58 protein-coding genes and 4 tRNA genes (1 of these 62 only partly in view) are annotated in these 53694 nt (G+C 68.6%); 38 read left to right on the forward strand and 24 right to left on the reverse strand.

Annotated elements, in window-relative coordinates; genetic code table 11:
• Positions 1-235: 235 nt before the first annotated feature.
• The 3 genes from asd to AC4NMM_RS09825 form a co-directional block, all read right to left on the reverse strand.
• Positions 236-1282 carry an aspartate-semialdehyde dehydrogenase gene (gene asd, locus AC4NMM_RS09815; protein WP_096395630.1) on the reverse strand — a complete coding sequence of 349 codons (1047 nt, stop codon included), beginning with the start codon at positions 1280-1282 and terminating at the stop codon, positions 236-238.
• A gap of 369 nt (positions 1283-1651) precedes the next feature.
• Positions 1652-2737: a DUF7972 family membrane protein gene (locus AC4NMM_RS09820; RefSeq protein WP_096395628.1), complete on the reverse strand. Its 1086-nt coding sequence runs from the start codon at positions 2735-2737 to the stop codon at positions 1652-1654.
• Positions 2734-2874 carry a hypothetical protein gene (locus AC4NMM_RS09825; RefSeq protein ID WP_157745988.1) on the reverse strand — a complete coding sequence of 47 codons (141 nt, stop codon included), beginning with the start codon at positions 2872-2874 and terminating at the stop codon, positions 2734-2736. Before AC4NMM_RS09825 ends, AC4NMM_RS09820 begins: the two co-directional genes overlap by 4 nt.
• Positions 2875-3039: 165 nt before the next feature.
• On the opposite strand from AC4NMM_RS09825, the gene AC4NMM_RS09830 reads away from it, so the two are divergent.
• Both AC4NMM_RS09830 and AC4NMM_RS09835 read left to right on the forward strand, forming a co-directional pair.
• The gene (locus tag AC4NMM_RS09830) at positions 3040-3771 is read left to right on the forward strand and encodes an MBL fold metallo-hydrolase (RefSeq protein WP_491924171.1); all 732 of its coding nucleotides are present in this window, start codon (positions 3040-3042) and stop codon (positions 3769-3771) included.
• A 49-nt stretch (positions 3772-3820) separates the two neighbouring features.
• Positions 3821-4381 carry a hypothetical protein gene (locus AC4NMM_RS09835; RefSeq protein WP_491924172.1) on the forward strand — a complete coding sequence of 187 codons (561 nt, stop codon included), beginning with the start codon at positions 3821-3823 and terminating at the stop codon, positions 4379-4381.
• A gap of 486 nt (positions 4382-4867) precedes the next feature.
• On the opposite strand, the gene AC4NMM_RS09840 is transcribed toward AC4NMM_RS09835, so the two are convergent.
• The 3 genes from AC4NMM_RS09840 to AC4NMM_RS09850 form a co-directional block, all read right to left on the reverse strand.
• Positions 4868-5479, reverse strand: coding sequence for a DDE-type integrase/transposase/recombinase (locus tag AC4NMM_RS09840; RefSeq protein ID WP_491924173.1), 612 nt, complete (start codon positions 5477-5479; stop codon positions 4868-4870).
• Between the two features lie 138 nt (positions 5480-5617).
• A complete protein-coding gene (locus tag AC4NMM_RS09845; RefSeq protein WP_491924174.1) occupies positions 5618-7084 on the reverse strand; it encodes an HPP family protein in 1467 nt (488 codons plus the stop codon).
• Positions 7085-7417: 333 nt separating this feature from the next.
• Positions 7418-7490, reverse strand: a tRNA-His gene (locus AC4NMM_RS09850).
• A gap of 160 nt (positions 7491-7650) precedes the next feature.
• Here AC4NMM_RS09850 and AC4NMM_RS09855 point away from each other — a divergent pair.
• A complete protein-coding gene (locus tag AC4NMM_RS09855; protein ID WP_096395618.1) occupies positions 7651-8106 on the forward strand; it encodes a DUF5814 domain-containing protein in 456 nt (151 codons plus the stop codon).
• A 60-nt stretch (positions 8107-8166) separates the two neighbouring features.
• On the opposite strand, the gene AC4NMM_RS09860 is transcribed toward AC4NMM_RS09855, so the two are convergent.
• Together AC4NMM_RS09860 and AC4NMM_RS09865 are read right to left on the reverse strand one after the other, a co-directional pair.
• On the reverse strand, positions 8167-9669 hold the full coding sequence (locus AC4NMM_RS09860; protein ID WP_096395616.1) for an MATE family efflux transporter: 1503 nt from the start codon (positions 9667-9669) through the stop codon (positions 8167-8169).
• On the reverse strand, positions 9669-9818 hold the full coding sequence (locus AC4NMM_RS09865; RefSeq protein ID WP_157745986.1) for a hypothetical protein: 150 nt from the start codon (positions 9816-9818) through the stop codon (positions 9669-9671). Before AC4NMM_RS09865 ends, AC4NMM_RS09860 begins: the two co-directional genes overlap by 1 nt.
• A gap of 128 nt (positions 9819-9946) precedes the next feature.
• Here AC4NMM_RS09865 and AC4NMM_RS09870 point away from each other — a divergent pair, with 128 nt between their 5' ends.
• The 5 genes from AC4NMM_RS09870 (at position 9947) to AC4NMM_RS09890 (ending at position 14258) form a co-directional block, all read left to right on the forward strand.
• On the forward strand, positions 9947-10843 hold the full coding sequence (locus AC4NMM_RS09870) for a COX15/CtaA family protein (protein ID WP_096395613.1): 897 nt from the start codon (positions 9947-9949) through the stop codon (positions 10841-10843).
• A gap of 122 nt (positions 10844-10965) precedes the next feature.
• Complete coding sequence (locus AC4NMM_RS09875) at positions 10966-11769, forward strand: basic amino acid ABC transporter substrate-binding protein (protein WP_096395611.1); 804 nt, start codon at positions 10966-10968, stop codon at positions 11767-11769.
• Between the two features lies 1 nt (position 11770).
• Positions 11771-12589, forward strand: a complete 819-nt coding sequence (locus AC4NMM_RS09880) for an amino acid ABC transporter permease (protein WP_096395609.1) — start codon at positions 11771-11773, stop codon at positions 12587-12589.
• Positions 12586-13332 carry an amino acid ABC transporter ATP-binding protein gene (locus AC4NMM_RS09885; protein ID WP_096395607.1) on the forward strand — a complete coding sequence of 249 codons (747 nt, stop codon included), beginning with the start codon at positions 12586-12588 and terminating at the stop codon, positions 13330-13332. Before AC4NMM_RS09880 ends, AC4NMM_RS09885 begins: the two co-directional genes overlap by 4 nt.
• Positions 13332-14258, forward strand: a complete 927-nt coding sequence (locus AC4NMM_RS09890) for an ABC transporter permease subunit (protein ID WP_096395605.1) — start codon at positions 13332-13334, stop codon at positions 14256-14258. The genes AC4NMM_RS09885 and AC4NMM_RS09890 overlap by 1 nt, the downstream gene beginning before the upstream one ends.
• 172 nt (positions 14259-14430) lie before the next feature.
• On the opposite strand, the gene AC4NMM_RS09895 is transcribed toward AC4NMM_RS09890, so the two are convergent.
• Positions 14431-15447, reverse strand: coding sequence for a hypothetical protein (locus tag AC4NMM_RS09895; protein WP_096395603.1), 1017 nt, complete (start codon positions 15445-15447; stop codon positions 14431-14433).
• Between the two features lie 213 nt (positions 15448-15660).
• On the opposite strand from AC4NMM_RS09895, the gene AC4NMM_RS09900 reads away from it, so the two are divergent.
• Positions 15661-16191, forward strand: a complete 531-nt coding sequence (locus AC4NMM_RS09900; protein WP_157745984.1) for a hypothetical protein — start codon at positions 15661-15663, stop codon at positions 16189-16191.
• A 171-nt stretch (positions 16192-16362) separates the two neighbouring features.
• Here AC4NMM_RS09900 and AC4NMM_RS09905 read toward each other — a convergent pair whose 3' ends face one another.
• Positions 16363-17439: a zinc-dependent alcohol dehydrogenase family protein gene (locus tag AC4NMM_RS09905; RefSeq protein WP_491924175.1), complete on the reverse strand. Its 1077-nt coding sequence runs from the start codon at positions 17437-17439 to the stop codon at positions 16363-16365.
• A gap of 158 nt (positions 17440-17597) precedes the next feature.
• Between AC4NMM_RS09905 and AC4NMM_RS09910 the strand changes: the two genes are divergently transcribed.
• Entirely contained in the window at positions 17598-18743 is a 1146-nt protein-coding gene (locus AC4NMM_RS09910) for a sensor histidine kinase (protein ID WP_491924176.1), read from the forward strand.
• Between the two features lie 18 nt (positions 18744-18761).
• Here the strand turns inward: AC4NMM_RS09910 and AC4NMM_RS09915 are convergent, their stop codons facing one another.
• Positions 18762-20285, reverse strand: coding sequence for a replication factor C large subunit (locus tag AC4NMM_RS09915; RefSeq protein WP_096395597.1), 1524 nt, complete (start codon positions 20283-20285; stop codon positions 18762-18764).
• A 282-nt stretch (positions 20286-20567) separates the two neighbouring features.
• Here AC4NMM_RS09915 and AC4NMM_RS09920 point away from each other — a divergent pair, with 282 nt between their 5' ends.
• The gene (locus AC4NMM_RS09920) at positions 20568-20981 is read left to right on the forward strand and encodes a type IV pilin domain-containing protein (protein WP_096395595.1); all 414 of its coding nucleotides are present in this window, start codon (positions 20568-20570) and stop codon (positions 20979-20981) included.
• A gap of 182 nt (positions 20982-21163) precedes the next feature.
• On the opposite strand, the gene AC4NMM_RS09925 is transcribed toward AC4NMM_RS09920, so the two are convergent.
• From AC4NMM_RS09925 to AC4NMM_RS09950, 6 genes are all read right to left on the reverse strand, one after another.
• Positions 21164-21234: transfer RNA gene (locus tag AC4NMM_RS09925), tRNA-Pro, on the reverse strand.
• A 46-nt stretch (positions 21235-21280) separates the two neighbouring features.
• Positions 21281-22516 (reverse strand): succinylglutamate desuccinylase/aspartoacylase family protein, encoded by a 1236-nt coding sequence (locus AC4NMM_RS09930; RefSeq protein ID WP_491924177.1) that lies wholly within the window; start codon positions 22514-22516, stop codon positions 21281-21283.
• A gap of 22 nt (positions 22517-22538) precedes the next feature.
• Positions 22539-23519, reverse strand: coding sequence for an RNA-guided pseudouridylation complex pseudouridine synthase subunit Cbf5 (locus AC4NMM_RS09935; RefSeq protein WP_096395591.1), 981 nt, complete (start codon positions 23517-23519; stop codon positions 22539-22541).
• A gap of 21 nt (positions 23520-23540) precedes the next feature.
• Positions 23541-24119 carry a (d)CMP kinase gene (gene cmk, locus AC4NMM_RS09940; protein ID WP_096395589.1) on the reverse strand — a complete coding sequence of 193 codons (579 nt, stop codon included), beginning with the start codon at positions 24117-24119 and terminating at the stop codon, positions 23541-23543.
• Between the two features lie 111 nt (positions 24120-24230).
• Positions 24231-24647: a DUF7977 family protein gene (locus AC4NMM_RS09945; protein ID WP_096395587.1), complete on the reverse strand. Its 417-nt coding sequence runs from the start codon at positions 24645-24647 to the stop codon at positions 24231-24233.
• On the reverse strand, positions 24637-25677 hold the full coding sequence (locus AC4NMM_RS09950; protein ID WP_096395585.1) for a zinc-binding dehydrogenase: 1041 nt from the start codon (positions 25675-25677) through the stop codon (positions 24637-24639). Before AC4NMM_RS09950 ends, AC4NMM_RS09945 begins: the two co-directional genes overlap by 11 nt.
• Positions 25678-26515: 838 nt before the next feature.
• On the opposite strand from AC4NMM_RS09950, the gene AC4NMM_RS09955 reads away from it, so the two are divergent.
• The 13 genes from AC4NMM_RS09955 (at position 26516) to rpsB (ending at position 32723) form a co-directional block, all read left to right on the forward strand.
• Positions 26516-26601 (forward strand) — tRNA-Ser (locus AC4NMM_RS09955).
• 56 nt (positions 26602-26657) lie between these two features.
• Positions 26658-27179: a 30S ribosomal protein S13 gene (locus AC4NMM_RS09960; RefSeq protein ID WP_096395583.1), complete on the forward strand. Its 522-nt coding sequence runs from the start codon at positions 26658-26660 to the stop codon at positions 27177-27179.
• Positions 27176-27703, forward strand: coding sequence for a 30S ribosomal protein S4 (locus tag AC4NMM_RS09965; protein ID WP_096395581.1), 528 nt, complete (start codon positions 27176-27178; stop codon positions 27701-27703). Before AC4NMM_RS09960 ends, AC4NMM_RS09965 begins: the two co-directional genes overlap by 4 nt.
• A 6-nt stretch (positions 27704-27709) precedes the next feature.
• Entirely contained in the window at positions 27710-28102 is a 393-nt protein-coding gene (locus AC4NMM_RS09970; RefSeq protein WP_004595254.1) for a 30S ribosomal protein S11, read from the forward strand.
• A 1-nt stretch (position 28103) separates the two neighbouring features.
• The gene (locus tag AC4NMM_RS09975) at positions 28104-28856 is read left to right on the forward strand and encodes a DNA-directed RNA polymerase subunit D (RefSeq protein WP_096395579.1); all 753 of its coding nucleotides are present in this window, start codon (positions 28104-28106) and stop codon (positions 28854-28856) included.
• A gap of 149 nt (positions 28857-29005) precedes the next feature.
• Positions 29006-29090, forward strand: a tRNA-Leu gene (locus AC4NMM_RS09980).
• Positions 29091-29129: 39 nt separating this feature from the next.
• On the forward strand, positions 29130-29483 hold the full coding sequence (locus tag AC4NMM_RS09985) for a 50S ribosomal protein L18e (RefSeq protein ID WP_004595256.1): 354 nt from the start codon (positions 29130-29132) through the stop codon (positions 29481-29483).
• Positions 29480-29929 carry a 50S ribosomal protein L13 gene (locus tag AC4NMM_RS09990; protein ID WP_017344393.1) on the forward strand — a complete coding sequence of 150 codons (450 nt, stop codon included), beginning with the start codon at positions 29480-29482 and terminating at the stop codon, positions 29927-29929. The genes AC4NMM_RS09985 and AC4NMM_RS09990 overlap by 4 nt, the downstream gene beginning before the upstream one ends.
• Positions 29923-30321 carry a 30S ribosomal protein S9 gene (locus AC4NMM_RS09995; RefSeq protein ID WP_004595258.1) on the forward strand — a complete coding sequence of 133 codons (399 nt, stop codon included), beginning with the start codon at positions 29923-29925 and terminating at the stop codon, positions 30319-30321. Before AC4NMM_RS09990 ends, AC4NMM_RS09995 begins: the two co-directional genes overlap by 7 nt.
• A gap of 12 nt (positions 30322-30333) precedes the next feature.
• Positions 30334-30528 (forward strand): DNA-directed RNA polymerase subunit N, encoded by a 195-nt coding sequence (locus tag AC4NMM_RS10000; protein WP_006628058.1) that lies wholly within the window; start codon positions 30334-30336, stop codon positions 30526-30528.
• 2 nt (positions 30529-30530) lie between these two features.
• Positions 30531-30707, forward strand: a complete 177-nt coding sequence (locus AC4NMM_RS10005) for a DNA-directed RNA polymerase subunit K (RefSeq protein WP_004595260.1) — start codon at positions 30531-30533, stop codon at positions 30705-30707.
• Positions 30707-31909, forward strand: a complete 1203-nt coding sequence (gene eno / locus AC4NMM_RS10010; protein ID WP_096395577.1) for a phosphopyruvate hydratase — start codon at positions 30707-30709, stop codon at positions 31907-31909. The genes AC4NMM_RS10005 and eno overlap by 1 nt, the downstream gene beginning before the upstream one ends.
• A gap of 16 nt (positions 31910-31925) precedes the next feature.
• Complete coding sequence (gene rpsB, locus AC4NMM_RS10015; RefSeq protein WP_096395575.1) at positions 31926-32723, forward strand: 30S ribosomal protein S2; 798 nt, start codon at positions 31926-31928, stop codon at positions 32721-32723.
• 80 nt (positions 32724-32803) lie between these two features.
• Here the strand turns inward: rpsB and AC4NMM_RS10020 are convergent, their stop codons facing one another.
• Together AC4NMM_RS10020 and AC4NMM_RS10025 are read right to left on the reverse strand one after the other, a co-directional pair.
• Positions 32804-33385, reverse strand: a complete 582-nt coding sequence (locus AC4NMM_RS10020) for a mechanosensitive ion channel domain-containing protein (protein WP_491924178.1) — start codon at positions 33383-33385, stop codon at positions 32804-32806.
• A gap of 96 nt (positions 33386-33481) precedes the next feature.
• A complete protein-coding gene (locus AC4NMM_RS10025; RefSeq protein WP_096395571.1) occupies positions 33482-34408 on the reverse strand; it encodes a halo transducer protein in 927 nt (308 codons plus the stop codon).
• A 208-nt stretch (positions 34409-34616) separates the two neighbouring features.
• Between AC4NMM_RS10025 and AC4NMM_RS10030 the strand changes: the two genes are divergently transcribed.
• From AC4NMM_RS10030 to AC4NMM_RS10065, 8 genes are all read left to right on the forward strand, one after another.
• Positions 34617-35858: a PstS family phosphate ABC transporter substrate-binding protein gene (locus AC4NMM_RS10030; RefSeq protein WP_096395569.1), complete on the forward strand. Its 1242-nt coding sequence runs from the start codon at positions 34617-34619 to the stop codon at positions 35856-35858.
• Between the two features lie 150 nt (positions 35859-36008).
• On the forward strand, positions 36009-37142 hold the full coding sequence (pstC, locus tag AC4NMM_RS10035) for a phosphate ABC transporter permease subunit PstC (protein WP_096395567.1): 1134 nt from the start codon (positions 36009-36011) through the stop codon (positions 37140-37142).
• Positions 37142-38770, forward strand: coding sequence for a phosphate ABC transporter permease PstA (pstA, locus tag AC4NMM_RS10040; RefSeq protein ID WP_096395565.1), 1629 nt, complete (start codon positions 37142-37144; stop codon positions 38768-38770). Before pstC ends, pstA begins: the two co-directional genes overlap by 1 nt.
• A 5-nt stretch (positions 38771-38775) precedes the next feature.
• Positions 38776-39711: a phosphate ABC transporter ATP-binding protein PstB gene (pstB, locus tag AC4NMM_RS10045; RefSeq protein ID WP_491924179.1), complete on the forward strand. Its 936-nt coding sequence runs from the start codon at positions 38776-38778 to the stop codon at positions 39709-39711.
• A gap of 4 nt (positions 39712-39715) precedes the next feature.
• Entirely contained in the window at positions 39716-40387 is a 672-nt protein-coding gene (phoU, locus tag AC4NMM_RS10050; protein WP_096395560.1) for a phosphate signaling complex protein PhoU, read from the forward strand.
• A 1-nt stretch (position 40388) separates the two neighbouring features.
• Entirely contained in the window at positions 40389-41414 is a 1026-nt protein-coding gene (locus AC4NMM_RS10055; RefSeq protein WP_096395558.1) for an AbrB/MazE/SpoVT family DNA-binding domain-containing protein, read from the forward strand.
• 66 nt (positions 41415-41480) lie between these two features.
• Complete coding sequence (gene mvk / locus AC4NMM_RS10060; protein WP_096395557.1) at positions 41481-42497, forward strand: mevalonate kinase; 1017 nt, start codon at positions 41481-41483, stop codon at positions 42495-42497.
• Positions 42494-43297 carry an isopentenyl phosphate kinase gene (locus AC4NMM_RS10065; protein ID WP_491924180.1) on the forward strand — a complete coding sequence of 268 codons (804 nt, stop codon included), beginning with the start codon at positions 42494-42496 and terminating at the stop codon, positions 43295-43297. The genes mvk and AC4NMM_RS10065 overlap by 4 nt, the downstream gene beginning before the upstream one ends.
• 12 nt (positions 43298-43309) lie before the next feature.
• Here the strand turns inward: AC4NMM_RS10065 and AC4NMM_RS10070 are convergent, their stop codons facing one another.
• Positions 43310-44119 (reverse strand): response regulator, encoded by an 810-nt coding sequence (locus AC4NMM_RS10070; RefSeq protein WP_491924181.1) that lies wholly within the window; start codon positions 44117-44119, stop codon positions 43310-43312.
• A gap of 120 nt (positions 44120-44239) precedes the next feature.
• Here AC4NMM_RS10070 and AC4NMM_RS10075 point away from each other — a divergent pair, with 120 nt between their 5' ends.
• Positions 44240-45283 (forward strand): Mrp/NBP35 family ATP-binding protein, encoded by a 1044-nt coding sequence (locus AC4NMM_RS10075; RefSeq protein WP_491924182.1) that lies wholly within the window; start codon positions 44240-44242, stop codon positions 45281-45283.
• A complete protein-coding gene (locus tag AC4NMM_RS10080; RefSeq protein WP_096395550.1) occupies positions 45280-45606 on the forward strand; it encodes a DUF7976 family protein in 327 nt (108 codons plus the stop codon). The genes AC4NMM_RS10075 and AC4NMM_RS10080 overlap by 4 nt, the downstream gene beginning before the upstream one ends.
• Positions 45607-45640: 34 nt before the next feature.
• Here AC4NMM_RS10080 and AC4NMM_RS10085 read toward each other — a convergent pair whose 3' ends face one another.
• Positions 45641-47548, reverse strand: a complete 1908-nt coding sequence (locus tag AC4NMM_RS10085) for an aldehyde ferredoxin oxidoreductase family protein (protein WP_491924183.1) — start codon at positions 47546-47548, stop codon at positions 45641-45643.
• A gap of 142 nt (positions 47549-47690) precedes the next feature.
• Here AC4NMM_RS10085 and yqeC point away from each other — a divergent pair, with 142 nt between their 5' ends.
• A complete protein-coding gene (yqeC, locus tag AC4NMM_RS10090; protein ID WP_096395546.1) occupies positions 47691-48422 on the forward strand; it encodes a selenium cofactor biosynthesis protein YqeC in 732 nt (243 codons plus the stop codon).
• A 5-nt stretch (positions 48423-48427) separates the two neighbouring features.
• Here the strand turns inward: yqeC and AC4NMM_RS10095 are convergent, their stop codons facing one another.
• A complete protein-coding gene (locus tag AC4NMM_RS10095) occupies positions 48428-49048 on the reverse strand; it encodes a hypothetical protein (RefSeq protein ID WP_491924184.1) in 621 nt (206 codons plus the stop codon).
• A gap of 90 nt (positions 49049-49138) precedes the next feature.
• On the opposite strand from AC4NMM_RS10095, the gene AC4NMM_RS10100 reads away from it, so the two are divergent.
• The gene (locus AC4NMM_RS10100; protein ID WP_491924185.1) at positions 49139-50308 is read left to right on the forward strand and encodes a CobW family GTP-binding protein; all 1170 of its coding nucleotides are present in this window, start codon (positions 49139-49141) and stop codon (positions 50306-50308) included.
• A gap of 10 nt (positions 50309-50318) precedes the next feature.
• Here the strand turns inward: AC4NMM_RS10100 and AC4NMM_RS10105 are convergent, their stop codons facing one another.
• The gene (locus AC4NMM_RS10105; RefSeq protein WP_172863967.1) at positions 50319-50471 is read right to left on the reverse strand and encodes a hypothetical protein; all 153 of its coding nucleotides are present in this window, start codon (positions 50469-50471) and stop codon (positions 50319-50321) included.
• A 173-nt stretch (positions 50472-50644) separates the two neighbouring features.
• On the opposite strand from AC4NMM_RS10105, the gene AC4NMM_RS10110 reads away from it, so the two are divergent.
• Positions 50645-50812 (forward strand): hypothetical protein, encoded by a 168-nt coding sequence (locus AC4NMM_RS10110; protein WP_491924186.1) that lies wholly within the window; start codon positions 50645-50647, stop codon positions 50810-50812.
• Between the two features lie 49 nt (positions 50813-50861).
• Here AC4NMM_RS10110 and AC4NMM_RS10115 read toward each other — a convergent pair whose 3' ends face one another.
• A complete protein-coding gene (locus tag AC4NMM_RS10115) occupies positions 50862-52031 on the reverse strand; it encodes a glutathione-independent formaldehyde dehydrogenase (protein ID WP_491924187.1) in 1170 nt (389 codons plus the stop codon).
• Positions 52032-52268: 237 nt separating this feature from the next.
• Between AC4NMM_RS10115 and fdhF the strand changes: the two genes are divergently transcribed.
• A protein-coding gene (gene fdhF / locus AC4NMM_RS10120; RefSeq protein WP_491924188.1) for a formate dehydrogenase subunit alpha crosses the window boundary here: on the forward strand, positions 52269-53694 show its 5' portion. Its footprint extends 719 nt past the window's final position; only the first 1426 of its 2145 coding nucleotides appear in the window; its start codon is at positions 52269-52271; its stop codon lies off the right edge, out of view.

Genomic DNA, 53694 nt, shown 5'->3' on the forward strand with positions numbered 1-53694 from the left:
GCCGCCCCCCCCCCGCACGAACACCGCCCCCTCCCGTCCCCCGGCGGCAGGTTGTAGGCGGGGCCGGGACCCCTCCAGGCGGGCAAGCCCGCGGCCGCCGAGGGCGGCCGCTCGCAGGCGCGCGCCAACCGCAAAGCGGTGGGATTCGGGCCCCGACCCGCGGTTCGGTCACCGTCTAATATTTAAAAAGGTGCGGTCGTCGCCGTCGGGCGCCGGCAGTCGATCGGGTCGAGCCTCAGACGTACCCTTCCTCGACGAGCAGCTCGCCGTTGAGCAGGGAGGCGCCGGCCGCGCCGCGGATCGTGTTGTGCGCGAGGCAGTTGTACTTCGCGCCGGCGTCCGTCGACTGGACGCCGCCGGCGACGATCCCCATCCCGTCCGCGTACGTGCGGTCGAGGCGGGGCTGCGGGCGCTCGGGCTCGTCGTCGCCGAACACCTTGATCAGCTGGTCCGGCGAGCTCGGGAGGTCGCCGGCGCCCTCGAACGAGCGCATCGCCTCGCGGAGCTCCTCGGGCGAGGGGTCCGCGGCGAACTCGGCGAACACGTTCTCCAGGTGGCCGTCGAGCGTGGGGATCCGGTTACAGGAGGCGGCCACGTCGGCGCCGTGGAGCGCGACCTCGGCGCCGTCGAACTCGCCGAGCAGCTTGCGCGACTCCGTCTCCATCTTCTCCTCCTCGCCGCCGATGTGCGGGATGGCGTTGTCGATGATCTCCATCGAGGTGACGCCGGAGTAGCCGGCGCCGGAGACGGCCTGGAGCGTCGAGACGCGGACGCTTTCGAGGCCGAACTCGTCGATGGCGGCGAGCGTCGGCACCATCGTGATCGTCGAGCAGTTGGGGTTCTTCACGAGGGCGCCGTCCCAGCCCCGCTCGTCGCGCTGGACCTCGATCAAATCGAGGTGGTCCGGGTTGATCTCCGGGATCGTGAGCGGCACGTCCGCCGCCATGCGGTCGTTCGAGGAGTTCGAGGAGACGACGTAGCCCTCCTCCAGGAACGCCGGCTCGACCTCGGCCGCGACGCCCGAGGGCAGCGAGGAGAACAGGAGGTCGACGTCGTCGTCCGCGATGCCCGCTGGCGTCGTCTCCGCGACCTCCATCTCGGCGACGTCGTCCGGGATGGGCGTGTCGACGCGCCACTTCGCCGCCTCGCGGTACGTCTCGCCCGCGCTCTCCGAGCTCGCCGTGACCGCGGCGAGGTCGAACGTCGGGTGGTCGTCGAGCAACTGGATGAATCGCTGGCCCACGGCGCCCGTCGCGCCGAGGATGCCGACTCGGACTGACATTGCGCGTGGGTCGGTGACAGGGACGTAAGTGCGTTCGGATAGGCGTCGATACCGCCGGTCGCTCCGCGTCGCCGGCGAACCGGAGCCGGTCGCGGGGCCTTGCCACCGGGAACAGGACCGTTAAACGCCTCGGGACGGTACGTTCCGGTGCGCGCCATTAGTCCCCGCCCGAGTACTCCCCGATGGGAGCGATGACAGCGCGGAGAACCCAGGCGCGTGACACCGGTCGCAGACGCGACCCGCCCGTCGCCGCGCAGGCGACCGCCCGCCACGAGGGTTTCCCGGTCGACGCGGCACGCCGCCGGAGATGAGACCGGTCGTTAGTGTCGCGGGCGACATTCCGACGACTCCGAGAGCGACCGCGATCGACTACTCCGAGTCGCGCAACACCAGCGGCCCGATCGCGAGCGTCCGCTTCGCGAGGGTGAGCACGCGAAGCAGGTAGGAGACGAACAGCGAGAACGGGAGGAGCGTGACCGCGAACGCGCCCCCGACGACGAGCGTCACGTGGTCGACGCCGAGGGTGCTTCCCGGAACCGTGCCGGCGTCGACGGCGGTGAGGGCGAGGCCCGCGACGACCAGCGCGGGCACCGCGGCGTATAAGATTAGGCGCGAGAGGTCGATCAGCGCCCACTGGAAGTACAGCGTCTTGACGTGCTCGCGGGCGGGCCCGAACAGCGACAGCGCCTCTTTCAGCTCCCCGAGGGTACTCCGCTCGTCGTCGGTGAGTTCATCGTCGTGATCGGCCGCGAGCCGCTCGATCCGGCCGATTTTCGGACCGTAGTCGAAGTTGAGTGCGGCGAACACGACGTCGAAGGAGCCGAACTCGGCGCCGTCGAGCTGCCCGCGCACGGCGTCGGCGTTCCCCGTGACCTCGGCGGCGAGGTCGTCGACCTCCTCCCGGAGTGCGGCCCGGTCCGATCCGTCGCCGTCGCCCTCCTGATCGGACACCGAGTCGCGGAGACCCCGGGCGCGCTCCGCCGCGGCGCCGAGGACCGCGTCGAGGAATGCGGCCGGGTCCGTGGGGGCCGGCGTACCGGTCAGGTCCGCGACCGACTCCCGGACCGCGAGCGTGTCGTTCATGCGCTCCTGCTGGTCGCCGAGCGGGCCGTTCTCCTGCGTGAGCACGAGCTGTCCGATCGTGACGACGAGGGTCGCTCCGGTGACGATCGCCGTGATCATCGACGCGAACAGCGTCTCGATCGGATCGCTCGACCCGACCTTCTCCGCGAGGGACGGCGAGAGGCCGACCGCGACGGCGACGAACGCGACGAAGACGGCGGCCGTCAGGACCCCCGCGACGACGAGCCGGTCCGCGCGCAACAGCAGCCAGAGCTTCACGCGGCTCTCGCCGGCGCGCTCGCGCATCGTGTCGGCGGTGTCCGTGTCGCTCTCCGCGTCGGGGCCGTCGGGGGCGTCGGAAGCGCTCGACGCCGGCTCCGAGTCCCCGCTCATCGCGCCTCGACGCGCACCGAGAGGTCGTCGACGTAGTGCGTCGCGTCCGCCTCCCAGACCACGGCCGTGCCGACGGCGCCAGTCCCGGCGCTCTTCGGGAGCGATCCGGATCGAGTCGTCGTCTCGCAGCTCTCCATTACTCGCGATACGACTCGCGAGCACCATATAAGTATCCGGATGCGACGAGGCCGTCCGGGGCGCGGCAGTCGCGCTCGCGGACCTCTGCCTGACGGTCGCCGCTGTCGCGCCTCGCCGCTGGAAGGCGGCGCAAGTCACAACCCGTTGCTCGCCGAACCGAGGGTATGTCGACAGCCGCCGGCACCGGCGTCACCCTCGTTCGCAACGCCACGGTCCTCGCGACCGTGGACGAGACGGCCTTCCTCGTCGATCCCCTGTTCGCGCCGCAGGGCTCGATGCCCGCGATCGACGACACCCCCAACGACCGGAACAACCCGCTCGTCCCGATGCCCGACGTCGACCTCGCGCACGACGCGGTGATCGTCACCCACCGCCACCCCGACCACTTCGACGACGCGGCGAAAGCGGAGCTCGACGCGGACGTGCCCCTGTTCTGCCAGCCCGCAGAGGCGGACGCGTTCGTCGAAGACGGGTTCACCGACGTGCGACCGATCGAGGATTCGGCGTCGTTCGACGGCGTCACGCTCCACCGGACGCCCGGCCGTCACGGACACGGCGAACTGGCCGAGCGGATGGGACCCGTCTCCGGATTCGCCTTCGAGGGCGAGGAGACGCTGTACCTCGCGGGCGACACGGTCTGGTACGAGCCCGTCGCGGAGACGCTGGACCGATTCGACCCCGACGCGGTCGTCCTCAACGGCGGCGCGGCGCGGTTCAACGAGGGCGAACCGATCACGATGGGGGTCGACGACGTGACCGCCGTACGCGAGGCCACGGACGCCGCCGTCGCCGTGGTCCACATGGAGGCGATCAACCACTGCCTGCTCTCGCGCGAGGAGCTCCGATCGGAGACGGAGAACGTGCTGGTCCCGGAGGACGGCGAGCGGATCCTATGAGAGCATTCAGTAGCCGCAGTCGGTTCCGCGTCCGGACCGGTGATCGACGGTGACGCAGCCGCAGCCGGGAGAGCAGCTGGTCGGGGCGTACCTCCGCGTCATCGAGGAGTGCGACCTCGTGACGTACAACCAGCGTTCCATGGAGCGTGGCGACCAGACGGAGCTCGACGTGCTGGGCGTCAAGTCGACGCCCGGGGGACGGCGGATCTTCGCCTGCGAGGTCGTCACGCACCTCGACGGCCAGCTGTACTCCGGGACGCCCTCGACGGACGAGTGGGCCGCGTACGGCAACGCGAGCTACCAGTACAGCTTAGAGCGGATCTCCGAGAAGTTCGAGCGCGTCGTCGGCTACCTCGACGTCGTGTTCGACGACCTCTCGCTCGCCGAGATCCAGCTGTGGTCGCCGTACGTCAGCGAGGGGTATCAGACCGAGGGGCTCGCCGAGGTCGTCGAACGCACCGAGCGCGACCACGAGCCCGCCGTCAGACTCGTGATTAACGACGACTACACCGACCGGATCGAGGAACTCCGCGACGCCGCGGACGCGTCGTCGAAGGACTACAGCGAGACGGGGTTCCGGTACCTACAGATCCTCGAAGGGCTGCGGTAGCGCCCGCAGCCGGCGCGGCCCTAGGCTCGCGGTGTCGCTCACCGCGAGAAGGTCCGGGTGCGGGAATCGAACCCCCGTCTCGGCCTCTACAAGGCCTTGCCGGCCCCCACTACCGGGTTTATGCGCCAAAGCCGGTCCTCGAAAAAGCCGAATTCTGGCCGCTCACGGGGGGACTGGCCACTCCCCGCTTCTTGAATCCGGCCCGCGTCTTGAGAGACTGTATCTAAATACGGGACCCAACGCAATGCCATCCTGTCTACTGACCTCGCTGACGGGCTCTTTTCGCCTGATTGTTACGTTCCAAGACCACTTGAGAGCGCGATGGAGGCAGCCGCACCGAGGAACAGAGTCGGACAGACGACTGCGAACGGAAGCGCGGGTCCGGCGGTTCCATCGATCGATATTGAACCCTCCAATAGAAGAGTTCCTGAAACCGGGGTTAGCTGGATATAGGCGCTAAGCCCCCACCCTCGAAGGGTGTCAAGGTTAGATCGCAGCATTGTGGAGAGCGGCGAAAGCTGTGAGCCATGATCTGGTGGAGCTGGCGGTGCTGTGGAAGGGAAATCGGTGGTAGAAACGTCTGGTTCGGTATTTGAAGATCCCGAACCACGCTTCGATGAGTGACCGATTTCCCCACGTTTCACGCTCGTATTCGCAGTCTAAGAGTTCAAGCGGCCAGTCGTACCACGGGCCGCGGTCGGCCCGCACCAGCGGGCGACCGCGGCATCGTTCGAGAACGTCCCTCAAAAACAGGAGCGCATCGAGACTCGATCGGCCGGGAGAGACCTCAACGGCAAGCACTTCGAGCGTGTCACAATCGACTGCCGCCCACACGTAGTGCTCGTCGCCGTCGATCTCGATTTTCGTCTCATCGACGGCGACTTCTTGGCGAGCCCGGCAGTCGGGCTCGAAGAGATGCTTGAGCCGATGAAACCACTGTCTGATCGCCTCATACGAGCGATCAACGAACGGTTCGATTCGCCGGTAGGAGAGGCCAGCGTGGTACAAAAACGCCGCGAGGACACGCCGCTCCGTCGGCGTGTCCTCACGGGAAAATACTTCTTGCTGGCGAGCCTTCTCAACCATGCGGTCGAGCATCCTCAACTCACCAACTTACCCTTGCTCGGCCGCTTCCTTCACGCTAAGGTTGACACCCTCGGAAGCAGGAAGCCCTATCCTCAAGGAGCGAACGGCGTCAGCCGTGAGCGAGTAGGGTAGGGTAGTTCACACAACCTTCTATGCTCGATGGACGATTGCGACGTCACAGTCAACCTCTTGAATGCGTTCGAATGTCGGCATGGACACGACTCGTGATAGAACGCTTCGATCAGTGCTCGCCCCGACAACTGCTAGATCGTACGAGGATGCGTTCCGATCGAGGAACGCTTCGGCAGACGCGACGCTGATGCGAGTCTCGATACCCGTCGAAAATTGTTCGACGAGATTCTCAAGCATAATCTCCGCTGTCCGACGCTCCTGTTGGTGTGAAATACAAGTACACGCACTTATGGTCCCGTCAGGGGGGAGGAGTCGAACCGCGAAGTCAAGCATCGCGTTGGCGGGTTCTCCTGACGTGCGGGCCATTACAAGAATGCGCCGCCACTCCGTTCGTCCGTTCGACGAGCGCAACACGATCGAGTCCGTGTTACCTTTCAAGATCGTTCTGACGAACGAACTGGGGCCTCCGTCTTCGGTTTCGTACGGACAGACGATCAGATCACAGTTCTCCTCTTCAGCCGTCGTGAGAACGGTTTCTCCAGCTGAGTTTCCCTCCGCGGCGATCACGAACTCACACGATACATCGACGGTTGATTCGACCAGATTTTTGAGTCCTTCGAGCCGCTGTAGTTGCTGTTCAGTCACCAACTCTTCAGCTGCGCGGGTTACGCCTTCATCCGGCGGTTCTTCAGGAGCCTCGGGAACAGTCCCCTGTTGAGTAGCCGCCACTATCGTTTCGGTTTCCTCGATGACCTCCTCACTGACTGTTCTCAGGAGAACGACCTTGCTGGCGTCGTGGGCGGCCGCGAGACGTGCGGCAAAGAGGGCGAGTGACTCGGACGTCTCGCCACGGACAGGTACCAGAATCTGATCGTCACCGTGGGTGGACGTGTACAGATAGCGGGCACGTTCGTGATAGAAGTGCTGCCGCCAGAGTACGAAGGCGCCGGCGATGAGTAGACTCGCTCCGATGATTCCAGTGACGTACGCCAGCCGGTCGGAGCCGGTGACGAGGACGAGAAGCGCCGTCGAAAACGCCGTCGGTTCTTCGAGTGAGAGGACCCACGTGACGATCCCGGTGAGAAAAATACCGAACGCAGCCACGCCAGCCTGTACCTGGAACTGCTCGGCCGGAGTCTGGTACCAGAACCGCGTTCCGATTTCGAGCGCGAACCATCCGCTGAGCGCCCCGGCGGTCATCCCACCGACGAACGTCGTTGGCGAGGAGTACGGTCCGTCAGGGTCAGCAAACAGCGTATATGTGCCCGACGCCAGCGGCGGGTAAACGAGAAAGGACACGACCGGTGAGACGTTCGCTATCCACGTGATGGCTCCGATGAGAAGCGGTACGATAACCACGACAGAGAAGTGAAGCAGATTCTCCGTGTCCTCGAGCCACCGACGGATCTCGTGAACCTCACGTCGTTCAATTCGCAGGATTCGATTGCGAATCGAGTGATAATGACGTCGGAGCTGATCGCGCATACGTGAGTCTTGACACGCTGGCTGATTTGAGTGTCGGCTTAACACCCGAACGAGCCAGCCAAGTATCCAAGCCCGAGTACGGCCGGGAACGCGGATAGATTCTCTGTTGTCGGCTTCATCTCACCCGTAAACGGAGGAATTCGCCTCGCTACCGTTGTAATCGAAAGCTGCGATTACTCCAGCCGATGAGGTGTTCTCGGTGGTCAGTCAACTGATATTGTGACAGCTTCGGACGGGTTGGGAACCACCCGGAGACCCGCCTTTTTGACTTGAAACAGATGGTTCTCGTTGTGTTGAGAACCGGTGAAAACGCAACACGGCTCCGCCGTGTAGGTCCGGGTGCGAGAATCGAACCCGCGTCTCAGCCTCCACAAGGCTGAAGGATAGTCCACTACCCTAACCCGGACACGCGTCGCAAAGTACCCCGCTTCGATAAATAACGGTTACGACTCCCGGACGGGCGTGCGACCGAGTGGCGCCCGACGCGGAGCGCCCGGGAGAGACGCCGCTCGCTTCTCCGATCACCGCGTCGCTTTTGAGGGCCGCGGGCGTATCGGAGCGTAACTGTGGCCTTTACCGACAAGATCTACGTGAAGAACCACCGGCAGCTCTCCTCCCAGCTGGAGGCGAACATCCCGAAGGGGGCGTTCGCCGGCGCCACCCTCGACCTGCTGTTCACCGGCGACGGCCTCTCGAAGCTCGACGAGACGACCCGCGACCGCGTCCTCGACTTCGCCGAGGACTTCCTCGACTGCGACTGCGACTCGAACCCCTACTGCGGCCATCCCGAGGAGAAGTTCATGCGCTACGTCCTCGAGCTGCGCGCCGAGGGGCTCGGCCCGCAAGCCATCGTCGACGTGATGACCGACGACTACATGGTGTACGCGTACACGGGCGACGTGCTCTCCTTCCTCGACGACGCGGTGCGGAACCTCGAGGCCGTCGAGACGCTCGCGGACGTCGACGGCGACGAGGAGATGTCGGAGCGGGCGCGAAAGGCGAAGCGGGAACTGTCGGGATAGCGTCCGGAACGGAGTCGGCCCGCCGACGCCGCCCCCGCTCGCAGACGCCGCGGCCCGGCGTCAGTCGTTGTCCGGCGAGGCGACGCCGGAGCCGATTTCCTCGGCGGGTGCGTCCTCCTCGGTCAGGTTCCCCTCGCGCCAGGTGTCGCGTTTGAACCAGAGGTACGCGACGACCCCGCCGACGACGTTCGAGATCGGGAACGAGATCCACAGTCCCATCGTCCCGAGCGAGCCGGCGGCGACCCACGCGACCGGCAGGCGGACGAAGCCGAGCGTGATCAGGGAGATGACGGCCGCGATCATCGTGTGGCCCGCGCCGCGGAAGCCGCCGGTGTACGCGCGCATGGCGCCGATGAATCCGAACGAGAGGCCGCTCACGCGGAGGAACGTCGCCGCGTGGTCGACGACCGCCGGATCGGGGGAGAAGACGCCGGCTATCGGCCGCGCGGCGAGGACGATGACCCCGCCGCCGACCGTGAGCAGGCCGAGCATGGCGCGGGCGCCGAAGTGGTTCGTCTCGGCGGCGCGGTCCAGCTCCTCGGCGCCGATGTTCTGCCCCGTCATCGTCTCGATCCCCTGCGAGACGGCGAGCGCCGGCAGGAAGATCACCGAGAAGATCCGCGTCCCGATGCCGTACGCCCCGCTGACCGCGTTCGGGAAGTTCGCGACCACGACGAGGAGCGCGGTGATGGAGACCGACCGGGCCGCGCCCTCGGCGGAGGCCGGCAGGCCGATGCCGAGGACGGTCCTGCCGAACTCGGGATCGGGGAGCATCTCCGAAAGTCGGATTCGGACGCCCCGGTTCCCGCGGAACATGATCCGAAGCCCGACGAGGAGCGCGAGGGCCCGGGAGCCGACGGTCGCGATGGCGGCGCCGGCGATCCCCCAGCCGGTGAATCCCGTCGCGTCGAGCGCGGCCGCCTCCAGCCCGCCGAGTCCGAGCGCGCCGAAGAGGGGGTTCGCGTCGAAGCCGAAGATGAGTATCGGGTCGAGGAGGATGTTGAGGACCACCGACCCGGCCATGACGTACATCGGGGTCACCGTGTCGCCGTAGCCGCGCATCAGCGCCATGAACACCGCGAAGCCGAATACCGCGAACAGGCCGACCGCGTACACGCGCATGTACTCGACGACGAGCGGCGCCACGGTCTCGTTCACGCCGAGGAGCGCGGTGACGTCGTCGACGAGGGCGTACCCCAGCACGCCCAGCATGACGGAGATGACGGCCGCGTACGCCATCGTCTGCGATGCGGCGTAGGCGGCGCGCTCCTCGTCGCCGGCGCCGGTGTGTTGCGCGACGAGGACGCTCCCCGCGACGGAGACGCCGAGCGCCAGCGAGATCATCAGGAAGACGATCGGGAACGCGAACGTGATCGCCGACAGCGCCTCGGTGCTGTAGCGGCCGAGCCAGAAGGTGTCGGCCAGGTTGTACAGCACCTGAAAGAGGTTCTGGACGACGATCGGTAGGGAAAGGAAGAACAGCGGCCACCCGATGTCGCCCGAGGTGAGGTCCAATTCGTCGGCCCCCTTGAACAGCGAGTCGACCGAATCGCGGAGCCCCATCAGCGGATCGCCTCCCGGAGGCTCGCGGCGTCGCGGTCGTGGCGGCGACTGGACGCGACTTCGAAGTCGTGGCGGCGACTGGACGCGGCGTCGCCTTCGAGGATGGAGCTGTGCGAGACGTCGGGGATCGGTCGTTCCGTGTCGGCCATTCGGTACCTGTCAATACTGACTGACTGGTCAGTCAAAAACGTTCGGAAGCCGGAGGGGCCCGGTGCGCGCTTCCCGTGCGCGGGGAGCGGCCGAACGGTCTAAGTGCGCGCGCGCCCGAAATCGGCCAATGAGTCTTCGGCCCGCGTGGCTAACGTTCAGGCGATACGCGGCGGCGACGACGGGGATGACGCTCGTCCTCTTCTCGCTCGGCGTCTACACGGCGGCGACCGGCTCCGGACTGGCGTGTCAGGCCCAGTGGCCGCTGTGTTCCGACCAGCTGATCCCGGCGCTGACGATCAACCCGGACTTCATCGAGTGGTTCCACCGCGTGTGGGCGATGGTCACCGGCTTCCTCATCGTCGGCGTCGCCGGGTGGACGTGGCTCGGCTCGGGCTTCGAGCGCCGGACGAAGCTGGCGGCGACGCTGGCGGTCGCGGTCCTCCCGCTTCAGATCGCGGTCGGCGCGATCACCGTCACGCTCGGCGGGCTCGTCCCCGGCGGATACACGGTGTCGACCCACGCCGCGCACCTGATCGTGGCGCTGACAATCTTCACGCTGCTCGGACTGGCGACAATCTGGGGCGGCGGCCGAGGGAACGCGCGGCTGCTCCGCGCGGCCGCGGGAATCGCGGTCGCGGGGATCGTCGCCAGCGCGGTCTTCTCGCGGGCGGTGCCGTTCCTCACCTACGCGCCGCCCGCGCAGGGGGCCTTTTATATCACCGGACTCGCCGGGCACCTCGGACTCGTCGCGACGGTCGCGTACGCGACGGAGGCGGTCCGAGGGGGATACGACGGCCTCGACGCCGGCACAGCCGCCACCGTCCGCGCGCTCGCCGCCGGGTCCATGACCGCGCTCGTCGGGACGCTGCTGCTCGGGCGCGACCTGGTCCTCTACACCGTCGTTTGGCAGCAGATCAACCTCGTCGCGCTGGGCGTCGCGGTCGCGCTCGCCGCGGGCGCGGCGTGGACCCTCCGCGGGACAGAGGGGATGCGTGACGGTTCCGTCCCCATCGGCGGCGACTGACCGGCGCCGCACGGCCGGGTTTTTGTGAGCCACCTTGGGAAAGGCGATGTCGGATCCCCAGAGACGGGTTGACCCTGCCCGAGGGAGGAAAGGTTGAAATCGCTCGCCGTACTCGCACGGGTATGACACGCCGCACCCAAGCCGACGTGAGCCGACGGACGTACCTGAAGCTGACCGGCGGAACGGCCGCCGTGGGAGCCACCGGCCTCGCCGGCTGTCTCGGCGAGAGCGGGGGCAGCATGACGATCACGCCCGGAACCGCACCCGGATTCCCGCCGTTCGAAATGCGGGAAGACGGCGAGCTGGTCGGGTTCGACATCGACCTGCTCGAAGCCGTCGTCGCCGAGACCGACTACGAGATCGGCGAGTGGGCCACCTTCGACTTCGACGGGCTCATTCCCGCGCTCACGCAGAACGAGGAGATCGACGTCATCGCGGCGGCGATGACGATCACCGAGGGCCGGCAGGAGACGATCGCCTTCTCCGACCCCTACTGGGAGTCCGATCAGGCGATCCTCGTGCGCGAGGGCGGCGACTTCCAGCCGTCGGGATGGGCGGACTTCGAGGGCACGCGCGTGGGGGCGCAGTCGGGGACGACCGGCGCGGACGAGGTGGAGGCGAACCTCATCGACGAGGGGATCATCCCGGAGGAGAACTTCTCGACGTACGACAGCTACGTCCTCGCGGTCGAGGACCTCTCGAACGAGAACATCGACGCAGTCGTCGTCGACAACCCCGTCGCGGAGACGTTCGCCGCGAACCGCGACGTGACGATCGCGTTCGTCGAGGAGACGGGCGAACAGTTCGGCTTCGGGCTCCGCCAGGGCGAGTCGGAGCTCCAGTCCGCGCTCAACGACGGGCTCGCGACCGTCCGCGACGACGGGACGTACCAAGAGATAACCAACACCTGGTTCGGGCAGGAGTAGGATGTCGGTGGCGGGGTCGCTCGCGCCCATCGCGTCCGGGAGTCTCGACAGTCTGGGGTCTGCCGCGGGACCGACGGCGAGGGGCGCCGTTCGGTCGGTCGGCGAGCCGTTCGACTGGTGGCTGGTCGGTGATCCCGCGGACTGGTGGTTCGTCATCCGGAACGTCGACTACCTGGCCGGCGGCGTCCTGTTGACCGTCGGGCTCACCGTCGCGTCGATCCTGCTCGGGTTCCTCGTCGGCTTCCCGGCCGGCGCGGTGGAGGTGTACGGCGGTGGACTCTCGAAGCGGCTCGTGGAGACGGTCGGCGTCGTCCTCCGCGGGACCCCGATCGTCGTCATCCTCCTCGTGATCTACTTCGTCGTCGGCCTCCCACAGGTGAACCTCGGCGTGGGGTCGATCTCTCCCGCGGTCTCGGCGGGCATACTGGGGCTCGGGTTGCGGAGCGCGGCGTACCAGTCGCAGATATTCCGAGCGTCACTGTCAAGCGTCGACGACGGTCAGCTGGAGGCCGGCCGATCCGTCGGACTCTCGCGGTTCGAGGCGATCCGCTACGTCGTCGTCCCGCAGGCGCTCCGGCGGTCGATCCCGGGGTTCCAAAACGAGTTCACCATCGTGTTGAAGGACACGAGCATCGTCTTCGCGATCGGGCTCGCGGAGCTCCTGACCCGTGGGTACGACCTGTTCACGCAACAGACGACCGCGGTCCTCGAAGTCATCCTGTTCATCAGTGGCATCTACTTCGTCCTCACGTTCACGACGAACCGCGCGCTCGACTACCTCGGCACCCGCTACGCGATCCCGGAGGGGGAGTCGGCGTGACTGACGGCGACTTCCTCCGGGTGAGCGACGTCTCGAAGTGGTACGGCGACGAGCAGGTGCTCGACGAGGTCTCCTTCGAGATGGACAGCGGCGACGTGACCGTCCTGATCGGGCCGTCCGGCTCCGGCAAGTCGACGATGCTGCGCTGCGTCAACCGGCTCGCGGAGGCCCAGGAGGGGTCGATCACCCTCGACGGCGTGGGGGTGCTCTCGCCCGACACCGACGTCGACGAGCTCCGCCGCGAGGTCGGGATGGTGTTCCAGAGCTTCAACCTGTTCGCGCACCTGACCGCGGTCGGGAACGTCGCGCTCGGGCCACGGCGCGTGCTGGGCCTCTCCGAGGACGAGGCCCGCGAGCGCGCGGCGGACCAGCTGGAGCGCGTCGGGCTCGCCGACCAGCTCGACTCGTACCCGGCCGAGCTGTCCGGCGGCCAACAGCAGCGCGTGGGGATCGCCCGCGCGCTGGCGATGGAGCCGAAGCTCATGCTGTTCGACGAGCCGACGAGCGCGCTCGACCCCGAGCTCATCGGCGAGGTGTTGGAGGTGATGCGGTCCCTGGTCGACGAGGGGATGACGATGCTCGTCGTCACCCACGAGATGAGCTTCGCGCGGGCGGTCGCCGACGAGGTCGTGTTCTTAGACGACGGTCGGGTCGTCGAACGCGGCCCGCCGGAGCAGCTGTTCGAACGGCCCGAGAAAGAGCGGACCGGCCGCTTCCTCGAACGCATCGCGAGCCACGACTGATGTCGGGGGCGACGCGACCGCGGACGGTGGGCGAGCGCGTGGCCGACGCGGACCCGTCCGCGGGGAGGGTCCTTCTCGTCGCCGCCGGCGCGCTGTTCTGGGGCTGGCTCGTCGTCAGCTGGGTCAACCGATGGCTCGGCGGCGTCGTCGCCCCGGTCGGCGAGCCGTTCGTCGCACCGGACGCCGTCGAGAGCGCGTTCGCCGCGGTGCCGGGGCTCGCCGCGGTGGCGGCCGACGCCGCGTTCGTGGTGGAACTCACGCCCGTCCTCGCGGAGGGGACGTGGCTCACCGTGGTCATCACCGGCGTGAGCCTCGTCTGCGGCTTCTTCATCGCCGTGCCGCTGGCCGTCGCGCGGGTGTACGGGCGGTTCTCGGCGTGGCTCTCGCTGGGCTACACCGAGCTGTTACGCGGCACGCCCCTCCTCGCGCAGCTGTTCGTGCTCTACTACGGGCTGAACCTCGCGGCGTCGGTGCCCGCGGCGCTGTCCGGCGTGTTCCCGCGCGACGTGGTGTGGGTCGCGATCCTCGGGTTCACGCTCAACGGGGCCGCCTACCAGGCCGAGTACATCCGCGGCGCGGTCGAGAGCGTCGACGAGGGACAGATCACGGCCGGACGGGCGATCGGGCTCTCGAAGCTGGAGTCGATCTACTACGTGGTGCTCCCGCAGGCGCTCCGGTACGCGATCCCCTCGTGGACGAACGAGTTCGTCTACCTGATCAAGTACTCGTCGCTCGCGGGCTTCATCACGGTCCCGGAGCTGTACTACCGGGCCAACCAGGTCGCGACCGACACCTTCCGGTACACGGCCGTCTTCCTCATACTCGGGGCGATGTACCTCGCGCTGGTGCTAACGGCCTCGAAGTTCATGGAGCGCGTCGACGACCGCGTCGCGATCCCGGGACTCGGCGCCGACCGGGAGCGGTGAGTCGGGATCGTCGATCGGCGGTTCTGGTCCAGGCGTGCGGCGAAGCCGTCTGTACACCGTTTTCGATGGGTACGCCAACCGGAAAACCGATCAGTCTGTGCCGTGCCACCGCTGCCGTCACGCCGTACTGAAATCAAGCTCCCTCGACCCGATAGCGGACCTCGGATGTGACTCAGAGATCCTCTGGATCTAACTCTCCCGCCGCGTCGGTTCTGTTTCGTTCAACGTTATCGGTATGCGTCATCCCTTCCCGCTCAACGTAGATGTTCAGATCCTGCGCCAGCGATTCGAGTTCGTTGCGGAGATCTGCCTCGTGCTGATCCAGTTCGGTCTCGAGCGCACCGTGTAACTGCTCGCGGAGTATATCCGCGTATCTCTCTCGGAGGTCGAAGTCCGCATCCAAGAGCGGCTGTTGAATCCGCTGGACCTCGCGTTTGATTTCCGCGGGATCCCGCTTCGTCCAGCCCTTTAGCATATAAATAAACCCACCCGGGGCCTCAACTTCGTTCGATGGGTTGTTCACGCACCGGTTACGCCACTCCGCTACCTGCGAGAGAAGCTCCAGACGCATCGGCCAGTCGTGCCGATCCATTTCACTCGTTCCAACCGCGACGAAGGCGTCTCCGGAGAATATGACGCTCATGTTGGCGAACATGTCCGTTCTGGATGCGTCCTCGCTATCGACGGTCCGCTCGCTGACCTCGCCGGTGATCAGGACCCGAATCACGTCCTCTCTCATTACGGGATACGTTCCCGTCTCGGTCTGCCAGTACGCGTAGGCGCCGCCGCCCAGCATCAACATTCCAAGAACCGCTATCTCGGTTCCACCAGCGAGGCCAAGAAGAAAGAGCAATCCACCAACGACAATCCCGAGAGCACCGTGAGGTCCGTACGGGCGGTACTCGATCTCTGATTCACCGATCTTCGCCCAGTCAGATTCGGCCTGAAGCCGCCCCTCTACCGTTCCTGTTTTGCTTCCGACTTCCTCGCTCTGAATATCGAGATCGGCGTCCTGTGACCCGTGAGTCGTATATTTGAAGTCGGATTCCTCTTGGATTTCCTCAATACTCCGTTTTAGCTTCCTGTAAAACTGCCTCGGGTTAATTCCGGAGTAATCTCCTTCGACGAACTTCGTCGACTTCCGCAGATCCTGTCTGGTGAATTTCAGAGAGTCTTTCGCCTTTCCCATACACACGTCGGCAATCATGAAAGTATATATAACTGAGGGTAGAGCTATCACCTCTGGTAGTCATCGAACTTTAGTTGAGCGTGTTGTCTCTCTACGGTACTGAACAGAGAGGCAGTGAAATCAGTATTTTACCGGTTAATATGGCGTGTTTCACCATCTCTCTGTTTCTGTGGATGCCCAAAATTTTAATATCCCCTGATAGACACGTTCTGTGTGTCCATTAAGCAACACATATTAGATGACGAAGATGTCGTGGCTCATTGCTCCACACGGTCGTGGGTATGGGTCTGTACGGATCAACGAATACTGAAATATCGTGAGTCAGACCGTGGTACGGAGTCGCTTCACGACCTGTCCTTCAGAGAGATTAGTGCGATCAGTTTGACGAACAAGCCACGTAAATCGATCTATCTGGTTGTATCCATTTTCTGTCTGATCGGGTTATTTGGCTGGTGGTATATGCTCTCGAACGTAGATAGTTATGATCCCGCCGTAGCAGTCGTGTTTTCGGGACTCTTCGTGGGGGCAGGGGTTCTATTTCTGTATATCTGGTACAATTCTTCGAAGTCCTATTTCGAGTTCCGGGGCGGGGGCGTGATCCAACAGGAACCAGAAATGTGGCGAATAAATTGGATGGGTGCTGATGATAAAGACCAGGTACAGGATTTCGTGAAAACGGTGCGTGAACAGTTATCCGATCAGAATAACCTTCGTCACGAGCGCCAGAGACCTTCTCAGGTGTGAATACACCCGTTTCTGAACTCGGAGGGCATTTTTAAAGTCGGATATTCTCTGTATCCCATTACTGGAGAAGTCCGAAAACGGCAGTTAAATAGTCAGAGTCTACCGGTCGACTGCTGCGGACCGATTTCCTAAGAACGCGTCACGTGACACGTGTTCGGATAGAGCGACAGATCACCCCTCGAAATCGGTGACGACCTCCACGCCCGTCGCCTCGTACTCGTCCATGGCCGCGAGCCGGTCGGAGACCTCCGAGAGCGACAGCTCGCGGGCGACGAGGGCGCCGGGGTCGATCCCCGTCGCCTCGATCAGCGCGAACAGGTCCGGGTAGCTCGTCGGCGGCATCCCGCGCGAGCCGAGGAAGGAGATCTCCCACCGCGTCATCCAGTCCGTCGGCAGCGACACCTCGCCGCGCTCGGCGTCCGTCGTGAGCCCCACCTGAACGTGCGTTCCCCGCGGCCGCAGCGACCGGACGGAGTTGCGGCAGGTCTCCGCGATCCCCAGCGCGTCCATCGAGACGTCGGCGCCGCCGTCGGTGAGGGCGCGGATCCGCTCGGGGACGGATCGCTCCTCCGGCAGCGACGCCGGGTTCACGGTCGCGTCGGCCCCGAACTCGCGAGCGAGTTCGAGGGCGTCGCCGTCGACGTCGACCGCGATCACGCGCGCGCCGAGCGCCGCGGCGATCTGGACCGCGGAGAGCCCGACGCCGCCGCAGCCGTGGACGGCGACCGCGTCGCCGCCGCCGACGGTCGTCCGCTCGGCGAGGGCGTGGTAGGCGGTCATGTACCGACAGCCGAGCGCCGCGGCGGCGGTCGCGCCGAGCCACTCGGGGCGCTTGACGAGGTTATAGTCGGCCGCCGGGACGGCCACCCGCTCCGCGAACGCGCCCGGCGCCGCGGCCTCGAACCCCAGCGCGCGGCCGTCCTCGCAGACGTTGCCGGCGCCGCGGCGGCAGTGCGGGCAGGTGCCGTCGCCGAGCGAGAAGGGGACGACCACGCGGTCGCCCGGGCGGAACCGGTCGACCTCGTCGCCGACGGCAACCACCTCGCCGGCCGGCTCGTGGCCGAGGACCTGCCCGCGCGGGACGCGGTCGTCCGCCCACTCGCCGTGGCCGGCCCACGCGTGCCAGTCGCTGCGGCAGACGCCGCAGGCGTTCACGCGGACGACGACGCCGTCGGGTTCGGGGTCGGGGTCTGGGAGTTCGCGAACCGCGAGCGGCTCGCCGTGCTCCCGGAGGATCGCTGCGCGCATACGGCGATCGATCGGCGGACGGGACAAAGGTCTCCCGGCGGTCCGGTCCCGCGTTTGATTATTTCGAGTGTTTTCCGACTTGATCTCAGCGTCTGACAAGTGATAGACGAGTAAGGTTTATGCCAACAGGGTAACCTCCTTGACACGTGTCGCGACCGATGGAACGGCGACCCGGGATCGCCTACCGCCGCCCCGAGGGGGACCCCTCTCGGTTCGTGATCGAGGCGTCGGGAGAGACGCGGCTCAACGCGCCGGAGCGGCCGGACGGCGGCTGGCTCGACTGCGTGGCCGGCGAGGACCGCGACCGGCTCCGCGAGGCGCTGGAAACCGGCCCGGTCGATGTCGTGTACCGGGTCGACGCCGGCGAGGAGCCGCAGTGGGTCCACGAGCGCGGGCGGACGACCGAGGACGGCGACGTGGTCGGATACCTCTTCCTCACGGACGACCGCGTGGAGCGACGGCGGCGGCTGGAGCGACAGCGGGAACGGCTCGAGGAGTTCGCGAGCGTCGTGAGCCACGACCTCCGGAACCCGCTCTCCGTCGCGGTCGGGAACGTCGAGCTGGCCGACGAGCTCGACGGCGAGGCGTCGAGCGAGCGGTTAGACCGCGCCCTCGACGCGCTCGACCGCATGGACGACCTCATCGGCGACCTCCTGACGCTGGCCCGGGAGGGGCAGACGGTCCAGTCGACGGAGCCGACCGACCTACAGTCGGTCGTCGAGAGCGCGTGGGGGACGGTCGGCGAGCCGGCCGACGCCGCACTCGTCGTCGACGGGGCGCTCCCGACGGTCCCGTGCGACGCCGACAGGCTCCGACAGGCCCTCGAGAACCTCTTTCGGAACGCGATCGAACACGGCGCGTCCGAGGGAGACTGCTCCGGCGCCGCGGGTACCGGTGGCGAGTCGGGATCGGGAGACCGGGTCGCATCCGGAACGTCGGCACCGCGTGCCGGTTCGGACGCCGACGCTGCCCCGACGGATCCCGACGACGACGCCGTCTGCGTCCGAGTCGGACGGACCGAGGACGGGTTCTACGTCGCGGACGACGGCCCGGGGATCGATCCCGACCAGCGGGAGGCCGTCTTCGAGCCGGGCCACACGACGGCGCCGGACGGCACCGGCTTCGGACTGGCGATCGTCGAGCGGATCGCGGAGGCGCACGACTGGACGGTGTCGGTAACGGAGGGCCGCGAGGGCGGCGCGCGGTTCGAGTTCGTCGTCGGCGAGTCGATCGGAGCCGCGGAGGCGAGCGAACGCGACTCCGACCCGAACTCGACTCCGGTCCGCGGCGGCGGGAAGCCCTGACCGACCCCCGGACCCGGATCACATGAAGTCGGTTAGGCCCGCCTGATCGTCGTCGTCCTCGGTCGAGGAATCGTCCTCGTTCGGTGAATCGCCCTCCGCGGCCGAGTCCTCCGCCGAATCGCTTCGATCGCTCCCGCCCGCGGTCGCTCCAGAGCCTTCCGGGTCGTGGTCCGCATCGGTCGCGGCCGCGTCGTCTTCCTCGCCTTCCCGAGCCGCGCCGTCGAACGCGAAGGCGCCGTCCGCGTGCTCCTCGATCAGCTCGTCGCGCCGTGCCTGCGCGTCCTCGACGATGGAGGCGACCTTGTTCGTCGACTCGCCGGAGCCGGTGACGAAGGCGACCCCTTCCTCGTCGAGGTCGTACGCCGCCGCCATCGCGACGGTCAGCTCGCGGGGCTTGCAGTGGTGGGTGACCGCTTGGAGGAACGGCAACACCTCGCGGCGAGCGGTCGCGACGCTACAGCCGCTCGCGGCCGCGATCTTGCCGACGACCTCGTCCGCGGTCGCGTCCGACGACGACCAGAACTGCGGGCGGCCGTACCGCGTCCACCCGCCCTTCTCGCCGTCGCGGGCGGCCGCGACGCCCGCGGCCGCGTTGTCGGTCGCGTAGCGCCAGTAGGAGTAGTTCTGCGTGGCGCGCACGCGGCCGAGCCACACGTCCGCGTTCGCGAGGAAGTCGTACGCGCGGACCGCCTCGGCGGGCTCGTACACGTCGAGGAGGTTGTTCTCGATCCACCGCGTCAGGTCGTCCGGCGTCTCGTCGACGGCGTACGCGGACTGGAGCGCCTCCTCGGCGGACTCCTCTTTGAGGACCGCGTCGAGGAACGGGAACAGCCCCAGCGCCTTGTCGCGGTCGCCGGTGACCACGTCCTCGACCGCGATCGAGTCGCGGCCCTGCGTGGCGGCCTGGAGGTCGTTGATCGCGCCGCGGAGGTCGCCGCGGTTCCCCTCCGCGATCCGCTGGAGGGCGTCCGACTCGAACTCGATCCCCTCCTTGCGGCAGACGTCCCGGAGGACGGGGACGATGGAGCGCGCGGAGACGTCGCGGAACTCGATCTCCTGCGTGGCGTTCCGGAGCCCGCGCGACATGTCGTAGTAGTCGTTGGCGATGAGCACGATGGGCTGGCCGGACTCCTTGACCAGCTCCGTGATCGCCGAGGCGCCGCCGCGGTCGTAGTTGCCGTGGATGTTGTCCGCCTCGTCTAAGATGACGAGCTGGCGCGAGGCGGTGTCGCCGCCGGCCGCGCCGCCGCCCGCCGCGCTCCCGCCGAGGGTGGCGTTGCGCGCGGCCCGTCCCGCGGACCGTTCGATGACGTCGGCGGTGCGCTGGTCGGAGGCGTTGAGCTCGACGGTCTCCCAGCCCATGTCGTTCGCGAGCGCGTGCGCCGCGCTCGTCTTCCCGACGCCCGGGCTCCCGTGGAGGACGACCGCCTCGCGGTGGTCGTCCCACGAGCGGGCCCACTCCGCGAACGCGTCGCGGGCCTTGTCGTTGCCGCGCACCTCCGAGAGCGTGCTCGGGCGGTACTTCTCCGTCCAATCGGCCATTATCGAAGGGTGGTACGAGGCGCGTATAGTGGTTGCGGACGGTGTCCGGATCGGCGCTCACCCGACGAGCATCAGAGGTCGCCGACGTACGCCATCTTTCGACGAACAGGGCAAATCTCGTCGCTCAATTTTCGTCGCTGATATTCATGCCATTAAGTACATAAGCCCGGTCCGCTTCTCTACATATAGCCAGCAACCGATCGGAACGGACCTGAGAGCCACTTCGACCATGGCACACGAGGCTCTCACTCCCGTTTCTCGGTGAACCGCTGGGTTCAAACAATGAAACCACAGAACCAATCCAACTCGGACGACCGTGCGGTGAGCCCCGTTATCGGGGTCATCCTGATGGTCGCGATCACAGTCATCCTGGCGGCCGTCATCGGGACGTTCGTCCTCGGGCTGGGCGATCAGTTAGGCGACACCGCGCCGCAGGCGTCGTTCACCATTGACGGCAACAACACGACACACGTCAACGTGACAAAAACCGGCGGCCAGACGATCGACTCGGCCGATCTGACGCTCTCTATCGATGGTGAGAGGGCCGGAACTAGCATCAACGACGGCGAATGGCAGAGCGGAGAACAAAAATCACTGGACTACCTTTTCGCCAGCCCGAGCGGCGAGGCCACCGTTCGGATCATCCACGACCCGAGCGGGAACGTGATCTTCGAGGAGACGTACGACTTCAACTGATCGGCTGATTCCGCGTCTTTCTGCGCAGTTTTTGATTACTTTTGTTCGACTCTGTCATCAGGCCGGTGACGACGAGTTCAAGACGCGACGGTCTCGTGGACGTTGTCCGATCGGTTATCCTCACGTCTGCCAGAGGGCCACCTAGGGACTACGGGCGGCAATGGTCTCGGTAGAAATCGAAGTGGGACCGCTGAGAGTCGAACTCAGGTCATACGGACCCCATCCGCATAGGATACCACTACCCCACGGTCCCTGACTACACGCTGAAAAACGACGGTCCGGTAATTAAGGACTTCGCTTCACTCCTCGTCGGCGTCCCGCGGGACCACGAGGTCGCCGTCGTCCCGCACCGCGAGGCTGCCGATCGGATCGCCCTCGTAGACGGCCAGCCCCTCGCACCGACCGAGGACGTAGCCGTCGCTGTCGGCGCGGACCGTCGCGCGCTCCGCGCCCGCGGCGTCGACCACACTCGCGAGGACGTCGCCCTCGGCGAACGCGTCGCCGGCCGCGATGCGGTGCCGGACGAGGCCGGAGTCGTCGGTCGTCGGCCCGCGGAAGCGCCGCACGGGGAACTCGACGGGCGCGGGATCGACGCCGACGCCGGGCTCGGCAACCGACTCGGGCACGTCGCCGGCGGCCAGTAGCCCGAGTTCGACCGCGACGCCGAAGACGCCCGCGACGCCCGCGTCGAGGAGGGCGTCGTCGACGACGCTGTGCGCGCCTAACTCCGCCGTGAACGCCGGGATTCCCGCCTCGTTGAGCACGGCGCCAGCGGTCGACCGCTGGAGGTTCTCCTCGACGTACTCGGCCGCGGGATACTCCCGGACGACCGGGAGGCCGAACGCGTCGACCAGCCGACCGAGTTCCGCGGAGAGCGCGGTCGCCTCGGACTCGCTGCGGCGGTCGCCGTACAGGACTCGGTCGCGGATGGCGAAGGGCTCGCTGCCGACGCCGGCGGTGTGGCAGTCGATCAGCGCGTCCGCGGCCGCGTTCGTCCCGACCGTCTCGACGGCGAACTCTCTCGAATCGTCCGCGGACTCGCTCGACCCGTCCGCGGACTTGCCCGCGTCGGCCGGCACCTCGCCCGTGATCGCGGCGTACAGGCGGGCGTCGATCCGCTCCTGAAGCCTCGGCGGGCGCGCCGACTCCGCGTCGGCGTCCGGGAAGTGGCGGTTCGGGTCCTCGTCGGCGTAGTACGTCTCCCGCGCGTTCCGGCGGAGTCCGGCGGGGGAGACCGCGGGCACCGCGACGACCGCGCCCGCGAGGTCGGCGAGGCACTCGCCGAGGGCCGCGACCGCGTCCTGAACGACCGCGACGCCGGTCGCCTCGTCGCCGTGAACGCCGCCCGTGAGCCACAGCGTGGGCCCGTCCTCGGCGCCGTTCGCGACGACGACCGGAAGCCGCTCCGCACCGCCCGTCGGGAGCTCCGCGACCGAGAGGCGGCCGCGGTCGAGCGTGCCCGACGCGGCGCTCGCGCTTCCGATCGCTATCCGTCCGTCCCCGCCCGCGGCTTCGCCTTCGTCCGGCTCGTCCATACCCGAACCCGGGCTGGTGGTGTTATAAAAGAACGCGCTCCAAGTCGACGACGGTCCCGCCGTCGGCGTCCGGATCGCCGACGACCCGCCCGAGACAGACCGCGGTGCCGTCCGGCGTGAAACACGCGACGAGGGGAGGGTCGCCGTCGGTGTCATTATCGGCCGCTTCGGCATCGTCGTCGACGTCGATCACGCCGGGCGCGTACACCGGCGCGCCGGTCGCGACGCTGCGCGCTGCCGACCGCGCGATCGTCACCGACGGGAGGTGCGTCAGGGCGTCCTCCGCCGGGCGGACCACCTCGCGGAGGAGCGCGTCGTCGCCGTCCTCGGCCCACGCGAGCGCGTCCACGAGGTCCTGAAGCGTGTGGAGGTCGCGGTCGTCGAACGGGTCGGTGGCGGTGCGCCGGAGGTGACCCATGTGCGCGCCGACGCCCGTCGCGAGCCCGACGTCGTGACAGAGCTTCCGCACGTACGTCCCCGACTCGCAGCGGATCCGGAGGAGAGCCTGTCGGCCGTCGACCTCCAGCACGTCGAGGTCGCGGATCGTCCGCGTGCGGAGCCGCCGGCTCACCGCGCTCTTCCGCGGCGGCTTCTGGTAGATCTCGTCCTCGAACTCGCTGACTACGTCCTCGAAGTCAGACGGGGGCGGCCCGTGGAGCTCTAGGACCGCGACGTACTCCTTCGTCCCCTCCAAGAACACCTGCGCCATGCGCGTCGCGTCGCCGGTCAGCGTCGGGAGACAGCCGGTGACCTTCGGGTCGAGCGTGCCCGCGTGGGCGACGCCGCCGGTCGGTGGCCCCTCGGGATCGAGCGCCGCGAGCGTCTCGTCTATCGCGTCCCGCACCCACGCCGACACCTGGTGCGAGGAGGGGCCGGCCGGCTTGTCGAGGTTGACGACGCCGAACCGGAGCAGCTCCGGCACCGACCGCTCGCCGGGAGGCGCTCTGAGGGGGCCCTCGCCGTCGGCGGGAGCGTCGGCGTCGGCGTCTGAGGCGTCAGTCATGAGGTGGGCGGCGGGCGCGGCTCAGAAGTCGTACACGACGCCCTCGACGGGCGCTTTCCCCTCGTCGTCGTCGGGGTCGTACGCCTCGACGGTGGCGACGAGGACGTCGAGGAACCGTTCGGGGCCCCAGCGGGCGGTGTTGTACGCGGCGTCGTAGATCGACAGGTCCTCGATGTCGATGTTGTAGTACTCCTCGTACCGCTTGCGCTCGGAGGCCTCGCGGCGCTCCGTCTCCGTTCGCGCGCGGTCGACGTCCTTCGATTCGCGCTCCGCGATCCGCTCCGCGCGGACTGAAAGCGGCGCGTCGAACCAGAACCGGAAGTCGGCGTGGTCGGCCGCGAGCCAGCCGGCGAGCCGCGATTCGAGGACGACGTCGTCGCGCTCGACCGCGATCTCGCGGAGCCGGCGGTCGAGGTCGCGGTCGATCTGGGGGTCCTCCTCGGCGAACTCGTTGAACTCGACGGGGGTCATGTCGCGTTCGGCCGCCATCTCGCGGAAGATGTCGCCGCCGGAGACGTGCCCGAGACCGAGCGCGTCCGCCAGCTGGACAGCGTTGGTGCTCTTCCCGCTGCCGGGCGGGCCGGAGACGGTGATCAACATATCACCACTGCGCGGGTGTCGTTCAAAACGGTTGTCGTTCGCCGGCGCGAGGGCGCGATCTGACGGGGTCGACCCTGGCCGCGAGGGAGCCGCCGTCGCCTCGCGGACCGCTCACTCCTCGCGGTCGGCGGTCGCGGCCGTCATCGACCAGACCGCCACGAGGCCGAGGAGGAGCGCGGGGACGAGCGGGAGCGCGAGGTACGTGGCGAAGAAGGGGAGGCCGAACCAGCCCGCGGCGTACGGGTAGACGTAGATGATCCCCGGGATGACGAGGGCGCAGACGAAGATCGCCGCCGTCAGCGCCCACCCCTCGCGACCGAAGCCGTCGGCGGCGGGCTCGTCGGCGTCGACCGTCGGGTCCCGCGAGCCGCCGCCGTCGCCGCCGGCCGCGTCGGCGCCGTCGCCGGTCTCGGGGACGTGGACGTAGCCGCCGTCGGTGGTGCCGTCGGCGGTGGCGTCCGCGTCGCGGACGGACGCATCGTCGGCGGTGGCGTCCGCGCCGGCGGCCGCGTCGGTCTCAGAACTCACTGTCGGGTTTAACAACCACTTTGCCAAAGCCCTCACGGTTCTCGATCATCTCGTGTGCGCGCGCCGCCTCGCTCATCGGGAGGACCTCGCGGACGCGGGGCTCGAAGGTGCCGTCCCACACGAGTTCCAGCACGTCGTCGACCTCGCCCGGCGTCGCCATCGTCGAGCCGATGACGGAGAGCTGGTTCCAGAAGATGCGGTTGAGCCCGGCGCCCGGGTTCGGACCGGTCGTGGCGCCGCAGGTGACGAGCCGGCCGCCCTTCGCCATCGACTTCAGCGAGTTCGGGTAGGTCGCCTCGCCGACGTGGTCGACGACGACGTCGACGCCGCGCTTGCCGGTGAGCGCGTCGATCTCCTCGGCGAAGTCGTTCGCCTCGTAGTCGATGACGTGGTCGGCGCCGCAGTCCTCGGCGTGCGAGAGCTTCGCCTCGGTGGAGGCGGTCGCGAACACCTCACAGCCCGCGTGGTCGGCGATCTGGACCGCCGCGTGGCCGACGCCGCCGGAGGCGCCGAGGACGAGGACCTTCTCGCCCGCCTCGATGTCCGCGCGCGTCTGGAGCATGCGCCACGCGGTCTGGAAGACGAGCGACGCGGAGCCGGCGACCTCCCAGTCGACGCCGTCGGGGACCGGGACGAGGTTCTCCTCGGGGACCGCGGCCTTCTCGGCGTGGACGCCGCGGACGTGTTCGCCGATGATGTGGAAGGAGACGCACAGCGACTCCTCGCCGTTCCGGCAGAACTCGCAGTTCCCGCAGGAGACGCCCGCGCTCACGGCGACGCGATCGCCCGGCTCGAACCGTGTCACGCCCTCGCCGACGGCCTCGACGACCCCCGCCGCGTCGCTGCCCGGAATGTGCGGCATCTCCAGGTCGATGCCGGGCATCCCGCGTCGGGTCCAGATGTCGAGGTGGTTGAGCGCGCCGGCCTTGACGTCGACGAGCACCTCGCCGCGGTCGGGCTCGGGGTCGGGGAACTCGCCGTACTCGATCACGTCGCGGTCGCCGTGGTCGGCGAACTGAACGGCCTTCATGGTCGGACTCTCCCGCGGGATCCACTAAACAGTACGCCTCACGGAAACGGGCGGTGCGCCTCGATGGCTCTGGTGAAACCCTCTGAGAGAGACACGTTCTACCCGGTCTCGGTCAACACAGACGTAGCGACGAGCGATTTCGGGAGTGAGTGTAGTACGTCTTGAGAGCGGTCGTTTATAATTCAGATTGCGGTGTTGCTGTCGGCTGTTTATAAGTGATTGACGCTACTGCGGTGAGTACCTCCAAAGCCCCAGTCGCGAGGCGGACGCACGCTCGCTGTGCTCCTCGCTCAGTCGCTGGCGCTCCTTCGCTGCGGTGCTTACGTCGCCTGCGGCCGCCTCGCGACTGCCCCTTTGAGTCCCGCCCCGCACGGCACCTCACGCCTCCCCAACCTCGTCAGTCGCCTCCGCTTCGCTCCGGCGACTGACTCCCTCGCGGGCTGGCTCGCGGCCGCCGAGGGCGGCCGCTCGCAGGCGCGCCACCGCCTGCCATTTATAAGCGCTCGTCGCCGTCGCTCATCGCCTTTTAAATACGCTCCCGCCACCGCCGATCTGCGATACTCACTCCCGCGATCGATCAAGAAGCACAACTCACCGATCGGCCGTTTCAGACGGGAAAACATCTGAAAAACAGGGCTCCAACAGCGCCGTCTCGACGGATTCTACGCGTCCTTCGCGACCTCGTCGCCCCTCGATACTCCCGACGCGACGACCGTGCGAGACCCCCACAGCGACCCGGCCGTTTCGTGATGTTTAAGTACCGAAAGCGGGAGCATACGAACGCACGAACTGCAGGGGCGTCGGGCCCCGAGTCCGAGAGGGCGATGATACAACGCGGGTTGCGGTAGCCAAGCCTGGCCCAAGGCGCAGGGTTGCTAACTCTGTGGCGTCACTGCCTCCGGGGTTCGAATCCCCGCCGCAACGCTCGAACGGACGAGTACCGCCGGATTCGCGCCGGTAGGGCTCACCACAACCAACACATGAGCACGGAAGAATCACAGGACGACTCGCCGGAGGAGGAGGAAGACCTCCAGTACTTCGTTCGGATCGGGGGCGCGGACCTCGACGGGACGAAGACGGTCGAGCGAAGCCTGTCCGAACTCGACGGCATCGGCACGCGCACGGCGCGGCTGGTCGCCGAGAAGGCCGACGTGGACAGAAACGCCACGTTCGGGCTCCTCGACGAGGATGACATCGACGCGGTGGTCGACATCGCCGAGAACCTCGAAGACCACGTCCCGTCGTGGATGACGAACCGACAGAACGACTTCTTCAGCGGAGAGACGACGCACCTCGTCGGCACCGACGTCGAGGAGAAGCGCCGTCACGACATCAACCGCATGAAGATCATCGAATCGTACAAGGGCGTGCGCCACAAGCGCGGGCAGAAGGTCCGCGGTCAGCGCACCAAGTCCACGGGTCGCTCGGAGGGGACCATCGGGGTCAACGTCGAGGAGATCCGCGAGGAGATGGCGGACGAAGAGGCGGGTGACGAGGAATGAGCACCGGCAAGAACACCAAGGGCTACGAGACGCCGAACCACCCGTACCAGGGCGAGCGCATCGCCGAGGAGTCCGACCTCCTCTCGCGGTACGGCCTGAAGAACAAAGAGGAGTTCTGGCGCGCCCAGTCCGAGCTGCGCAACATGCGTCGGGAGGCCCGACGCCTGCTCGGCGAGGCGCAGGGCGACGTCGAGGCCGCTCAGGACGCCGGCGCGGAGTTCGTTACGCGGCTCCGCCGCATCGGCATCCTCGGCGACAACGACGACATCTCGACGGTCCTGTCGCTCGACGTGACCGACCTGCTGGAGCGTCGCCTCCAGACGGTCGTCTACCGACAGGGCTTCGCCTCCTCGACCCAGCAGGCCCGCCAGTTCATCGTCCACGGCCACATCACCGTCGACGGCGCCCGCGTCACGCGCCCGTCGGTGAAGGTGGACGTCGACGACGAGGGCGCCATCGCCTTCGACGAGACGAGCCCGCTCGCGGACGATCTCCACCCCGAGCGCGCGGAGTCACAGGAGTAAGCATACATGAGTGAATCCGAGGACGGAGGAAAGTGGGGCATCGCCCACGTGTACGCGTCGTTCAACAACACGCTCATCACGGTCACCGACGAGACGGGCGCCGAGACGATCGCCAAGTCGTCCGGCGGCACCGTGGTGAAGCAGAACCGCGACGAGGCGTCGCCGTACGCCGCCATGCAGATGGCGGAGGTCGTCGCCGAGCGCGTCAAGGACGCCGGTCTGGAGGGCGTGCACGTTCGCGTGCGCGGCCCCGGCGGCAACCTCAACAAGTCCACCGGTCCCGGTGCGCAGGCGACGATCCGCGCGCTCTCGCGTGCGGGCGTCGAGATCGGCCGCATCGAGGACGTCACGCCCATCCCGCACGACGGGACGAAGGCGCCGAAGAACAAGCGAGTCTGACATGACCGAAGACGAATTCGACGTCCAGTACGTCGAACGGGACGATCGCAGCGCGCGGGTGCTGATCCGCGGGCTCACGCCGGCGTTCGCCAACGGCATCCGCCGCGCGATGATCGCCGACGTCCCGACGTTCTCGATCGACACCGTCCGGTTCGTCGAGAACTCCTCGGTCATGTTCGACGAGATGATCGGTCTGCGTCTGGGGCTCGTTCCCCTGACGACGCCGCTCGACGACTTCGAACTCGGCGACGAGGTCACCCTCGCGCTCGACGTCGAAGGCCCGGCGACGGCGTACTCCGGCGACATCGAGAGCGCTGACCCGCTCGTCGAGGTCGCCGACGAGAACGTCCCGATCATCGAGCTGAAGGAGGGGCAGCGGTTGGAGTTCGAGGCCGACGCGGTCCTCGACACCGGTAAGGAGCACGCCAAACATCAGGGCGGCGTCTCCGTCGGCTACCGCCACCTCCAGCGCGTCTCGGTCGAGGGCGACCGCGGCGAGTTCGACGACGACGAGCCGAACATCCTCCGCGGCGTCGTCGAGACGCCGGAGGGCGACATCGAACTCACCGACGAGTTCGACAACGACCTCTCGGAACGGTTCCCCGGGAAGGAGGTCGCGGTCGAGGACGTCCCCGGAGCCTTCGTCTTCCACATCGAGACGGACGGCTCGTTCGACGTCGAGGAACTGCTGCTCCGCGCGATCGACTCCATCGAGGAGCGCGCGGACGAACTACAGACGAAAGTCGCAGTATAAGGAAATGACGGCCCTTCGAACCATGCCCCTGACCGTCGCCCCCGCAGACAGCCGCGGCGCCGCTCCGACCGCCGGAGCGCCCGCGACCGACCGCGGGGACGCCGGGACCGAAAGTGGTTTGAAGGGAGCCGGAATACGGTGGAGTGCACGCAGGGATAGCCAAGTCAGGCCAACGGCGCAGCGTTCAGGGCGCTGTCCTGTAGAGGTCCGCAGGTTCAAATCCTGCTCCCTGCACTCCGTTTTCCACGAACTCTCCACTCAGGAGGGACAGCTATGAGTAGCAAGACGAATCCGAAACTACAGAACCTCATCGCCGATCTGAAGTCGGTCTCGCGCGACTCCGGTGCCAACGTGTGGCAGGACGTCGCCGACCGACTGGAGAAGCCACGGCGCACGCACGCTGAGGTCAACCTGGGCCGTATCGAACGATACGCGCAGGAAGACGAGACGGTCGTCGTCCCCGGCAAGGTGCTGGGCAGCGGTGTGCTCGAAACGAACGTCACCGTCGCCGCCGTCGACTTCTCCGGGACCGCCCGGACGAAGATCGACCAGGCAGGCGAGGCGGTGACGCTGGAACAGTACGTCGAACAGAACCCCGAAGGAAGCAACGTGCGGGTGATTCGATGAGCCTCGCGAAGATCGACGCGGACGTCGTCGTCGACGCCCGCGACTGTATCCTCGGTCGCGTCTCCTCTGAGGTCGCGCAGCGCGTCCTCGCCGGGGAGACCGTCGCCGTCGTCAACGCCGAGCGCGCCGTCATCACCGGCAACGAGGAGGCGACGATGGAGACGTACCACAAGCGCGCGGAGCTCGGCTCGGACAGCGGGCCCTACTACCCCAAGCGTCCGGACCGGATCTTCAAGCGCGCCATCCGCGGCATGCTGCCGTACAAGTCGGAGGACGGCCGCGAGGCGTTCTCGAACGTGCGCGTGTACGTCGGGAACCCCTACGAGCGCGACGAGGACGTCGACAGCGTCGTCCTCGACGGCACCTCGCTCGACCGCCTCTCGAACATCAAATTCACCACGCTCGGAGAGATCTCCGAGTCTCTGGGAGCTAACGTCACATGGTAACGAACACCTCAGGCAAGAAGAAGACGGCCGTCGCCCGCGCCACCGTGCGCGAGGGCGAGGGTCGCGTGCGCATCAACTCCCAGCCAGTCGAGCTGGTCGAACCGGAGCAGGCGCGGCTCAAGATGCTGGAGCCGTTCCGCATCGCGGGCGAGGAGCTCCGCGACGGCGTCGACATCGACATCGACGTCGAGGGCGGCGGTTTCAGCGGGCAGGCGGACGCGACGCGGACCGCCATCGCCCGCGGCCTCGTCCAGCACCTCGGCGACGCCGAGCTGCGCGACGCGTACATGAACTTCGACCGCACCCTGCTGGTCAACGACGTGCGCCAGTCCGAACCCAAGAAGTGGGGCGGACCCGGCGCGCGCGCTCGCTACCAGAAGTCCTACCGCTGAGGTGATCCAGTCATGATGATCCCCGTCCGGTGTTTCACGTGCGGCAACGTCGTGGGTGAGCACTGGGAAGAGTTCAAAGAGCGGGCTCGCGAGGGCGACGAGGACCCCGGCGAGGTGCTCGACGACCTCGGGGTCGACCGGCACTGCTGCCGGCGCATGCTGGTGAGCCACCGCGACCTCGTCGACGTCGTCTCGCCGTACCAGTAACCATGTCAGAACAGCGATACAATCGATACGAGAAGGCACGAATCCTCGGCGCGCGAGCGCTGCAGGTGTCCTACGGGGCGCCCGTGCTGATCGACACGGACCAGACGGAGCCGATCCTCGTCGCCGCGGAGGAGTACGACGCGGGTGCGCTCCCCTTTACGGTCCGGAGGGAGAGCTGATGACGCGGATCACGAGCGTCTCGCTGCGTCGCGTGCTCGACTCCCGCGGGAACCCGACGGTCGAGGCCGACGTGCTCACCGAGTCCGGCGGCTTCGGCCGCGGCGCGGCCCCCAGCGGGGCCTCGACGGGCGAGTACGAGGCGATCGAACTGCCCGCGAGCGAGTCGATCGCGAAGGCCCGCGAACACGCGGTGCCGCGTCTCGAAGGCGTCTACGCGGGCGACCAGCGCGCGGTCGACAACGCACTGCGCGCCGCCGACGGCACGGACGACTTCTCCGCCATCGGCGCCAACAGCGCGGTCGCCATCTCAATGGCGGCGGCGAAGGCGGCCGCCGACGTGCTCGGCGCGCCGCTGTACCAGCACCTCGGGGGCGCGTTCCGCGGCGAGAACTTCCCGATTCCGCTCGGCAACGTCGTCGGCGGCGGGGAGCACGCCAAGGAGGCGACCCACATCCAGGAGTTCCTCGCGGCGCCCGTCGGCGCGCCCAGCGTCTCGGAGGCCGTCTTCGCGAACGCCGCGGTCCACGCGGCGGTCGCTGACGTGCTCGACGAGCGCGGCGTGCCCGCGGCGAAGGGCGACGAGGGCGCGTGGGCGCCCCCGATCTCGGACGCCGACGCGTTCGAGGTCGTCGACGAGGCGGTCGAACGCGTCGAGAGCGAGGTCGGCTTCGAGATCCGCTTCGGGCTCGACATGGCCGCCGCCGAGCTGTACGACGACGACCGAGAGGCGTACGTCTACGGCGACGAGACGAAGTCGGCCGACGAGCAGATCGAGTACGTCGCCGGCCTCGTCGACGAGTACGACCTCGCGTACGTCGAGGACCCGCTCGACGAGAACGACTACGAGGCGTTCGCGGAGCTGACCGACCGGGTCGGCGACCGGACGCTGATCTGCGGCGACGACCTGTTCGTCACCAACGTCGAGCGCCTCCAGGACGGGATCGACGCGGGCGCGGCCAACAGCATCCTGATCAAGCCGAACCAGATCGGGACGCTGTCGGACGCGTTCGACGCCGTCGAGCTCGCCGCCCGCAACGGGTACGAGACGGTTATCTCCCACCGCTCGGGCGAGACCGAGGACGCGACCATCGCACACCTCGCCGTGGCGACCGACGCCGGCTACATCAAGACCGGCACGGTCGGCGGCGAGCGCACCGCCAAGCTGAACGAACTGGTCCGCATCGCGGACGACGCGGTATGACGGGCCCACACCACGCATGAGCGAAGACAACGACGCGGTCGAACTCGACGACGACGCGGAGACCGAGGCGGTCGACGCGGCGGTCGAGGAGGAGGCCGACACGACCGAGGAACCGACCGCCGCCGCGGCCGACGAGGCCGCCGCCGGCGAGACCGACGAGGCGACCGCAGAGGGCGACGACGCCGACGAGGAGGAGGCCTCCCCGTTCGACGACGACGTCATGCCCGACGACGACGTCGACCTGCTGATCCCCGTCGAGGACTACCTCTCCGCCGGTGTCCACATCGGGACCCAGCAGAAGACGAAGGACATGGAGCGGTTCATCCACCGCGTCCGCGACGACGGGCTGTACGTCCTCGACGTGAGCCTCACCGACGAGCGGATCCGCACGGCCGCGGACTTCCTCGAGAACTACGACCCCGAGCAGATCCTCGTCACGTCCTCGCGGCAGTACGGCCGGTTCCCGGCCGAGAAGTTCGCGGACGCCATCGGCGCCCGCGCCCGCACCGGGCGCTTCATCCCGGGCACGCTGACGAACCCCGACTACGCCGGCTACATCGAGCCGGACGTCGTCGTGGTTACCGACCCGATCGGCGACGCGCAGGCCGTCAAGGAGGCCATCACCGTCGGCATCCCGGTGATCGCGATGTGCGACTCCAACAACCAGCTGTCGAACGTCGACCTCGTCATCCCGACGAACAACAAGGGTCGCCGCGCGCTGTCGGTCGTCTACTGGCTCCTCGCCAACGAGACGCTCGACCGCCGCGGCGCCGACACGGTGTTCGCCCTCGAAGACTTCGAGGACGAACTGTAAGTCGGTTTTCGACGTCGAGTTCTACTTTTCAGTACTCACTCTCGTCCAGCCGCGGCGTTCGACACAATGCCAGAGGGTCGCTATTCGCCCGTAGCCGCGTCGTCGGCCGCCGAAGCGTCAGCCTCCTCGGGCACGTCGTGGGTCCAGCGCGGCTCTATCTCGCGGTTCGCCATCACGATCCGGTCGCCGTTGTCCGCGTCGATCCGCGTCTTCCGGAGCTCGATGGCGGCGACGGTGCCGGTGACGCCCTTGGCCTCGACGCGGTCGCCGACGTTGAAGTCCGGGTCGCGGAGGAGGTAGACGCCCGCCACCGTGTCCTCGATCATCTCGGAGAGCGCGTACGAGACGCCGAGCGCGATGAATCCGACCGCGGTGCCGAGGCTCGCCGCGATGTCGCCCATCCCGACGACCTTCAGGAAGGTGAGCGCGACGCCGAACCACAGGAAGATCGAGACGAGCGTGACGATGAGGTCGCCCACCAGTTCGCGGTCGCCGACGTAGAGCCGATCGATCGACCGCCGGACGACCGAGAGGACGATCCGGACCGTGACGTAGGCTAACGCGAGGAACACCAGCCCCGAGAGCAGTCGAGGGATCGCGATGGCCAACCCCTCGACGAAGTTCGACAGCGACCGCGTCAGAAGCGACGGGATCTGCGTCATACCGGGACGAACGCGGGTCCGCGGTGAAAAGGTGGGGGACGGGCGAGTCCGTCGTCGACACTCGGCAGTCCAGTCGGCCGCGTCCCCGTCGCCGCGTCAATTCTCAGTCGACGGGACTTCCCGCACCTCCGCGACCGTCTCGTCGACGAGTCCCCAGGCGACGGGCGGCTCGACGGCCGATAGCTCCGCGTCGAGCGCGTCGAGTCGGTCGCCGAACTCGCCGCCGGGGGTCATGCCGTCCGCGAGCGCCTCGGCAACCGTCGTCACCTCGCCCGCGAGGTCGTCGATCCGGGTCTCGACGCCGTCGGGGAAGTCGGCGCCGTCGCGCTCGGCCCACGCGCGGAGGTCCTCGGCCTCGGCGCGGAGGTCGGCGACGACGAGGTCGAGGACGCGCACCTGGACGCCCGCGTCGAACCGCCGTTCCGGGTCGGGTTCGTCGGCGGCCCGCAGCGCCTCGACGGCCTCAGCGATCGAGTCGACGGACTCCTCGGCGGCCTCGACCTCGTCCACGAGCGCGTCGTGGCGGCGGTTGGCCGAATTGAGCCACGCCTCGAACGCCTCGAGTTCGGTCTCGAGGTCGTGAGCGACCCGAACGACATCCTGTGCGCCGGTCGTGACCTCGTGGAGGTCGGTCGCGGCGCGGTACACTGCCATCGGGGAGTCCGGGTCCGCCCTCGCTGCCCGGAGGTCGTCTCCGAGCGCCTCCACGTCCTCCCGAAGGTCGTCGAGGCGCGCCCCGAACGCCCGCCTGCGGACGTCGACGACGTCGAGGTCGGGTGCCTCGGCGGCGGCGTCAGTCGCGTCCTCGTGGGCGCGCGTCGCGAGGTCGACTCGCGTCTCGGCGGTCGCGAGGATCTGAGACACGTCGGTGACGGTCGATTCGAACGCCGCGGCCGTCACGGTCCCGTCGTCGACGAAGGGGTCGAGCCGACGGCGGATCGACTCCGGCCCCTCGTCCGCTCGGTCGGTGACCTCGTCGATTAGTACGTCGACTGAAACGTCGTCCACCACGGGTCCGGCCATGCGTCCCGGTACTCGACACGCCGGTGTTATACCTTCGGTCAGAATCGTAATTTGGTGGATAGAGCCTATGAGAGCGCTATATGGGACTATATATGATATTTATGTAGCTATGATCGATACGAGCGTTACCGGGCGCACACCCCGGCCATAGATACAGATATATCAAAAATATAAACCCGTTTAATAGATCGCGCTGTCCCTCCACTCGATGTCAGACCGCAACTGGGTCGACGGCGGCGTGTCGCGGCGGAAAGTTCTCATCACGTCCGGAGCGCTCGGGGCCGCGGGACTGGCGGGCTGTAGCGGTCAAAGCGACGGCGGCGACGGCGGCGACGGGGGATCGGGCGGTTCGGGCGGCGACGGCGGTGACGGGAGTTCCGGCGGCGACGGGGACTCCGACGGCGGCTCCGGTCCGAACACGGCGCTGCTCAACGCCGAGGGCTCCTCGACGGTGTACCCGATCTCGAACACGGGGAGCTCGTACTGGAACTCCAACGCGCCGCCGAGCGACGGTGAGTACTGGGGCGCGAACGACGAGAGCTCGGTTCCCGGCTGGGACGAGCTCGCGTCCGACGGCGCGGACGACATGCTCCTCGCCGACTACTTCGCCTCGAAGTTCGGCTTCGAGCCGACCGACCAGCGCTCCTCCCCGCCGTTCCCGACGACGGTCGGCCTGAGCCACTCCGGGACCGGCTGCGAGGCGGTCACCGAGGGGCTCGTCGACATCGGCAACTCCTCCGGTCCGATCACGGCCGAACTGGACTGGAGCGAGGAGAAGGCGCAGAACACGGTGGTCGACAACGTCGTCGGCCGCGACGGCCAGCCGGTCGTCGTCAGCTCCGACGTCGCGGACGCGGGCGTTGCTCAGCTGACCGGCGAGGAGATCCGCGGGATCTACCAGGACGAGATCACCAACTGGAACCAGATCGACGGCGTCGACTACGACCAGGAGATCTACGTCATCGGCCGCGCCGAGGGGTCCGGGACAGACACCTCGTTCCGGCTGAACATGCTCGGCAGCGCCGACGCTCCGATGCCCGGCGTCGCCACGCGCTTCGGACAGAACCAACAGGTCGCACAGGCGGTCGCTCAGAACGAGGGCGCCATCGCGTACATGGCGCTGGCGTTCACGGGGCCGGAAGTCACTCCCATCGCCATCAATTTCGACGGCACGCTGTACGAGACCAGCCGCGACGCGGAGAACACCATCTTCGACAGCGAGTACCCGCTCAACCGCGACCTCCACATGTACACGCTCATCGAGGAGGACAACCCGAACGGCGGCGGCTACGACCGGCGCGAGGCGGCGTTCGTCAACATGTTCCTCAACGAGTACGGTCAGACCGTCTTCGTCGAGGGGAACAACTACATCCCGCTCCCGACCAGCGACCTCCAGTCGATGAAAGACCAGGTCTCGGCGGTCGCGACGGAAGAGCTCCTCTCGCCGTAGCCCGACGACCGAGGTCCGCCGCCCGAGGGGAGCGTGTCGCGCCGACCGGCCCCCGCCACCGCCCGTTTCCTCGCGGCCGTCGGCGTTCACACACGACACCAATATCGCTTCTACGACACACAAAACGCGAATGCTTTCGATACCAGACACATGCCATCGGTACTAACTGCCCCGGGTAGACGGGCGATCGACGCGCTGGGCGCGCAGCTCAGGCGGCTCAGGGAGTTCGCCGACGAGACCGAACCGCCCGCGTTGGCGATCATCTCCGTGATGACGCTGTCGCTGCTCGGTACGCTCGTCGGGTTCCTGGCCGTCTCGAACCTGACTATCGTCCCCTTCGTGGTCTTCCTCACCGCCGCGGGGGTCGGCTGGTTCCGGTACCAGGAGGAGACGGCGTACGTCATCGCGCTGATGATGACGGTGTCGACCATCCTCATCCTCGGGCTGATCATCGTGTTCATCTTCCGGGAGTCGATCCCGGTGATCCGGTACGAGAGCGCGACGGTGTTCGGGATCACGGTCCCCGGGCTCAGAATGTTCATCCAGCCGAACTGGGACGCGGTCTCGCCGCCGATCCGCTACTCGATGGTCCCGATGATCCACGGCACGGTGATGGTGACGCTCATCGCGTCGGCCGTCGCCGCGCCGCTCGGCGTCTCCGCGGCGCTTTTCCTCTCGGAGATCGCTCCGGCCACCGTCCGCGAGGTCGTCAAGCCCGGCGTCGAGATCCTCGCCGGCATCCCCTCGATCGTCTACGGGTTCATCGGCTTCACCGTGCTCGGCCCGTGGGCCTCAGACCAGTTCCAAACGACCGGACAGGGGTCGTACCTGTTCGTCGGCATCGTCGTCGGAGTGATGGCGCTTCCGACCGTCGTCTCCGTGGCGGAGGACGCGCTGAGCAGCGTCCCCGAGTCGATGAAGAGCGGGTCGTTGGCGATGGGCACCACCGACTGGCAGACGATGACCTCGATCACGCTGCCGGCCGCGTTCTCCGGCGTGTCGGCCGCGGTCCTGCTCGGCGTCGGCCGCGCCATCGGCGAGACGATGGCCGCGACGGTGATGCTCCGCGGCGTGCCGCGGCTCACGGACCCGCTCGTCAACGTCTTCTACGGGCAGGAGACGCTGACCTCGATCATCGCGCGGAACTACGGCGAGGCGGACGGGCTCCAGATGGACGCCCTGTTCGTCGCGGGCGTCATCCTGTTCGTTACCGTCCTCGTCATCTCGATCGGCGCGCAGTACATCGAATGGCGGATGCACGAGCGGCTCGGGGGTGAGGTCTGATGGCCGGTGCCAGCGAGACCGACGCGAAGCTGGTCGAGTCGGAGACCACGGAGACGGACGCCGTCGCGGGCGTGGCCGTCGGACTCTCGGCGGTCCTGTTCGCCCTCGCGGTCGCGGCGCTGTTCGAGCGCGTCAGCCTCACCGGCTCGCTGTTCGGCGTCCGGACCGTGACGCTGCTCGGCGGTCTCCTGACCGCCCTCGGCGTCGCGGTGGTCGCCTTCGGGGCCGGGTCGCGCCTCGGCTACGTCGAGACGGACCCGGACCCGAGTACCGGGCTCATCGCGGGCTTCGGCGCCGCCGTCCCGTGGGTCGTCGTCGGCGGGGGCGTCGCGAGCCAGACGCTCGGGCTCGGCACGGCCGCGGGCGTCGTCGCCGGCATCGCCGCCGGCGGCGTCGCGTTCGCGCTCACCGTCCTGCCGCGGGAGGACCTCGGGTCGACGCTCCCGCTGGGGACTCTCCTCGCGCTGACGGGGCTCGTGTTCCTGACCGGCGTCGTCGGCCCGGAGTGGGCGTGGGAGCTGGACTGGGAACAGCAGGCCGCGATCACCGCGGAGTTCCTCATCCCCGCGTCGACGCTGTTCAGCGCGCTGTACGGCGGCTGGGCGTCGGCGAAGGCGTACGGCGGCTTCGGGGCTCGCGGGCGACACATGGGCGCGTACGTGCTCGTCTACCTCAACGCGCTCTCGATCGTCGCCTTCCTGTTCATCCTCGTCGCCTTCGTGGTCGTTCAAGGGGTCCCGGGCCTTCTGAACGGCGCCGAGCTCGGGTTCGGGAGCGGGCCGACGACGTCGATCCTCGGCGTGTCGGTCGCGCTCCCGGTCTCGGTCCCGTTCGTGATGAACGGCGTCGCCCTCTTCAACGACTTCCAGGGCGTGCTGCCCGCGATCGTCGGCACGATTTGGCTCGTGGCGGGCGCGGTCACGCTCGCGGTTCCGCTCGGCGTCGGGGCGGCCGTCTTCCTCACCGAGTACGCGGACCGCGGCCGGTTCACGCAGGTCGTCGAGGTCGCGACCAACGGGCTGTGGAGCACCCCGAGCATCGTCTTCGGGCTGTTCGGGTTCGCCTTCCTCGTCCCGCGGTTCGGAAACGGGAAGTCGCTGCTCTCGGGCATGATCACGCTCGGGTTCATGCTCCTCCCGCTCGTGGTGATCACCTCCCGCGAGGCGATGCTCTCGGTGCCGGACGAGTACCGCGACGCGAGCGCCGCGCTCGGCGTCTCGAAGTGGCAGACGATCCGCAGCGTCGTCCTGCCGGCTGCGCTCCCGGGCGTCGTCACCGGCGTCATCCTCGGCGTCGGTCGGATCGCCGGCGAGACGGCGCCCATCCTGTTGACGATGGCCGGCGGGACGTTCGTCACCGGCTCGCAGACGGCGAACGTCATCGGCGGCTTCCGGTTCACGTCGACGCCGCCGTTCGTCGCGAACCCGGAGCTCCTCCAGGCGACCTCAGCGCTCCCGTACCAGCTGTACGCCCTCATCTCGGCCGGCGTCGGCGCGAGCAGCAACGTCGGCAACGCGGACGAGTTCCGCTGGGCGACGGCGCTGGTCCTCCTGTTAGTCGTCCTCTCCTTCTACGCGATCGGCATCGCGACGCGCTACTACTTCCGGCGGCGCCTCAAGCACACCTGAACCCAATGAGCGAGAACACTACCCCACGGACGCAGACGGAGACCGCGACGACAGACACCGCACCGACGGACGACCGCTCGCCGACCACGACGACGGGCGAGACCGCCGAGCGGACCCGCGACGAGTGGACCGACTACGAGTTCCGGGGCGAGGCAAAGATGGCCGTCGAGGACCTCGACGTCCACTACGGCGACGACCACGCGCTGAAGGGCGTCTCGATGGAGATACCGGAGCAGAGCGTCACCGCGCTGATCGGGCCCTCCGGCTGCGGGAAGTCGACGTACCTCCGGTGTCTCAACCGAATGAACGACCGCATCAGCTCTGCGCGGGTCGACGGGTCGGTGAAGCTTGACGGCCGGGAGATCTACCAGGACGGCGTCAACCTCGTCGAGCTCCGGAAGCGGGTCGGGATGGTGTTCCAGTCGCCGAACCCGTTCCCCAAGTCGATCCGCGAGAACGTCGCCTACGGCCCGAAGAAGCACGGCGACCTCGACACGGGGCTCCTCGCCGGGCTGCTGAACCGGAGCGACGCCGAGGAGCGCGACGAGCTCGTCGAGCGGTGCCTGCGCGACGCGGCGCTGTGGGACGAGGTGAGCGACCGCCTCGACGACAACGCGCTCGGGCTCTCGGGCGGGCAACAGCAGCGCCTCTGTATCGCCCGCGCCCTCTCGGTCGACCCGGAGATCATCCTGATGGACGAGCCGGCCTCGGCGCTCGACCCCATCGCCACCGCGAAGATCGAGGACCTGATCGACGACCTCTCGGAGACGTACACGGTCGTCATCGTCACGCACAACATGCAGCAGGCGGCCCGGATATCCGACCAGACCGCCGTCTTCCTCACGGGCGGCGAGCTGGTCGAGTACGGCGACACCGACCAGGTGTTCGAGGACCCCCACAGCGAGCGCGTCGAAGACTACATCACCGGCAAGTTCGGGTGATCCCATGCCCCGAGAACAGTACCGGGACTCGCTCGACGAGCTCCGCTCGGACGTGCTGGCCATGGGCGATCAGGTGACCGGGCAGGTCGAACGGAGCCTCGACGCCGTCGAACGCCGCGACGAGTCGCTCGCGGAGTCGGTCGTCGAGGCCGACGCCGAAATCAACGAGACGTACCTGCGCCTGGAGGACCGCTGCGTCGACCTCTTCGCGCTCCAGCAGCCGGTCGCCGGAGACCTCCGGTTCGTCACCGCCTCGTTCAAGATCGTCACCGACCTCGAACGGATCGGCGACCTCGCGGTCAACCTCGCCAACTACCTCCGCACCGCGACGGAGACGCTCTCGCCGGAGGTACAGCTCGACGCGATCGGCGAGGCGGCGCGCGCACTCCTCGAACGGAGCCTCGCCGCGTACGAGACCGAGGACGCGGCCGCGTGCCGGGCGGTCGCGGCCGACGACGACGAGGTCGACGCGCTCTGTCAGCGCGCGAGCGAGAGCGTCACCCGCGACCTTATCGCGGGAAGCGACGGGGACGGGTGGGAGGTCGAGCGGGTGTTGGACGACGTATCGCGGGTGCTGTTGACGGTCCGGGACCTCGAACGGGTCGCGGACCACGCCGTCAACATCGCGGCGCGCACCCTCTACATGATCGAAAACGACCCGGAGCTGCTCTACTGAGATGGAGTCACGAAAGGTACAGACCGTGGGAAACGGAACGTACACGGTCTCGCTCCCGAAGGAGTGGGCGGAGTCGCAGGGCGTCACGTCCGGCGACAGCGTGACGCTCCACGACCACATCGACGGCGTGCTGGCGGTCCAGACCGGGGACGGCGAGGACTGTGAGCCGCCCGTCGCCCGGATCGAGTCGGCCGACCCGGAGGTGATAGCGCGGGCGCTGCGAGCGGCCTACGCCGCCGGCGCGCGCGAGGTCACGCTCGAACGAGACGAGCCGATCACCTCGGACCAACGGCGCGTCGTCGAGCGGGTCGCCCGCGACCGGATCGGGATGTCCGTGGCCGCGGAGTCGGAGACCGCGACGACGGTCCGGATCATGCTGGACTCGCGGGAGGTCTCCGTGAGCCAGTCACTCCGACAGCTGGCGTTCACGGTGCGCTCGATACACCGCGAGGCGGTCGAGGCGCTGGCGACGCCTCCCGACTCGTCGCCGATCGGCTCTCGCGACGGGCAGGTCGACCGCCTCGCCTCGATGATCGACCGCTCCGTCTCCCGCGGCATGGCGGACCTGGGCGAGGTCGACGCGCTCGGGACGACCCGGCCGGAGCTGTTCGAGTCGTGGACGGCGATGCGGGAGCTGTGCCGCTTCCGCGACGCGGCGGCGGACATCGGCGACGCCGCGGCGTCGCTCGACGCCCCGCCGTCGGAGCCCCGGCTGGAGACGTGTCGCGACGTCGGCGCCGCGGTCCGGGAGGTCGTGTCCGACGGCGTGAGCGTCGCCCTCGGCGACGAGGGCGCCGACGTCGCTCGGAGCGCGATCGGCGACCTCTCCCGGGCTCGCGACCGGATCGACGCGCTGGACCGGGGGCTGGACGACGCGGGCGAGGGGGCGGCGGAGCTCCGTCGCGTCTCGCGCTCGCTGCGGCGGACCGCGGAGTGCGGCGGGGACGTGGCGGAGATCGGACTGCGCCGTGCGATCCGGTGCCGGGAGACGATCCGCGACCGCGATCCGGGTCGAACGGAGGAGTGACCCCTCGCCGCGGGCCGGAACTCGGCAAGCGCAACGACTGTAAGCCCGCGGAGCGACGGTCGCCGTATGACCGTTTGCGAAGCGCCGGGGAAGGTGTACCTCTTCGGCGAACACGCCGTCGTCTACGGCGAGCCGGCGGTGCCGGCGGCCATCGAGCGACGCGCGACGGTGCGCGCCGAGCCCCGCGAGGACGACCACGTGCGCGTCGAGGCCGAGGACCTCTCTCTGGACGGGTTCACGGTGGAGTACGCCGGCGGCACCGGCGACCGCCCCGACGTCGACGTGCCGACCCCGCTCGTCGAGGCCGCGATGGGGTACGTCGACGCGGCCGTCGAGCAGGCGCGGGACGCCGCCGACGCGCCCGACGCGGGCTTCGACATCACCGTCGAGAGCGACATCCCGCTGGGCGCGGGACTGGGCTCGTCCGCGGCCGTGGTCGTCGCGGGCATCGACGCCGCGACCCGCGCGCTCGGGGAGCCGCTCGACCGACGCGAACTGGCGGAGCGGGCGTATCAGGCCGAGTTCGAAGTACAGGACGGACAGGCCTCCCGCGCCGACACCTTCTGCTCGACGATGGGCGGCGCGGTGCGGGTCGAGGGCGACGACTGCGAGCCGATCGACGCCCCGAACCTCCCGTTCGTCGTCGGCTTCGACGGCGGCGCGGGCGACACCGGCGAACTGGTCGCCGGCGTCCGCGCCCTGCGCGAGGAACACGAGTTCGCCGCGGACACGGTCGAGTCCGTCGGGGACCTCGTCCGGACGGGCGAGGGGCTGCTCGCCGACGCCGACCCGGAGAGCGCCCCGGAGCCGGAGCTGCTCGCGGGGCTGGGCGAGCTGATGGACTTCAACCACGGGTTACTCGCCGCGCTCGGCGTCTCCGCGCGGTCGCTCGACGCGATGGTATGGGCCGCGCGTGACGCGGGCGCGCACGGCGCGAAGCTCACCGGCGCCGGCGGGGGCGGCTGCATCGTCGCGCTCGACGAGAGCGACGCGACGGAGACCGCCCTCTCGTTCACGCAGGGCTGTGAGGAGGCGTTCCGCGCCGAGCTGGCGACCGAGGGCGTCCGGGTGGTGGAGCCGTGACGGGCGGCGAGGCCGATCTCGACGCCGACGCCGCTGACGACGCCGCACCCCCCGTCGTCCTCAAGCTCGGCGGGAGCCTGATCACCGAGAAGGACCGCCCGGAGACGCTGGACGAGGCGGCGCTCGACGCCGCCTGCGACGCCGTCGCCGACGCGCTCGCGGCCGGCGACGTCGGCCGGCTCGTCGTCGTTCACGGGGGCGGGAGCTTCGGGCACCACCACGCCAGCGAGCGCGGAGTGTCGACGGGCGACGGGACGCGCGACGCCGAGGCGGTGGCCGCGGTCCACGGCGCGATGAAGCGGCTGAACGCGCACGTGCTGGAGCGCCTCCGCGAGCGGGGGGTGCCGGCGGTCCCCGTTCACCCGCTGTCGCTCGCGGCGCGGCCCGACGGCGCCGACGGCGGGCTCGACCTCCCGCTCGGTTCGACGGCGACCCTGCTCGGTGAGGGGTTCGTCCCCGTCCTCCACGGCGACGGCGTCGCGACGGCTGGCGACGGGGTGACGGTCGTCTCGGGCGACGAGCTGGTCGTCGAACTCGCGGCCGGGCTCGGCGCGCGCCGCGTTGGCGTCTGCTCGACGGTCCCCGGCGTCCTCGACGGCGACGGCGACGTGATCGACGTGATCGACGCGTTTGAGACTGTCTCGAACGCGCTCGGCGCGAGCGACGCCACCGACGTCTCCGGCGGCATGGCCGCGAAGGTGCGGGAGCTGCTCGCGCTCGACGCCCCGGCGTACGTGTTCGGCGCGGAGGGACTGGCGCCGTTCCTGCGCGGCGAGGGCGCCGGGACGCGGATCGCCTGACGCCGCGGGCGCTCAGTCTGTCCCTCCCGCCCCGTCGGGACCGTCTGTCGAATCGCTCGCCGACGGCTCCTCGATCGGCTCCGTTCCCCTGACGATACACACGTGTCCGCCGTCGGTCGTGTGCGTGAGCGCGAGTCGCTCGCGGACCAGCTCGCCGTCCGAACCGTGAACGACGGCGTCGCCGTTCCAGTGTCCCTCGTCGGTCACCCGCGGAAGGATCTCCTCGGAGAACCGCTCGACCTCCTCCTCGGGATAGAAGTTCGTCCAGTGCGTCCCGAGGACGTCGCTCCGGGTGGACCCGTACACCGACGCGTACGCCTCGTTGACGAACAGGTAGGTGCCGTCCGCGCCGAGGATACCGATCGGTTCGCTGGCGGCCTCGAGCGCGGCGGCGACGCGGTCGACCTGTCGCATGAGTCGGTATCGGTCGACCGCGTTGCGGACTCGGTTGACGAGGACCTCGTACTGGTCGGTCCCGCCGCGCTTCTGGAGGTAGTCGGTGACGCCCGCGGAGATCGCCTCGCTCGCGACTTCCTCGCTGCCTTTGCCGGTGAACAAGACGACGGGGAGATTCGGGTTGCGGTCGCGAACGCGTTCAAGGAGGTCGATCCCCGTACCGTCCGGGAGGTCGTAGTCGCAGATCACCGCCTCGAACGACTCCTCGCGGCAGCGACGCCGTCCGGCGACGACGGTGGGGACCGCCTCGTGTCGGATGTCGGCGTCGAGTCGATCGAAGTGCGCCGCGGTGAGGTCGGCGAACGCTTCGTCGTCCTCGACGTGGAGGACCCGGATCCGATCCCCGGACGGGGTGCGCTGTGCCATCGCCGCAGTGTTTTCGACAATCCGGCATAAGCATGTTGGCAGATTCGGCGATCCGCGCGCGGCGGGGTCGAGCGCGCCCCGTACAGAACCCTTATTCGACCGAGTTCCCTCCGTCCGGGTATGAACGAAGCGGACGTTCGAGAGCGGCTCGCGGACGTGCGGGACCCCGACCTCGGCGACGACATCGTCTCGCTCGGCTTAGTGAACGACGTCGAGGTCGACGAGGGCGCGGGGACGGTCCGCGTGTCGCTCGCGCTCGGCGCCCCCTTCTCGCCGAACGAGTCGGAAATCGCCGACGACGTGCGCGAGGCGCTCGCGGACACCGGGTTCGACGTCGAGCTGTCGGCGTCGATCCCGGACGACCTCTCGCCGGACGAGCAGGTGCTCCCCGGCGTCCAGAACGTGATCGCGGTCGCCTCCGGGAAAGGCGGCGTTGGGAAGTCGACCGTGGCGGTGAACCTCGCAGCCGGGCTCTCCCAACTTGGCGCCCGCGTCGGCCTGTTCGACGCCGACGTGTACGGGCCGAACGTGCCGCGGATGGTGTCGGCCGAGAAGCGTCCCGAGACGGACGGCGAGACGATCGTGCCTCCCGAGCGGTTCGGGGTGAAGCTGATGAGCATGGACTTCCTCACCGGCGAGGACGACCCCGTCATCTGGCGCGGCCCGATGGTCCACAAGATCATCACCCAGCTCGTCGAGGACGTCGAGTGGGGCGAGCTCGACTACCTCGTGATGGACCTCCCGCCGGGCACCGGCGACACCCAGCTCACCATCCTCCAGACGCTCCCCCTGACGGGCGCAGTGATCGTCACCACGCCGCAGGACGTCGCGCTCGACGACGCGGTGAAGGGGCTCCGCATGTTCGGGAAACACGACACGAACGTCCTCGGGATCGCGGAGAACATGGCCGGCTTCCGCTGTCCGGACTGCGGCGGGTTCCACGAGATATTCGGCTCCGGGGGCGGGAAGGCGCTCGCGCAGGAGCACGACCTCCCGTTCCTCGGCGGGATCCCGCTCGACCCCGACGTGCGCACCGGCGGCGACGACGGCGAGCCCGTCGTCTTGGAAGACGGCGAGACCGCGGACGCGTTCAAGGTGCTCGTCGAGAACGTCGCGAACAACGCCGGCGTCGTCCGCCGCCGCGGGGTGAGCGAGGGGCGATGACCGACGCGGACGACGACGCCTCCGCCTCCGAGGGGGGCGCCGACGCCGACCACGAGGACCCGCTCGCGGCCGCGGGCGTCGACCCGGTCGTCCCGGAGGACGCGTCGGAGGCGGAGTTTCCCGCGGACGACGAGGTACGGGAGTTCCTCCGGGACGTGGCCGAGGACGTTCGGGGGGACAGCTCGGAGAGCAGGCAGCTCTCGGCGATTCTCTACCGCGTCTCGGACCTGTACGACGACGAGGAGGAGACGTCGCCCGAGGAGATCTACCTCAACGTCCGGCACATCATGCGGATCAAGGCCGAGGGCGGGCTGCGTCGCTGAGCCTCCGGAAAACCCTTGGATCCGGTTCTCTCGGTCAGTCGTCCGACTCGGCCGCCGCGGCGAGGTCGATCGGGCGGTCGTCGAGCGGCGTCGCGTCGTCGACGACGCCGGCGAGTCCCAGGCGGTCGAGCCCCGCCGGCGTCGGGAGGCCGCGGTCCCCCCAGCCGCGCGCCGCGTAGTAGCGGTCCAGCAGGCGGTCGAACGCGTCGACGTCGACGCCGGGCGTCCCGTCGGCCGCGGCCGTGCGGAGCGGCTCGGGGAGCGCGTCGTCGTCGCGGTCGAACCCCTCGCGGGCGTTGAACAGCCGGGTGAGCGTCCAGATCCGCTCGCCGGTCGTCGCGAGCGCGGCGACCGGGTCGCTCCGCGTGTCGGCGTCGGCCTCGCACTCGGCGTCCCCGCCGCGGTCGACATCGGCGACCGCGGGGTGGTCGACCGCCGCGAGCCACTCGGCGCCGAGGTCGGTCCAGACCGCCTCGCCGACGAAGTCGTCGACGACGAGGCTCCACAGCACCGAGCGCGCGTTCTGCTCGCCGACCACGTCGCGGACCCGGTCTGTCGGGGACCGGTCCGGGCGGGCCAGGGGCTCGGTGTCCTGCGGCCGCGCGCGGCGGTGGCACGCGCCGCGGTCGCTCGTCGCGTACGCGAGCGCGACGCCGACCGCCGCGCGGGGGTCGAAGCCGGGCAGCGCCATCGACTTCACCGTCGGCACGAGGTCCGCGCCGCCGAACCGGGCGACCGCGGCGTCGATCCCGTCGGCGAGCGCGTCCGGCAGGTCCGGGTGGACGTCGAGGTCCGGCGGCGCCTCGCGGGCCGCGATCGATTCCAAGAGGCGCTCGGCGCCCGCCGCGTCGCCGAACGAGACCGGACAGTCGACGACTCCCGCCTCCCCCGCACGGATCGCCCACGCGACCGCGTTGCCCGCGCCGATCACGTCGAGGCCGAGCCGGTCGCAGACCCCGCACAGGTCGACGACGCGGTCGAAGTCGTCGATGCCGAGGCCCGCCCCGAGCGTGATCGGCGCCGCGCCGCGCGGGACCACCTCGCCGTCGGGCGTGTCGATCCGGAAGCCGCCGGGGACGGCGGGGCCCTCGCCTTGGCCGGCGTCGGCAACTGCCTCGCGCCCCGTCGCGCGCTCCAGCGCGGCCTCGACGCCGATGTCGTCGGCGCCGTCGAAGCCGGTCCCCGTCCACCCCTCCGCGGCGAGGATCCCGACCTCGTTGGCGTAGTCGACCGTTTCGACCGTCTCGCCGGCCGCCTGCCACTCGCCGGTCGGATCGTCGCCGTATGCCGCCGCGTCGCGGTCGCGGAGCTTAGCGAGGTCGTCGGGGACCGTCGGCGGCGGGTCGCGGCCGACGACCGCCTTCAGCCGCTTCGAACCCATCACGGCGCCGGCGCCGCCGCGGCCCGCGTGGTGATCGCCGCCGTCGCTCGCGACCGTCGCGTAGGCCGCCTCGCGCTCGCCCGCGGGACCGACGCAGGCGACGCCGGCGTCCGGGAATCGCTCGTCCGTCTCGGCCGCGTCGGCGCCCCACGCGTCGCTCGCCTCGATCCGGGCGCGGCCGTCCTCGACCTCGATCCGGACCGGCCGGTCGGCGGCGCCCGTCACGAGCAGCCCGAGGCAGTCGTCGAGCGACCCCGCGAGCCGATCGGCGAACTCGCCGCCGGCGTACGAGTCGAGGAAGCCGCCGGTGAGCGGGGACTTGGTCACCGCGGCGTAGCGCGTCTCGCCGGGGAGGTAGCCCGCGAGCGGCCCGACGAAGAATCCGAGGCGGTTCGCCGGGGCCGTCGGGTCGGTCCCCGGGGACAGCTCCTCGTAGAGGTAGCGCGCCCCCAGTCCCTTCCCGCCCACGTAGTCGCGTCGCCAGTCGCGGGGGACGCGTTCACGGGCGGTCTCACCCGTCGAGAGGTCGACGCGGAGGACGTGGGTGCGGCGCCGACTCATTTGGATGCCCTGCGCGGCGAGGACGTATCAATCTGTTCGCCGCGGGGGTCGAGCGCCCGCGGGGGTCGAGTCCCTCGCGGTTCCCCCTCCGCCCGAGGGTCCGACCGTTAGAGTGAGGCCGCCGGCGGGCGAACGTCCGGGTATGGACTTCACGACCGCGCTCGACGCCCGCGACGCGACCGTCTGCGTCGTCGGCGCGGGCGGCAAGAAGTCGACGCTGTTCGCGCTCGCCGACCGGCTCGACCGGTCGGTCGTGACCGCGAGCGTGCGGATACCGATATTCGACGACCGGGTCGCCGCGGTCCGCGTGACCGAGGACCCGGTGGGCGCGCTCGACGAGGCGGGAGACGGCGACTGGCCGCTCGGGCTGGTCCCCGAACGCGAGCGCTCGGACCGGTACCTCGGGTACGACACCGAGGCCGTCGCCGAGATCGCCGACGCCGCGCCCGGCGCGACGCTCGTGAAGGCGGACGGGGCGCGGCTCCGGGAGTTCAAGGCGCCCGGCGACCACGAGCCGCAGATCCCGTCGAACGCGGACGTGGTCGTCCCGATCGCGAGCGCGCACGTCGTCGGAGAGCCGCTCACCGAGGAGCTCGTCCACCGGCCGGAGGAGGTCGCCGCGATCACGGGCCGCGAGATCGGCGACGAGATCCGCCCCGCCGACGTCGCGACGGTCCTCGCGAGCCCCGCGGGCGGGCTGAAGGGCGTCCCGGGCGACGCGACCGCGATCCCGGTCGTGAACAAGGTCGACGACGAGGCGGACGCGGACGCGGCCCGAGCGATCGCCGGTGAGATCCTCTTCCGCGCGAACGTGCCGCGCGTCCTCCTCACGCGCCTGATCGCGGACGACCCGGTCGTCGAGGTCGTCGAGTAGATCCCCTACGAGTCCTCCTCCGAAACCTCCTCGAACGAGCGCCACAGCGCCCGGTACAGCGTCCACGCGTCGACGCCGGTCCGGTCCATCACGGCCCGACAGGCCTCGTCGAACCGCCGGTAGTCGGCGACCGAGGGCGGGTCCGGATACGGGTCGTCGAGCTCGCCGGCGGCGGCCAGCACCTCCCAAGTCCGGCGGTCGACCGCGACGAACCGCGAGGGGGCGAGGAACTGGAGGAACCCGGACGCGACCGCGACGTCCACCCCGTCGAGCGCGGTGAGCGCGTCGAGCGCGGCGGCGACGTCCGGCTCCGTCGCGTCCGCGGGGCCGCCCTCGCTTCCCCCGACGCCCACCGCGTCGACGGCGGCGTCGAGGGCGTCGATCACGTCGTCGAACTCGTTGTCGCGGAACGCCTCTTCCCGCTCGCGCCGCTCGCGGTCCGGGTACTCGCCGAGGTACCGCCGGAAGTACCACCGGACGATCCACTGCGCGTCCCGGCGCCCGTACTCGTCGCCCGCGAACGTCTTCGGGACCGTCTCGACGTGCTGGCGCTCCACGTCGTACAGCGGTTCCGCCGCCGCGTACGCCCGGGCGCGCTCCCGGACGGTCGACTCGGTCAGGTCCATCGACTCGCGGTACGGCGGTGGCACGGATGAACGTTCGTCTCGACCGTCCCGATCGATCGTTTCATACTGGCGTGGACACTGATAACACGTATGACAGACGACCGGATCCCGGTCACGGTACTCAGCGGCTACCTCGGCGCCGGGAAGACGACATTGGTGAACCACCTGCTCGCGAACCCCGGCGACAGGCGGATCGCGGTCATCTTAAACGACATGGGCGAGGTGAACGTCGACGCCGAGCTCGTCGCCCGCGAGAACGACGAGGAGGGGGTCGTCGACCTCTCGAACGGGTGTATCTGCTGCCGGCTTCAGGACGACCTCCTCTCGGAGGCCGCGGCGCTCGCGGAGTCGCGCGAGTTCGACTACCTGCTCGTGGAGTCGTCGGGCATCTCCGAGCCGATCCCGGTCGCGCGGGCGTTCACAGAGGGGACCGAGGACAGCGAGGTCGACCCGACCGAGCGCTTCCGGCTGGACACGATGGTGACCGTCCTCGACACCTACGGGTTCTGGAAGGAGTTCGACGCGGGCGAGAGCCTCCCGGGCGACGGCGAGCCGGCGGCCGACCGCCCCCTCGCGGACGTGCTCGTCGAGGGGATCGAGTTCTGCGACGTGCTCGTGTTGAACAAGACTGACATGGTCCCCGACGACGTGCTCGACGAGATCGAGTCGGTCGCCGACCGGCTGGGGCCGCGTGCGAAGCGGATCCAGACGAGCTACTCCGAGGTCGACCCCGACGACGTGCTCGACACCGGGCGGTTCGACTTCGAGACGGCCAAGCGGTCGCCGGGGTGGAAACGCGAGATCGCCGCGAGAGAGGGCGATGCGGCGGACGAGGGCGACGCGGCGAGCGAGGGCGGAGAAGGAGGAGGCGGCCACGCGCACGACCACGACCACGCCGAGGGGGCCGCCGCGGCCCACGGGGTCGACTCGTTCGTCTACCGCTCGGCCGCCGCGCTTGACCCGGAGCCGTTCGCGGACTGGCTCGACGACTGGGACGGCGCGATCGTTCGGGCGAAGGGCGTCGCGAACGTCGCGGGCACCGACGAGGTGATCGGCGTGAGCCAGGCCGGCCCCTCGGTACAGGCGGGTCCCATCGGCGAGTGGGAGCCCGACGACGACCGGCGGACGCGGCTCGTGTTCATCGGCAGCGAGATGGACGAGGCGCGGATCCGCGGCGAGCTCGACGGCCTGACGACGGCCGACGCCGACGGGGAGACCGCGGCCGTCGAGGAGGCGGCTGCGGACGCGTTCCCGCTGTGAGGCCGACGAGTCAGATCCCGAGCTCGGCCTGTAGGTCGTCCCACTCCTCGTGGAACCCGTGGGTGGACTCGGTCTCGGCCCCGACCGCCGACTGGTAGACGTCGTCGTACTTCAGCAGCTGCCCCCACTCGTCGTGGAACGCCCAGTTACAGTACTTACACATACGAGTAGCCACGAGAGGGATCGACATACGGGTTTCGGCGGGAGCGACGGGACGGGACGGACGAGGCGGGACCGACGGGACCGCCGCCGCGCGTCCCGAACGCCGACAGAGTGAACTCCGTCCGTGACGTACGGTAACTATCGACGCGGACCGGCCGCGGCGGAAATCTCATCATGGTCACATACAGACGCGGCGGACACGTTCAGGGCGACGACGAGGCGGTCGAGCGGGGCTGCGACCACTGCGAGTGGCACTGCGTCGCCGACGGGTATCCGGAGCTGGTCTCGCAGTATCAGTCGCATCTCCGGGCGGAACACCCGAAGGCGTGGCTCCGGGCCTGACGCGTCGGGAGCGAAAAAAGTCGGAACGCCGGCGAGAGTCGTTCGGGAGTCAGGGCTCCAGCAGGACCTTCGTGACGCCCTCCTCGCGGGCGTCGAACGCCTCGTACATCTCGGGGGCCTCCTCCAGGTCGACCCGGTGCGAGACGACCCAGCTCGGGTCCGCCCGGCCCTCGATGATCATGTCGCGGAGGTACCGGTTGTACTCCTTCACGTTACACTGCCCGGTGCCGCACTTGAGCCCCTTCTCGAAGAACTTCCCGAAGTCGATGCCGAGTCGCCCCTGCGCGGCCATGTCGTCGGGCGCGCCGGGGTCCTCAGGGACGTAGAGCCCGGGAATTCCCAGCTCGCCGGTCGGCCGGACGACCCGGATGAGGTTGTTGATCACGACCGCCGGATTCTCCTTGGCCGGCTGGTAGGAGTAGTCCTCCGTCTCGGTGTCGACGTCGTCCGGGTCGGTCGCCTGGTAGCCGACCGCGTCGACGCCCTTGTCGACCATCCCGCCGTGCTCCTCGATGATCTGGTCGACCGGGTCGCCCTCGGAGAAGTCGATGGCGTGGGCGTCGCAGTGCTCCTCCGCGAGCTCAAGTCGGCTCGGCACCTGATCGACGACGTAGATCTCGGCCGCGCCCTTGATCTTCGCGCTGTAGGCGGCCATCAGCCCGACCGGTCCCGCGCCGAAGATGGCGACGGACTCGCCCGACTCGAGGTTCGCCAGCTCGGTGCCGTGCCACCCCGTCGGGAAGATGTCCGCGAGCAGCGAGAACGCGTCCTCGTGTTCGCGGCCCTCGGGCAGTTTCAGCGCGTTGTGGTCGGCGTACGGGACGCGCAGCTTCTCCGCCTGTCCGCCCGGGTACGGGCCCATGGCGACGTAGCCGTACGCGCCGCCCGCGAAGCCGGGGTTGACGTTGGTACAGAAGCCGGTGTACCCCTCCTCGCAGTTCTGACAGAAGCCGCAGGAGACGTTGAAGGGCATGACGACGCGGTCGCCCTCCTCTAACGTCGATACCGCCTCGCCGACCTCGCTGACGATCCCCATGTTCTCGTGGCCGAAGATGATCCCCTCCTCGGCCGCGGTCCGTCCCTCGTACATGTGGAGGTCCGACCCGCAGATACAGGACGTCGTGATGTCGACGACGACGTCGTTCGGGTGTTCTATTTCCGGTTCGTCTACGTCTTCGACGGCCACGTCGTACGGGCCTTGATAGACAACAGCTTTCATGTTGGTTCCGGTTGTAACGTGTTAACAAACCGTAGTAAATGTTTTTCCATTATATATTACCATTAATAACCTGTCACCTATCGATGTTAAGCCACTCGGCGAACCTTCCGCTTCGTTGATTTTTTGCGCGCTCACTTTCTGCCTCGCCCGCTCCTTCGTTGACGGGGACCACCGGTACACTGATGGACGGCGACGATAGATCATGTGGTATGAACACACACGGGGGCGATGAGACCGATGTCCAGTGAGCCGGACGACGCGACGAAAACGATCTGCCCGTACTGCGGCGTGGGCTGCGGGATCCGCGTCCTCGAGGGCGACGAACCCGGCGAGATGCGCTTCATGCCGTGGGGCGACGCGCCGGTGAACGAGGGGAGCGTCTGCATCAAGGGCGGCGCGGCGACGCAGGTCGTCGACCACGAGGACCGGCTGACGGAACCCCTGATAAAGGAAGACGGCGAGTTCCGCGAGGCGACTTGGTCGGAGGCGCTCGACCGCGTCGTCGACGAGATGGAGGGAATCCGCGAGGAACACGGCCCGGACGGGATGGGATTCTTCGGCTCCTCGAAGACGTTCAACGAGGAGAACTACCTCATCCAGAAGCTGGCGCGGCGGTACGGCACGAACCAGGTCGACAACTGCACGCGGATGTGTCACGCCTCGACCGTCTGGGCGCTGCGGACCAGCCTCGGGATGGGCGCGATGACGAACAGCATGGCGGACTTAGAGGACTCCGCGGACGTGCTGTGGATCCAGGGCGCGAACCCGGGCGAGCAGCACCCGATCGCCAACAGCCAGTACTTCCGGCAGGCCGTGCTGGAGGGCGCGACCGTCATCCAGGTCGACCCGCACGCGAACAAGACCACCCGGTCGTTCGAGATCAACGACACCGACCGGCACATGCACCTCCAGCTGAAGCCGGGGACCGACATTCCGCTCCTGAACATCGTCCTCAAGACGATCCTGGAGCGCCACGAGGAAGAGCCGGACGCGGGCTGGATCGACGAGGAGTTCGTCGAAGCGCGCACGAAGGGGTTCGACCACCTGAAGGAGACGCTCGCGGACTTCGACAAGGAGGCGGCCGCCGAGGAGTGCGGGGTGCCGCTGGCGGACGTCGAGCTCGCCGCCGAGAAGTACGCGATGGCGAACGACGCGGCCATCTTCACCGGGATGGGGATGAGCCAGCACACCTGCGGCGTCGACAACGTTCAAAACGAGATCAACCTCGCGCTCGTCACGGGGAACCTCGGCCGCCCGGGGACGGGCGTCAACCCCCTGCGCGGGCAGAACAACGTCCAGGGCACCTGCGACGTGGGCGCGATGCCGAACGTCCTCCCGGGGTACCAGCTCGTCGACGACGACGAGGCGAGGGAGTCCGTCGAGGACGTGTGGGGCTTCGAGATTCCCTCGGAGCCCGGGCTGACGAACGTCGAGATCTCCCACGCGATCGGCGACACCGTCCACGGGCTCTACGTCATGGGCGAGAACCCGATCATGAGCGAGCCCGACGGCAACGAGACGGAGCGCCGGTTCCGCGAGGAGCTCGACTTCATGGTGGTCCAGGACATCTTCATGACCGAGACCGCCGAGCTCGCGGACGTCGTCCTCCCGGCGACGACGTGGGCCGAGCGCGACGGCACCGTCACCAACACCGACCGGCGCG

Source organism: Halorubrum sp. SD41 (assembly GCF_058630335.1).

Excerpts from the sequence above, each read along its gene's own strand:
- asd (WP_096395630.1), bottom strand. The coding sequence starts at position 1,282 with ATGTCAGTCCGAGTCGGCATCCTCGGCGCGACGGGCGCCGTGGGCCAG.
- AC4NMM_RS09820 (WP_096395628.1), bottom strand. The coding sequence starts at position 2,737 with ATGAGCGGGGACTCGGAGCCGGCGTCGAGCGCTTCCGACGCCCCCGAC.
- AC4NMM_RS09825 (WP_157745988.1), bottom strand. The coding sequence starts at position 2,874 with ATGGAGAGCTGCGAGACGACGACTCGATCCGGATCGCTCCCGAAGAGC.
- AC4NMM_RS09830 (WP_491924171.1), top strand. The coding sequence starts at position 3,040 with ATGTCGACAGCCGCCGGCACCGGCGTCACCCTCGTTCGCAACGCCACG.
- AC4NMM_RS09840 (WP_491924173.1), bottom strand. The coding sequence starts at position 5,479 with ATGCTCGACCGCATGGTTGAGAAGGCTCGCCAGCAAGAAGTATTTTCC.
- AC4NMM_RS09845 (WP_491924174.1), bottom strand. The coding sequence starts at position 7,084 with ATGCGCGATCAGCTCCGACGTCATTATCACTCGATTCGCAATCGAATC.
- AC4NMM_RS09860 (WP_096395616.1), bottom strand. The coding sequence starts at position 9,669 with ATGGGGCTCCGCGATTCGGTCGACTCGCTGTTCAAGGGGGCCGACGAA.
- AC4NMM_RS09865 (WP_157745986.1), bottom strand. The coding sequence starts at position 9,818 with ATGGCCGACACGGAACGACCGATCCCCGACGTCTCGCACAGCTCCATC.
- AC4NMM_RS09870 (WP_096395613.1), top strand. The coding sequence starts at position 9,947 with ATGAGTCTTCGGCCCGCGTGGCTAACGTTCAGGCGATACGCGGCGGCG.
- AC4NMM_RS09875 (WP_096395611.1), top strand. The coding sequence starts at position 10,966 with ATGACACGCCGCACCCAAGCCGACGTGAGCCGACGGACGTACCTGAAG.
- AC4NMM_RS09880 (WP_096395609.1), top strand. The coding sequence starts at position 11,771 with ATGTCGGTGGCGGGGTCGCTCGCGCCCATCGCGTCCGGGAGTCTCGAC.
- AC4NMM_RS09890 (WP_096395605.1), top strand. The coding sequence starts at position 13,332 with ATGTCGGGGGCGACGCGACCGCGGACGGTGGGCGAGCGCGTGGCCGAC.
- AC4NMM_RS09895 (WP_096395603.1), bottom strand. The coding sequence starts at position 15,447 with ATGGGAAAGGCGAAAGACTCTCTGAAATTCACCAGACAGGATCTGCGG.
- AC4NMM_RS09905 (WP_491924175.1), bottom strand. The coding sequence starts at position 17,439 with ATGCGCGCAGCGATCCTCCGGGAGCACGGCGAGCCGCTCGCGGTTCGC.
- AC4NMM_RS09910 (WP_491924176.1), top strand. The coding sequence starts at position 17,598 with ATGGAACGGCGACCCGGGATCGCCTACCGCCGCCCCGAGGGGGACCCC.
- AC4NMM_RS09915 (WP_096395597.1), bottom strand. The coding sequence starts at position 20,285 with ATGGCCGATTGGACGGAGAAGTACCGCCCGAGCACGCTCTCGGAGGTG.
- AC4NMM_RS09920 (WP_096395595.1), top strand. The coding sequence starts at position 20,568 with ATGAAACCACAGAACCAATCCAACTCGGACGACCGTGCGGTGAGCCCC.
- AC4NMM_RS09930 (WP_491924177.1), bottom strand. The coding sequence starts at position 22,516 with ATGGACGAGCCGGACGAAGGCGAAGCCGCGGGCGGGGACGGACGGATA.
- AC4NMM_RS09935 (WP_096395591.1), bottom strand. The coding sequence starts at position 23,519 with ATGACTGACGCCTCAGACGCCGACGCCGACGCTCCCGCCGACGGCGAG.
- cmk (WP_096395589.1), bottom strand. The coding sequence starts at position 24,119 with ATGTTGATCACCGTCTCCGGCCCGCCCGGCAGCGGGAAGAGCACCAAC.
- AC4NMM_RS09950 (WP_096395585.1), bottom strand. The coding sequence starts at position 25,677 with ATGAAGGCCGTTCAGTTCGCCGACCACGGCGACCGCGACGTGATCGAG.
- AC4NMM_RS09960 (WP_096395583.1), top strand. The coding sequence starts at position 26,658 with ATGAGCACGGAAGAATCACAGGACGACTCGCCGGAGGAGGAGGAAGAC.
- AC4NMM_RS09965 (WP_096395581.1), top strand. The coding sequence starts at position 27,176 with ATGAGCACCGGCAAGAACACCAAGGGCTACGAGACGCCGAACCACCCG.
- AC4NMM_RS09970 (WP_004595254.1), top strand. The coding sequence starts at position 27,710 with ATGAGTGAATCCGAGGACGGAGGAAAGTGGGGCATCGCCCACGTGTAC.
- AC4NMM_RS09975 (WP_096395579.1), top strand. The coding sequence starts at position 28,104 with ATGACCGAAGACGAATTCGACGTCCAGTACGTCGAACGGGACGATCGC.
- AC4NMM_RS09985 (WP_004595256.1), top strand. The coding sequence starts at position 29,130 with ATGAGTAGCAAGACGAATCCGAAACTACAGAACCTCATCGCCGATCTG.
- AC4NMM_RS09990 (WP_017344393.1), top strand. The coding sequence starts at position 29,480 with ATGAGCCTCGCGAAGATCGACGCGGACGTCGTCGTCGACGCCCGCGAC.
- AC4NMM_RS09995 (WP_004595258.1), top strand. The coding sequence starts at position 29,923 with ATGGTAACGAACACCTCAGGCAAGAAGAAGACGGCCGTCGCCCGCGCC.
- AC4NMM_RS10000 (WP_006628058.1), top strand. The coding sequence starts at position 30,334 with ATGATGATCCCCGTCCGGTGTTTCACGTGCGGCAACGTCGTGGGTGAG.
- AC4NMM_RS10005 (WP_004595260.1), top strand. The coding sequence starts at position 30,531 with ATGTCAGAACAGCGATACAATCGATACGAGAAGGCACGAATCCTCGGC.
- eno (WP_096395577.1), top strand. The coding sequence starts at position 30,707 with ATGACGCGGATCACGAGCGTCTCGCTGCGTCGCGTGCTCGACTCCCGC.
- rpsB (WP_096395575.1), top strand. The coding sequence starts at position 31,926 with ATGAGCGAAGACAACGACGCGGTCGAACTCGACGACGACGCGGAGACC.
- AC4NMM_RS10020 (WP_491924178.1), bottom strand. The coding sequence starts at position 33,385 with ATGACGCAGATCCCGTCGCTTCTGACGCGGTCGCTGTCGAACTTCGTC.
- AC4NMM_RS10025 (WP_096395571.1), bottom strand. The coding sequence starts at position 34,408 with ATGGCCGGACCCGTGGTGGACGACGTTTCAGTCGACGTACTAATCGAC.
- AC4NMM_RS10030 (WP_096395569.1), top strand. The coding sequence starts at position 34,617 with ATGTCAGACCGCAACTGGGTCGACGGCGGCGTGTCGCGGCGGAAAGTT.
- pstC (WP_096395567.1), top strand. The coding sequence starts at position 36,009 with ATGCCATCGGTACTAACTGCCCCGGGTAGACGGGCGATCGACGCGCTG.
- pstA (WP_096395565.1), top strand. The coding sequence starts at position 37,142 with ATGGCCGGTGCCAGCGAGACCGACGCGAAGCTGGTCGAGTCGGAGACC.
- pstB (WP_491924179.1), top strand. The coding sequence starts at position 38,776 with ATGAGCGAGAACACTACCCCACGGACGCAGACGGAGACCGCGACGACA.
- phoU (WP_096395560.1), top strand. The coding sequence starts at position 39,716 with ATGCCCCGAGAACAGTACCGGGACTCGCTCGACGAGCTCCGCTCGGAC.
- AC4NMM_RS10055 (WP_096395558.1), top strand. The coding sequence starts at position 40,389 with ATGGAGTCACGAAAGGTACAGACCGTGGGAAACGGAACGTACACGGTC.
- mvk (WP_096395557.1), top strand. The coding sequence starts at position 41,481 with ATGACCGTTTGCGAAGCGCCGGGGAAGGTGTACCTCTTCGGCGAACAC.
- AC4NMM_RS10070 (WP_491924181.1), bottom strand. The coding sequence starts at position 44,119 with ATGGCACAGCGCACCCCGTCCGGGGATCGGATCCGGGTCCTCCACGTC.
- AC4NMM_RS10075 (WP_491924182.1), top strand. The coding sequence starts at position 44,240 with ATGAACGAAGCGGACGTTCGAGAGCGGCTCGCGGACGTGCGGGACCCC.
- AC4NMM_RS10080 (WP_096395550.1), top strand. The coding sequence starts at position 45,280 with ATGACCGACGCGGACGACGACGCCTCCGCCTCCGAGGGGGGCGCCGAC.
- AC4NMM_RS10085 (WP_491924183.1), bottom strand. The coding sequence starts at position 47,548 with ATGAGTCGGCGCCGCACCCACGTCCTCCGCGTCGACCTCTCGACGGGT.
- yqeC (WP_096395546.1), top strand. The coding sequence starts at position 47,691 with ATGGACTTCACGACCGCGCTCGACGCCCGCGACGCGACCGTCTGCGTC.
- AC4NMM_RS10095 (WP_491924184.1), bottom strand. The coding sequence starts at position 49,048 with ATGGACCTGACCGAGTCGACCGTCCGGGAGCGCGCCCGGGCGTACGCG.
- AC4NMM_RS10100 (WP_491924185.1), top strand. The coding sequence starts at position 49,139 with ATGACAGACGACCGGATCCCGGTCACGGTACTCAGCGGCTACCTCGGC.
- AC4NMM_RS10105 (WP_172863967.1), bottom strand. The coding sequence starts at position 50,471 with ATGTGTAAGTACTGTAACTGGGCGTTCCACGACGAGTGGGGGCAGCTG.
- AC4NMM_RS10110 (WP_491924186.1), top strand. The coding sequence starts at position 50,645 with ATGGTCACATACAGACGCGGCGGACACGTTCAGGGCGACGACGAGGCG.
- AC4NMM_RS10115 (WP_491924187.1), bottom strand. The coding sequence starts at position 52,031 with ATGAAAGCTGTTGTCTATCAAGGCCCGTACGACGTGGCCGTCGAAGAC.